A 57671-nucleotide genomic window follows, 5' to 3' on the forward strand; every position below is an offset into this window, starting at 1 on the left:
GGGCAGGATGCTCTACCCTAATCCCCTGAAAAACGATCTCTCTTGTTACGAATCCGCTATATTTTACCCACTAATTTTCCTGAAGAGCCAATTATTTAAAGGCAGGAATATCTTCTGGTAAGCCTACCCTCATAAAATACCTAGCAAATGCCTGTGAAAGATGTTCCCTATATGGAGGAAGTAGCCTAACCCTTTCCCCAACTTGTGAAACAAAATTAATAACCGATTCCTTTGGTGTTGTATATATTCGCCTAAAATCAATTATCGAGGTGGCTATTGAAATATCACCATCACAAGCGATCATATGGAATGCTGGTTCCTTACCTTGCCTAATCGTTTCAAAGCGACTTTTTTTCTCATTATCATGCATTGTTGAAGGGAACACATCACCTAGATCAACCACCGGACATACTATAAGCATCTCAACTTTGGCATGAGCGAGATCACAAGACTGCGTTAAAACAATAACATTCGCCTCCAAAAAATCAGCAGAAACATCCGGCATTTCACCAGCATCTATATTTGCAGGTATTGTATAAGGCAAATGAATAAATATAGGGTAGCGGTGCAAAATGTCACCTTGCTGCAAATCTGCCCCATTGATCTGTTCATACCATGGGTATGAAGACACTAAGATGCTCCCTTCCTCAATCTAACAAACTTGTACAGAATTCCATTTTTCTAATCGATCTAACCTTTACATTAACTCTATGTTTCTTAGGCAGGTTAGCAACAAAATCATCATATTGATGGCTTTCACTAAAAGATGGCAGTTGTGTTCCTACCGTTGGGCTGATGTGTTCATGATAAATACTGGGGGGCTCAACATAAAAATTGAAGCCAGCTTCTACGTCATTAGGCAATACCCCACCTGCAATACAAAGAGACAGTACTCCTATTGCACTACAGGTTCCCATACCATTCATATTAGATATTAACTCATCGGAATATGTCATAACTTCACTCCCATGTAGGTCCCATTTTATTGATTGTTTCTGGTTTCAGCAGACCAAAAAACACAGTCTTTTCTATTTCATGAACTTCGTCTAAGTAAGACAATATACTATCTAAGTCATTCCCCACACCTAAATCTTTAATAGCATCCACATCAAGAACAGCTCCTTTAATTTTTTCTCCATCTTCCATAAAATAAGCTGATGGGATAATATTAATAAGAACATTTACTCCACCTATAGACGCCTCAGACCTTATATGTAATCCCTGGTCAGTCACAGGAAGATCACCTAACTGCAGGCCTACTTTCAGGGATGGGAAAACATTATCTGCATCTGGTTCGCTAGGAATAATATTTACGTACTTCAATGAGAATCTTTCAACCGTCTCAATTAACCCTGTCCCTTTCAGGCAATCGATTAATATTGAGATTAACTTTTTTTTCTCATCCCAGCCTATATATGGTCTTTTGATATGTAATGAAAAAAGATGATCACCTATCTGAACCTTACTAGAATCACCCTGCAAAGATACTAAAGGCCTGTATCGTAAATCAGGATCCTGTTGCCTTATTTCTTTAGGGATTTGTTTTACAGGTAAATTTTCAAATTTAGGGAACTTTGACTTTAATTTACCAAAGATCATGCCAGGTAAAAGTTCAGAGACTTCCTTCTCAGAACTTGAAAATCTGACCTCAAAAACAGATTCGATAATTGGGTCTTGCTCAAGCCGTATAGGTATTCTTGTTTCCACAAATGAACCTTATGTATGTTATGTGCCAATTCAATAAATCATGACTCATTATGATGCATTATGATGCATTACTAACCATAATAATAGCATACTAAATTAAATACAAAAAACGTGACGCAAATGTGACAAAACAGCTCAAAATTGTCACGTTCCAAGACACAAAAAAAGGCTTAGCATTTCTGCTAAGCCTTTGATTTATTTGGTGGGCCGTGAGCGACTTGAACGCTCGACCATCGGATTAAAAGTCCGGTGCTCTACCAACTGAGCTAACGGCCCTTGCGGGGCGCATATAATACCCCAAGCGAGGGGGCTTTGGCAAAGGAAAAGGGGCTACCTTGAGGATAAAAAAGGATTTATTGATATCGTGTGGGATCTTCCACGCCCGCATCGGCAAAACCGGCGGCGCGCAGACGACAGGAATCACATACCCCACAGGCCTCTCCCTCTGTATTAGCGGCATAACAGGAGACGGTTTGGGCATAATCAATCCCGAGAACAGCCCCTGCCTGGATGATATCGGCCTTGCTCATATTGATCAGAGGGGCATGGATGGTAAAGGGTTCACCCTCAACCCCGGCCTTAGTGGCAAGATTCGCCATCTGCTGAAAGGCCTCAATATACTCAGGACGACAATCGGGATAACCGGAATAATCCACGGCATTGACCCCGATAAACAGGTCACTACACTGCAATACCTCGGCCCAACCTAGAGCCAATGACAGGAAAATAGTATTACGCGCAGGCACATAGGTTACCGGTATGCCTTCGGCGGGGGTATCTGGCACAGCAATACTCATATCAGTCAGGGCGGAACCACCGATAGCACCCAAATCGAGCGCAATCACCTTGTGCTCTTTCGCACCCAGATGGTCTGCGATCTGCTTTGCTGCCAACAACTCAGCATTATGACGCTGACCATAACTCAGGCTCAAGGCATAACAGACATAACCCTGTTCCTTCGCCATTGCCAACACGGTAGCTGAATCCAGTCCGCCCGAGAGTAGTATCAAGGCTCTTTTTTGTTTCTCACTCATTACTTACCTGCTGTATCACCCCAGAGAATACGGTGCAACTGCAGTTGAAAACGCACTGGCAATTGATCCTGTAATATCCAGTCGGCCAGATCAGTTGCTGATATCTGATCAGCAACCGGTGAGAATAGAACCTCACAACGTGTATCCAGCGCATATTGCTTCATTATCTCTTTTGCCCAGTCATAATCAGCCCGCTTTGTAATCACAAACTTAAGCTGATCATTGGTCTGCAATTCATCGATATTGGCATAATCATTCTTGCTATCTTCACCTGAACCCGGGGTCTTGATATCCACAATACGACTGACTCTGTCATCCACTGCAGCAATACTCAGGCTACCACTGGTCTCCAGTGAGACCTGATAACCCTGATCACAAAGCCTTTGCATCAACTCCAGACTCGCCTTTTGTGCCAGTGGCTCACCACCGGTCACGGTGACATAACGAGTATTATAGTGTTCCAACTGCGCCAGGATCTCATCCAGCAGCATCCACTGACCACCACTAAAGGCATATTCAGTATCGCAATAATGGCAACGCAGAGGGCAACCGGTCAGCCGAATAAAGACTGTAGGCAGACCACTCAATGAGGTTTCACCCTGTAGGGAATAGAAAATCTCGGTAATGCGTAGACGACCCTTGTTATCGACGGGCTGTTCTGCCATCCCTAACGACCTTCACCCTTCATGCGTCGTAAACGTTCTTCTGCCAGACGCGCCGCCGTGGTGCCTGCGTACTGTGTCGACACCTGACCCAGGCGTGCGCGTGCCTCGCTATCATTATTTAATTCATAATAGATATAACCCATCTTAAGCCAGGCATCGGCTCGTTTACCACTATCCGGGTATTTATCCAGTAATTTCTGAAACTCATTCAGTGACTGTTCAAAACGACGGGTCACATAGAAGGTCTCAGCCAACCAATATTGCGCATTATCGGTATAACTACTATTGGGAGTCTCCAGTAATACACGTCGAAATCCTCTCGCCGCATCATCATAACGTGCCTCACGCAGCAGACCCAGGGCATGATCGTATAACTCATTCCTGCCCCCATCCTTCTTTACCACTACCGGCTTTGATACTGGAGCCACATTATCGACTGGCGGGCTTGCTACGATGGCACCACTGTTCACCATTGTTGTCGTAATACCGCCAGTCATCGACGGTGGCACCTCGGCCTTGCCACTACCGGTACGCGTCATTTCCAGATAATGTAACCGCCGATCAATATCCACGTACAGATCACGCTGACGTTTCTGAATCTGCTGAACCTGATTGCTCTGCATCTCGATCTCACCACGCAATACCCGCATATCCTGCTGCAACTGCTCCAGCATGCTCAACATTTCCAGCATACTATTATTCGGTGCCTGAGGCTCCATCGAAGAGGGTATTCCAGCTTCAACAACTTGTGGCGACTCTGCGACTACATTGCCGACGGAAAACAATAATAGCATCGGGATCAGCCTGCGCGAGATCTTTGCTCGAACTGAATTTTCTTTTATTGACATCAATCTTACTCCTGGTAGGAAATCTCAACCCTGCGATTGAAATACCACGCCTCATCATCATGGCCATCCAGATCCGGTTTTTCTTCACCATAACTGGTCAACGTGAGTTGGTCGGCATTCACTCCATGCAATTCCAGCAAACGACGCACGGCCTGTGCTCTGCGTTCACCCAGACTCACATTATATTCACGCGAACCCCGTTCATCGGTATGGCCTTCCAGATTAACTTTCATCGCACGATGCCTGACCAGGTACTCCGCATGCAAGGCAATAACCGCCTGGCCATCGGCATTGATCTCACTGCTATCATAGGCAAAATAAACCTTACGCTTGGCCAATGGACTATCTGGATCACGCCAGGCATCCGAACTCATCATATAATCCTGTTTAGCACCACTGACATGAACATCATCACCCTGATCGGCACCACGACCTTGCCCGTTAGCACCATCATAACCCTGCCCCGCAATATCACCGGCAACAGAAGAACCCGACGGGTCAGCATGATCAATCACAATCAGGTCACCATGCTTACCCCCATGACAAGCGGATAAAAACCCGATACTCATCAACAACAACACCCATAATTTTTTGTTATTCATCCCTTTTACTCCTTAAATAAAATCGTTGCATCATCACTTTGTTCTCAGATAGGGTGACCACGATGGATCTCTAACCTCACCACTGGCACGTTTTAATTGCTGGCTAATTTTGGCATCGACCGAGATCGCCGACAATACTCCGCGCCCATCCACCTGGGTAGCAAAGATGATCATATCACCATTGGGTGAAAAACCTGGCGATTCATCCAGCTTTCCGCTACTAACCAGACGTAACACCCCACTCTCCATATTAATTACACCAATCTGAAAACGTCCGCGATTGCCATGCACCATCGCGATATACTTACCATCCGGTGAGAAGCTGGCATCGGCATTATAATTACCTTCAAAACTGATACGTTTAGCATGTCCGCCCTGTACCGGGATCTTGTAGAGCTGTGGTTTACCTCCACGATCCGAGGTGAAGACAATATATTCACCTTGCGGTGACCATGCGGGTTCCGTATCAATCGCTGGGCTACGTGTCAGACGATGTAATTTTTCACTGGCAATATTCAAAATATAAATCTCAGGATTACCATCCTTTGACAAGGTCAGTGCCAGACTCTGCCCATCCGGTGACCAGCTTGGCGCACCATTAATCCCGGGGAAAGAAGGCATCACCTTACGCGAGCCCTGCTCTACATCCTGCACATAGATATGCGAGCGCTTGTTTTTAAAAGAGACATAAGCCAAGCGACGACCATCCGGTGACCAGGCCGGTGACATAATGGGTTGCCTTGAGGTCAGGATCTCTTGCTCAGCATAGCCATCCGCATCCGCAATCTGCAACTGATAGCGTTTAGCGGCCTGTTGACCGGTGGAGGTCACATAGGCAATCTGGGTATTAAAGGCACCCGGACGACCGGTCAAAACCTCATAAACAATATCACTGATATGGTGTGCGGCCCTACGCAACTGGTCGACTGTAATCGGGATATTACGCCCTTCCAGCATCTTGGAACTAAGGACATCATAGAGGCGGAACTTAACCACATAGGCATTACCCCCCACCCGTTTAATAACCCCGGTCAGCAGGTTATCAACCCCCAACGCACGCCATTCAGAAAAATGAATAGCACTGCCCTGCACTGATGGTGCTGGCATTTTATCTACCGCTAAAGGTGAAAATTTACCACTACGATACAGATCATCGGCAACAATCCCGGCAACTCCCTGTTGCTGACTGAACACTCCGGTCTCATCTCGAAAGGACTGAATCGCTATCGGCAGGGCACCTTGCATACCCTTGGTAATCTCGATCTGCAACAAGGCATGAGCATTAGAGATTGTGCACAATAAGAGCACCAAAGAAATTCTAAATAAATTTTTCATATCACTTGGTGCGTGGTACGCACCCTACCCCCTGATTTAAATCCCTGCCTACGCGAAAATGACAACAAATCACATAAAATACTCATAACAATCTATCCACCAGGGGTAAAGACGAAACTAACATCCCGAAAGGCATTAAACAACTCGGGGTCAGAAGGCACCGGCAGGGGTGCGGCACGAAACACCGCTTGCTCAACCGACTGATCAAAGGCGCTGTCCCCACTACTGCGTGTAATCTGCACCGACTGTACATCACCACCAGGAATCAACCGTACCCGCACCACACAGGACTTACCCTTTTGATTACCCGCATATTGTAACCAGTTACGCTGAACCTTACTTTTAATCGCGGCAATATATTCATTAATCAGACGTGCATTGCGTTGCTGTTGTTCTCGCGCGATATTTGCCTGTAGCTCACGCTCTGCCTCACGCCGCAAGGCCTGTTCTGCCTGCTTGCGTTTATGCGCAGCCACAGCCTTGCGCTGTTTCTCAGCCTCCTGCTCGGCCTTGAGTTTACGCGCAAGAATTTCCTTGCGTTGTTGTTCAGCCTCTTGCTGAATTTTACGCTGACGTTTTTCTTCCAGCTTGCGCTTGCGTTCAACCTGGGCCAGACGCTGCTCTTCTACCTTCCGTTTACGCTCTACTTCAACTTGCTTGTCCTTAATCTGCTGCAGACGCTTATTCTCTAATACCGCCTGACGTTTACGTTCACGCTGTTTTTTTAGCTCTCGTTTCTCGGCAGCAATACGTTTTTTATCAATCTTCTTGCTGAGCGCACTGGCCTCATTTTTTTTACGTTTTGCCTCAGCCAGGCGTTGCTCTTCGCGTTGACGCTGCTTCTTTGCCAGCTGCGCCTGCTCACGTAACACCTTAACCCGTTGTTGCTCGACATCTCGCTTACGCTGTTCCAGATTCCGTAACTTCTGTAATTCACTATCCAGCTGACTGGCATCAATCACCATTGCCTCCACTGGCTTAACCGATGATGACTCAACCCGGGTCGGTAGTGGGCGCGACTTATCCGGCACGATAAAGAACAGACTAATCAATAGTAGGTGTCCCAGCAGAGAGATCATTAAACCCCGACGATTGCCTTGAAGAGAATACTTCATAAACTCTTCTCGTTATCCGGCATATCAGTCATCAGACCAACGCTAGGGGCACCCGCATTCTGTAATAAGGTCATGACATGCACCACCTTGCCATAACCCACATTATTGTCTCCCCGCACCAACACTGGGGTTCCTGGTCGCATCTGTAGATAAGCAGCCGCACGATTCACCAGTAACTGCGGCGGAATCGCCTGATTCGGCAGCTCACCAATATTGAGATATAACTGCCCCTGGGCATCCACTGTTGCAATCAGAGGGTCTTTACTATTAGCCTCAAGGATCTCTGCCGAGGCCCGTGGCAAATCGACCTTAACCCCCTGACTCAACAACGGCGCAGTAATCATAAAGATCACCAGCAGCACCAACATCACATCAATGTAGGGAACCACATTGATATCGGATATGGGACGTTTGCGGATGCGGGTACGCGCCACCTAGGATTCCTCCTCACTACTAATCTCATGCGGTTGGCGTTGCAGTACTGAGGAAAACTCCTCTAAAAAATTATCATATTTATTTTCCAAACGCTCGGTATCATTGGAATAGCGGTTATAGGCAATCACCGCAGGGATCGCGGCAAACAAACCCATAGCGGTAGCAACCAAAGCCTCGGCGATACCGGGTGCAACCATTGCCAGGGTGGCCTGTTGCACATCACCTAAGGAATGAAAGGCATTCATAATGCCCCATACCGTACCAAACAAACCGATATAAGGACTAATCGAACCTACCGTCGCAAGAAACGTGAGGTTGTCTTCCAAACACTCAATCTCACGTGAAAGAGCAACGCGCATAGCACGCTGGGCACCTTCCAATACGGCCATCGGATCAATACCCGGCTGTTGATTGAGACGGGCAAACTCTTTAAAACCCATCTCAAAGATATTATCCATACCACGCCTTTTTTTATGGCGCATACCTAAATCTTTATATAGCTGGCTTAAATCAATCCCGGACCAGAAGTTTTCTTCAAAACAATCGGCTTCCTTACGTGATTGTTGCAGCAACTTCCATTTATTGTAGATCACAGCCCAGGAGGCAATAGAAGCAAGCAACAGAATCAGCATCACCATTTGTACCATGAAGCTGGCGCCTTGTAACAGACTGAACAGCGATAAATCAGTCGACATTCGAGATCTCCCGTAATAGATCATCCGGGATGGGGCAGGGTTTCATATCATCAACCCTCAGGGCTGCAATACGAATAGATGCCTTGCACAACACGCACGGCTCTCCCCCATCCATTTTTATAATATCCTGCTGAAAGACCATACTCGCCTTACGCAGATCCTTAATACTACTCACTACCTGCAAGGCATCATTAAACCGTGCCGGTTGCATAAAATCGATCTGTGCCGAACGCACAACAAAGATAACTGATTGCTGCTCGCGTAATACATCCTGTTCAATCCCCATACTGCGTAACCATTCCGTACGCGCACGCTCCATAAAACGCAGGTAGTTGGCATAATAAACCACCCCGGCACTATCGGTATCCTCGTAGTAGACCCGCACCGGCCAGGAAAATTCCCTACTCACTACCATTGCCTCGTTAACTCAAGAGATATGATCTGCTTTGCTCTATCAGAGACCGTTGCCCGCACGACTGCATGGATGCAGGAGGTAGAGCAACGCAGGAGCAGTTGCCGAAAAGACGCGGGCATCGAGCCACCATGGATGGTTTCACGGCGTGTCTCTGATAGAGCAGAGCGGATCATGTCTCGAACATACCAAGCATATATTCCAATGAAATAACCACCCATTACCCCAAACCCAACTCATCACCCTGCGGCACCGACAAACCCAGATGCTGATAGGCACTAGCCATTGCCACCCGCCCTCTCGCTGTACGCATTAACAAACCCTGCTGAATCAAATAAGGCTCAATCACATCCTCAATGGTACCGCGTTCCTCACCAATCGCCGCCGCCAGACTATCAACACCCACCGGGCCACCAGCAAACTTATCAATAATGGCACGCAGCAGATGATGATCCATCACATCCAGACCCTTGTCATCCACACCCAGCATCTTCATTGCCTTGGTAACCACCTCATTGCTGATAGTACCATCATGTTTAACCTCAGCATAATCACGCACCCGGCGTAACAAACGATTGGCAATCCGTGGTGTACCACGAGAACGTCGCGCCAGCTCATCAGCCCCGGCATCATCAATGGTCACCCCCAGTATCTCAGCGGAACGCCGGATAATATAGGCCAGATCCTTTACCTGATAAAACTCCAGGCGCTGAACAATACCAAAACGATCCCGCAGGGGAGAGGTCAACAGACCTGCACGCGTGGTGGCACCGACCAGGGTAAAAGGTGGCAGATCAATCTTGATCGAACGCGCCGCCGGCCCCTCACCGATCATAATATCCAGCTGATGATCCTCCATTGCCGGATACAACACCTCCTCAACCACCGGGCTCAGGCGATGAATCTCATCAATAAACAACACATCATTCGGTTCCAAATTAGTCAACAGAGCCGCAAGATCCCCCGCCCGTTCCAGCACCGGACCCGAGGTCTGACGCAGGTTGACTCCCATCTCATTAGCAATAATATGCGCCAGTGTGGTCTTGCCCAACCCCGGCGGGCCAAAGATCAACACATGATCCAACGCCTCTTCACGTCTTTTCGCCGCATGAATAAAGATCTCCATTTGCTCACGCACCGCCACCTGCCCAATGTACTCCGCCAGCGATTGAGGACGCAAGGCACGATCAACCCGCTGTTCTTCAATACCCGTCGGTGCATTTGAAATTAGACGATCTTCTTCTATCATTATCTGCTCATTCACTGCTATCCCGTTAAGGATTTATTTAATTACTGTAATAACATGATGTTTATCAAAAAAATACGTTTGGTAAGTTCGAGATATGAAGCGACTATTATTAACAGAGACCGTCAGCCGCAGGGATGCGGCTGTCGAGCCACCATGGATGGTTTCACGGCGAGTCTTTGTTAATAATAGTCGCTTCATATCTCGAATTCATCACTTAACAATCCCCTGTAAAGCCTGACGAATAATCTCCTCACTACTCAAGCCCTCACCATCCACCGCCCGCACCATCTTGTTCGCATCCGCTTCCTTATATCCCAGCGACACCAAGGCATCAACTGCATCACTCATTACACTGGCAGCAGATCCCCGTGATTGACCACCCGCAACCGATGTTGCTGAACTCAAATCCCACTTGGCAATCCGGTCGCGCATCTCCATTACCAACCGTCCAGCCGTCTTTTTACCCACCCCGGGCAGACGTGTCAACGCCGTCAGATCTTCACTCTCAATATGAAGAATAAACTCATCCACTGGAAAACCGGAAAGGATAGTCAGTGCCAGCTTGGCACCCACTCCATTAATCTTGATCAGGTAACGAAATAAACGACGTTCTGTCTCAGCATAAAAGGCATACAGGATCTGTGCATCTTCACGCACATGCAAATGGGTATACAGAGTTAGTTTTGCCCCGACATCAGGAAGATCATAGAAGGTACTCATCGGCGCCTCCAGTTCATAACCCACACCTTGCACATCGAGTAACAGAAAGGGAGCCTGTTTCTCCAGCAACACGCCATGCAGACGACCGATCATTTTGCCCCCTGAGAAGAAAGACTATCCAGGGTTTGACGAACATGACTATGACACAAAGCAACAGCCAAGGCATCGGCTGCATCCTCCTGTGGGATACCGGATAATTTTAACAAGGCAGTCACCATGTGTTGAACCTGTTGTTTACTGGCATTCCCTTTCCCCACCACCGCCTGTTTTATCTCTGTCGGGGCAAATTCAGCCACCGACAAGGACTGCATCACCCCGGCACAAATCGCAGCCCCGCGCGCCTGTCCCAGTTTCAATGCCGAGTCTGCATTGCGGTGCATAAATACCCGCTCAATCGCCATCTCATCCGGCTTGTATTGTTCAATCACCTCGGTCAGATCCTCAAATATCAACTTCAAACGATCCGCCAGAGACCCCCCCTTTATGCGCAGACAACCACTGGCGATATAGACATTCTTCCGCGCCTGCACCTCGATAATACCGTAACCGGTAATCCTGGAACCAGGGTCAACACCAAGGATACGTAGTGACATCGTTACAGCTATGGCTATAACTGCGCCAGGATTTCTTCTGAGATATCTGCATTGGAAGAAACCTCCTGCACATCATCCAGCTCCTCCAGCATATTGATTAGACGCATCATCTTCTCCGCATCCTTCAAATCCAGTTCAGCCGAGGTCGATGCCTGCATACTGACCTCAGCCAGTTCGGGTTTCAGACCAGCCGCAATCATAGCATCCTTCACATTCACAAATTCATGGGGATCGGTTAATACATCAATGGAACCATCATCATTAGTCACCACATCATCCGCACTGGCCTCCAGCGCCGCATCCATAATGGCATCCTCATCGCTGCCTGCCGGATAGCTTATCATTCCGGTCTTGGTAAACAGATAAGATACCGAGCCATCCGTACCCATATTACCACCACTCTTGGAAAAGGCATGGCGCACCTCAGCAACGGTACGATTCTTGTTATCGGTCAGGCAATCCACCATCACCGCAACACCACCCGGGCCATAACCCTCATAACGAGCCTCTTCGTAATTCACACCCTCCAGAGTACCTGCACCACGCTTGACTGCGCGGTCAATGGTATCCTTGGACATATTGCCTGACAGCCCCTTATCAATCGCCAGGCGCAGGCGTGGGTTGGAGTCCGGATCATCACCGCCCATTCTTGCAGCAACCGTGATCTCACGGATCAGGCGTGTAAATAATTTGCCGCGCTTGGCATCTTGTGCACCTTTACGGTGCTGGATATTTGCCCATTTACTATGTCCAGCCATGATTCTTTACCTTGATTTTTGTTTAACAATTCAGTCATGGTGCGTGGTACGCACCCTACCCATTACGGTGATACCTCCAGCATCCGCTGCAATGCCAACCTTGCCTGATCAGCGGTATCGGTCGGCACGCTAATCTTGTTCACCACATGACCCTCTACCAGATTCTCTAACACCCACAACAGATGCGCCGGATCAATACGGAACATAGTGGAACACATACAAACTGTTGGCGACATAAAGTGCACCGACTTGCCTTCACCACAAAACTGCTCATGTAAACGATTGACCAGATTCAACTCGGTTCCTACCAACCAGCGCGTGTCGGGTGCAGAATCAGCAATGGTCTTGATAATATATTCGGTAGACCCGACATAATCTGATTTCTGACAGACCTCAAACGAGGACTCTGGATGAGAGATAATCTTTGCATCCGGGTATTGCTGTTTGAAATTATCAATATGCTCCGGCTTGAACATCTGATGCACCGAACAAAAACCCTTCCACAGAATAACTCTGGCATCCAGAATCTGTTGCTCAGTTAGACCACCCATAGGCAGGTCATAATCCCATACCACCATCTCATCCAGTGGAATATCCATACTGTAACCGGTATTTCTACCCAAATGCTGGTCGGGGAAAAACAGGATTTTGTCACGTTGATGAAACGCCCACTCCATCACATGCCGGGCATTAGTCGAAGTACAAACAACACCCCCATGACGACCACAAAACCCCTTCAAATTAGCATCCGAATTAATATAGGTAATCGGTGTGATCTGCTCATCCGGTTTCAACACCGACTTCAGTTCTAACCAACAGCGTTCAACCTTCGCCAGATCAGCCATATCCGCCATTGAACAACCTGCCGACAGATCGGGAAGGATAGCTGATTGCTCTGGACGCGACAGGATATCCGCCACCTCTGCCATAAAATGCACACCACAGAAGACGATAAATTCTGCCGATGATTGCGCAGCCTGACGCGACAGCTTGAGCGAATCACCGGAGAAATCGGCATGCTGAAACACCTCATCACGTTGATAATGATGCCCGAGGATAATCAGTCGATCCGCCAGCGCTGCACGCGCCGCACGAATACGCTGCTGGCATTCCTGCTCATCAATCTGTTGAACAATATCCATCGCAAGTGCTGCCATTAATTAACTCTCAATAACCGGTTTCTTATGCAGACGAATATGTAGCTCACGCAATTGCTGATCACTCACCGTAGCTGGCGCATCGGTTAATAGACAAGCCGCTGTCTGGGTCTTGGGGAAAGCCATCACTTCACGAATAGAGGCTGCCCCCGTCATCAACATCACCAGACGATCAATACCAAAGGCAATACCGCCATGAGGAGGACAACCATGCTTCAGGGCTGTTAACAGGAAGCCAAACTGACGTTCCGCCTCATCATCATCGATGCCCAATGATTTAAACACCTGCTGCTGAACCTCGGCATCATGGATACGGATTGAACCACCGCCCACCTCGGTACCATTTAACACCATGTCATAGGCACGGGATTCACACAGACCCGGAGAAGATTCCAGCATATCCAGGTGTTCCGTCCTGACCGCCGTAAAGGGATGATGCAACGAGGTCCAGCGAGCCGACTTCTCGTCCCACTCGAACATCGGGAAATCAACCACCCATAGTGGTTTCCAACCATGCTCAACCAGACCAAGATCATGACCCAGTTTGATACGTAAGGCACCTAACGCCTCATTAACAATGGTTGCCTTGTCCGCACCAAAGAAGATCAGATCGCCATCCGCTGCCTCGGTACGTTGCAGGATGGCATCGACCACCTCGTCCGGCAGGAATTTAAGGATCGGTGATTGCAAACCCTCACGCCCGTCGGCAATGCAATTAATCTTGATATAAGCCAGACCGCGTGCACCATAAACTGCGACATATTTGGTGTAATCGTCGATCTCCTTACGACTAAGACTCTTACCACCCGGCACCCGCAATGCCGCAACACGACCTTGCTTATCCTTCGCCGGGCCAGAAAACACCTTGAACTCGACATCTTTCATCACATCGCCAAGATCAACCAACTCCAGAGGGATACGCAAATCCGGTTTATCGCTACCATAACGCAACATCGCCTCGGCATAACTCATGCGCGGGAACGGCTCATGCAATGGAATTTCCAACACTTCAGCAAACAGATGACGCATCATTTCTTCCATCATCGACATGATCTGGTCTTCATCCAGGAATGAGGTTTCGATATCCAGCTGGGTAAATTCAGGTTGGCGATCAGCACGCAGATCCTCATCACGGAAACAGCGTACGATCTGGTAATAACGATCCATACCCGAGACCATTAACAACTGCTTAAATATCTGTGGTGACTGCGGCAAGGCAAAAAAGGCACCCTCATGGGTACGGCTTGGCACCAGATAATCGCGCGCACCCTCAGGGGTTGCCTTGGTCAGGATAGGTGTCTCAATATCGAGAAAGCCCTTGTTATCCAGAAACTGACGGATCATGCTGGAGACCCTGGCACGAATACGAATACGTTCCAGCATCTCGGGACGACGCAGGTCAATATAACGATAACGCAAACGTAACTCTTCCGAGGTGTCGGTATCATCAATCTGAAAAGGCGGTGTCTCGGAACGATTAAGAATCACCAGATCCTTCGCCAGGATCTCGATTTCACCCGTTGGCATATCCGAGTTGACCGTACCCTCGGGACGATTTCTGACCAGACCTTTTATCTGCAACACATATTCACTACGCACACGCTCTGCATCGCGGAATATCTCGGCACGATCCGGGTCAAACACCACCTGTAACAAACCCTCACGATCACGCAGATCAATAAAGATCACTCCGCCATGATCCCGACGTCGATGCACCCAACCACAAACTGTAATTTCTTCATCCAACTGGGACGTATTTAATTCACCACAATAATGACTTCGCACTGCATTGTTTCCTTCTTAATGGGTGCGTGGTACGCACCCTACCGTTTATGGTGCGTGGTACGCACCCTACCGTTTATGATGCGTGGTACGCACCAAGGTTATTTTTTAGCGTTATCCGAACTCGCTATATTCTTTTTACTACCCTGTTTGAAATCAGTCTCATACCAGCCATTCCCCTTCAAACGAAAGGCAGCAGCAGAGATAATCTTTTTCAACGCCGGTTTTCTGCATTTTGGACAATCCGTCAACGGATCATCACTCATCTTCTGTATCTTTTCCAACTGATGCTCACAGTTTTCGCATCGGTATTCATAAATCGGCATAAAACAACCCCTCAACAATATCATCCCATTATATAGTGTGGTCAAAGGGGATGCGAGAATCATTTATCAATATACGCTATCATGGCATCCATCATGCACACCCGTCATACCGAACTTCCTGAATCCCGCTCCAATAGTAACGACCTGCACACCCTACGCACCCTGTTCCCGTTTCTGTGGCAATACCGGGGCCGCGTACTGCTTGCTATCAGTTGCCTGATCCTCGCCAAGGTTGCCAATGTCGGCATTCCCCTACTATTAAAAGAGATCGTGGATCAGCTTAATATCAATGAAAAACAACCGCTTATCATCCTGCCACTCGCCCTTTTACTCGCCTATGGCAGCCTGCGTCTCACCAGCTCTCTATTCAATGAGCTACGCGACGCCATCTTTGCCAAGGTGCGCCATGGGGCAACACGCAGCGTCTCGGTCAAATTACTGCAACATCTTTACCAGCTATCCCTGCGTTTTCACCTAGATCGCAAGACCGGCGGTATCTCACGCGATATGGAGCGGGGAACCCGTAGTGTCAGTTCACTACTCAACTATATGGCCTTCAGCATCCTGCCGACCCTGGTCGAGATCACCCTGATAGCGATTATTCTGCTGAGTAATTATGACCTGCGTTTCACCCTCATTGCCCTGAGCTCAGTAATTGTCTATATCCTCTTTACCTTTCGTATCACCCAATGGCGCATGCAATTCCGCACCACTATGAACCGTATGGATTCACAGGCCAACACCCGTGCCATTGATGGTATGATTAATTATGAAACGATAAAATATTTTAATAATCAAGACCTTGAACTAAGACGCTACGATGAAAGTCTGGCTGGCTGGGAACAGGCCGCAGTGAAGTCACAGACCTCGATGGCAGCCCTTAATTTTGGTCAGAGCGCCATTATTGCCGTCGCCGTCACCCTGATAATGATCCTCGCTGCCGATGGTGTGGTGGATGGCACCCTTACCATTGGTGACCTGGTTGCCGTCAACGCTTTTCTAATCCAGCTATTTATCCCACTCAACTTCCTCGGTATTGTCTACAGCCAACTCAAACACGCCATTGTCGATATGCAGTGTATGTTTGACCTGATGGAAGAAAAACCCGAAATTGAAGATATCACCGATGCCCCTGAGCTGGATATCAGTGATGCCTCTATTCACTTCAATCACGTTGATTTTGCCTACAATCCTGAACGCCCCATCCTCAAGGATATCAACTTCGAAATCCAGACCGGACACAAGGTTGCCATTGTGGGCCCCAGCGGCTCTGGAAAATCTACCCTGTCACGCCTATTATTTCGTTTTTATGATGTCAGCGCAGGTGAGATCCTGATAAACAAGCAAGACATCAGCAAAGTTAGGCAGGAAAGCCTGCGTGCCAACATCGGCATCGTGCCACAAGACACCCTGTTATTTAATGACAGTCTGTACTACAACATTGCCTATGCCAGGGTCGGTGCCAGCATGGAGGATGTGATAGAGGCTGCATGCAAGGCCAATATCCACCAATTCATCGAATCCCTGCCCGAGGGTTACGATACCGTTGTCGGCGAACGAGGGCTCAAACTGTCCGGCGGAGAAAAACAACGAGTCGCTATCGCCCGTACCATCCTCAAGAATCCAAAGATCCTGATCTTCGATGAAGCGACCTCTAACCTGGATTCACAATCTGAACAGGTTATCCTCAAGACCTTACGCCAGGCAGCAGAACATCATACCAGCCTGGTCATTGCCCATCGCCTGTCGACTATTATTGATGCCGATAATATCCTGGTGATGGATAAGGGGCGGATTGTTGAGCAAGGCACCCATCAGCAGTTGTTGCAGGGAGATGGACTGTATAGTCAATTGTGGGCATTACAGCAACAGGAAGAAAAATAAGAGGTCAGCAGGTTTCATCGCACGGAGCATTAATAGGAGTTCGTGGAACTCTTCGAGGGGACACAGCAGATAAAGCCTGCTATGTCCCCGGCCTGTGCCGGCCTAAAAATAGACACCGACCCGCATCACATTGAACCGGGGACATAGCAAGGCTTTATCTGCTGTGTCCCCTTAAGCACGTACCACAGGCTCAAAAATGAACAGGGGAACCCTACTTACGTCTAGCCACACCGATCAGCCCCAAAAGACCTGAGCCAAATAACCACATTGCTGCGGGTACAGGTACCGCACTGACATCGCCCGAGCGCACAGCCCATGCATAGATGTCAAAAGTCTTATCGAAGTAATCTTGCTCACCATTACTCATATCGAACCCCCCGCGTAAACAGGAAAAGGTCCAGACTCCGTGGCCGACCAATAGACGCTAGACTGAAAACACGCAATAATCATACCCATAATAACAATATCAATGAGTTATGATTAGTTGAATTTAACAGATAAACCAAAGTGTAAAGAAATATGACAGAATAATTGGTATAAATTAATTTATTATTAATATTTATCAATGGGTTATTGTTATATTTCAGGCTCTGGATCAAGCGTAAGATAAATCGACAATATTACACATTTTTACAATCTGGAATGGTGCGCGGTGCGCACCCTACCGGGTAGCAGGTTTCGGCGCATGGTAATCAACCGGATCGGATAACACCATCCGAGGCTGGGTGGTTACAGACAGGCAGCAGGATGTTGGCCGCAGGGACGGATTCACGGCGACCCTGATGAATGTCTGTAAGCAGCCAGCCGATTTCGGCACACAGAGATAATATGGGTTCGTGGAACTCTTCGAGGGGACACAGCAGATAAAGCCTGCTATGTCCCCGGCCTGTGCCAGCCTAAAAATAGACACCGACCCGCATCACACATTGAACCGGGGACATAGCAAGGCTTTATCTGCTGTGTCCCCTTAAGCACGTACCACAGACCCAGAGATAAGCATGGGGACCCTATTACGTCTAAAAGCTTAGCCTTCTTCCAGCTTTTTGCGCCTTTCCTCGGTCTGTTTATAAAGCACATGCTTGACCAGCAGCTCCTGCTCTTCATCACTTAAGTGGGCAAACTTCACCGCAACGCGATAAGGATGATCGGTATTATTGCTCGCATCGCAACTCACAACCGAACCAATACTCAACAAGCCTAGATAAGAAGGGAATAAAACAATCTTGATCTCCAGAAAATCATCCACCTTTTGCGGGGTAGCTGTACTAAAGGCTATACCATTGGCACTAATACTCACATCACAGGTGTTTTTTTCCGGTACTTCCAGTTCTTCAACCAGAAACATCCTTGCCAACATATTCAACTTACCATCCAGCGATTCCAGATAACGCGCCAGATCAGAAGATATATCACGAATAGAATGTAACAAGTGCCCCATCTGCCGAGAGGTTGCGGCAAAACTGGCAGCCGCAGTAAAGCGGTTAGGGACATCATTCTCCATCTTATCCAGATAGGCAGAGGCATCAACTGTTGATAGTTCTCTGTACTCCAGCACGACGCTATCATCAACCCGAAAAAATTCGCGGCGCTCATCAACCCCTTGTGTATCAGTATCTCCACTCATACATTGCCCCCATATTATTATTGCATTTCATAATCACTATTATTTATAACATCACCGAGCCCGGTATCAATCATGGCACCTTCATCAATGAAGTCGCCCGTACCGTTCTCCAGCACAATCTCAACCCGACGATTCTTGGCACGACTTTCCCAATCCACATTGGGCACCAATGGCATGGTCTCGGCATGACCTTCTATTAACAAACGCTCGGCAGGTATTGAAGAGGTTGCCAGGATCTCTTGCACCACCGAGACAGCACGTGCAGCAGACAATTCCCAATTGGAACGAAAACGTTCATTATGAATAGGGATATCATCAGTGTGTCCCGCCACCACGATCTTGCCTTTGGATTTCATCAGCACATGAGTGACACGCGCCAAAATAGGTAGAAAATCATCTCTAAGCTCAGCCCGGGCGGATGGAAATGAGGCTTGTTCCTTGATCCGGATAATAATCTTCAATTGTTCAGTATCAACCTCAACGGCACCACTTTCAATATCCGATTTCAATGCGTTACGGATATCATCTGCATTCCGATCCAGTTTTTGTTGCTGTTCACCGGCTTGCATAGACTCAAACTGTTCTACTGCCAGTTGCTTCTCCTGAGCCTGTTTACCTTCTAACTGCTCTATTGCAAACTTCTTTTCCTGTGACTGCTGAGCCTCCAGTGACGCAAGTGCATATTCCTTGTCACGCGGTGACATATTCTCCATCTGCTCTTGTGCAAACTGCTTGCCATGTGCCTGTATTGCCTCTAATTGTTCAAGTATAGAACGCTTCTCATGCGCCTGGATATCTTCCAACTGTTCCAATGCATATGCCTTCTCATCGCCCTGACGTTTCCCACGATCCATCATATCGCCTTCGCCCTCACGCGAAATCTTGTATTTGGAGGCACTCATATCCAGATGCTGCTTGAGATCATTAGTGGTGCTTTGACGCACCTCATTGAGCGGCGTAGGATCCGGTCGACCAGCACTGAACTCGGTTGCAATCACATTCACACCCTTAGGCGGTTCCTTAACCTTGATCTCACGCTGAACACCAAAGGCCTCCGACATGGAACCCGCCAGTTGTTTGAACTTTAATAAATCCATCTCAGAAAAAGACAGTAATAAGACAAAGAAACACATCAACAAGGACATGAGATCGGCAAAGGTCATCACCCATGCGGGCAAGCCTTCATCCGGTTTCTTGACAGGGACATCATCCATTTAACAACCCCAATTAATCCGGTGCTTTAACATCGGCTTCACTACTGCGTTGCTTACCCGGCAGGTAATTCTTCAACATCTCTTCAATAACGCGCGGGCTAACACCATCCTGAATACCATTAATAATATCCAGTACAATGGCCTTATTCTTACGCTCTTCACCACTGCGATGCGCCAGCTTATCGGCAACAGGCAAGGCAAATACTGTTGCAATAATGGCACCATATAATGTTGTTAATAGTGCTACTGCCATCGCCGGGCCAATCTGCTTGGGGTCATCCATATTAGATAACATCTGCACCAGACCAATCAGGGTACCGATCATCCCCATTGCAGGGGCTACATCACCCATTGCCTTGAAGATCGCCTGCCCCAATTCATGGCGTTCAATGGTTAGATTGATATCCTTATTCAATAAGCCACGCACCAGACTACTGTCATGACCATCCACACACAACTGTATCCCCTTACTCAAAAAGGGATTATCAACCTCCTGACGTTCCAGACTGAGAATGCCTTCTTTACGCGCCACATTGGCGAGCATCAGCCCCTCTTCAATCAGTTTTGCAGAATCAACGGGCTTGTGTAAAAAGGCATTCATTGCAACCTTGAAGGCACTCAGAAAATGAGGCAAGGGAAACTTAATCAAGGTCACCAGAATAGTGCCACCGACTACAATTAATACTGATGCTGGATTAATAAAGAGGAGTACACTACCGCCAACAAAAATAGCACCAACGATAATACCAAAGGCACCCACCAAACCAATAAGCGTGGCTAGATCCATAAAAAAATCCTTTTATCTAAAATACTGAAGAGCCATATCCTGCAATATGAATCTCAGAAAACCATGAAAAAACGGGCTTAATCTGGCAAGCTAAATCTTGAACCGCCCGACCAATGTCTGTAATTCAACACCTAATCGTGCAAGTTCTTCATTGGCAGATGCTATTTGTTGCGCCCCATTGGAAGTTTCATTAGCCATATCAGAGATATTGGTAATATTACGATTAACCTCTTCGGCCGTAGCACTCTGTTGTTCTGCGGCACTGGCAATCTGGGTACTCATATCATTGATACGCGAGACCGCTGTCGATATCACCGATAATGATGACCCCGCTTTAGTGGCCTGCTCAACCACCAAATGAACCTCGGAACTACTTTGATTCATCACCTCCACTGCCTGGCGTGACCCGGCCTGGAGCTTGTTAATCACCTGATTAATCTCCTCTGTAGATTGTTGGGTACGACCTGCGAGGGTTCGCACCTCATCAGCAACCACGGCAAAACCACGACCCTGATCACCTGCACGAGCAGCCTCAATAGCTGCATTCAAAGCCAACAGATTGGTTTGTTCAGCAATGCCTTTAATCACATCCAGCACGGTATTGATATTTTCACTATCCTGTTCCAGTTGATGAATGACACCCACCGCACCCTCAATTTGACCCGCCAACTGTTGTACCGCATTAATGGCATCATCAACCTGCTGACGACCTTCGGCTGTCTCTGCATTAGCCTCCTCAGCGGCCTGTGCGGTACCTGTAATATTTCTACTCACCTCATGCACAGTCGCACTCATCTCGTTCATTGCCGTAGCAACCTGTTCTGTCTGTGCCTGCTGTTCATAGATATTTTGCCCGGTCTGTTCAGTAATGGCTGTGAGATCCTCAACCGAACGACCAATATGTTCCGATGATCCACCAATATCTTGCACAATACCCCGCAAACTATTCTTCATATCATTAATGGCATGAGTCAAATCAGCCAGTTCATCATGCCCTTTTACCTCCAGATCATCCCCAGTAAGGTCGCCTGAGGCAATGGCCTTGGCACGCGCCACTGCCGTTTGTAGTGGCACACTGATCATACGACTCACCACGATAGAGACAAATATGCCGGCAACAAGCGCTAATAATGCACCAGCGATCATAACGGTTTTCATCTGTGCCGTTTCACCCTCCAGCACAGATTTATCAACACTAGCCAACTGATTCTGTGAGACACGCATATCCTCAAGAATAGTCATAATAGCCTTTGCCTTGGGAGCGGCTTTACTGCCTAACCAGTAATTAGCCAGATTCCAGTCTTTATTACGACGCAATTCAAACATTTTAGCGGGTAGGGAAGCAAACTCTTTACGCGTATTTTCATAAATACGCCATTGTTCTTCCTGCCGACCACTAAACAGATCTGTTATATCCGATATTTGCTCAAAGCGTGCCTCATTAACCTCCCACTTAGCCAGGAATTTATCAGCAAAAGCGGCATCACCAGAAAGTAAATAGGCACGAATATTCGCCAGGCCTATGGCGAAAGAACCACGGCTATCCGCCAGCAATTTTAATAAACGCTTACGTTCCGGTGTTACCTCCATATCAGATTCATCATCAATAATAGTACTGATCGCCATAAGAATCTTTGCCGCCCGTGGTGCCGCCTCGGTAAGCAATAAATTCAGCGCAGGGACATTAGCCGGTGTATGAGCAATAGCCTCAACCTCCTGTTGAGCCTTCCGCAATTCACCCACCAAGCGTTTCATATCATCAAGTTTTTTAATATTACCCGGATCAGTCCATGCACGGGAGAAATCATTCATCTCGACCAATGCGGCATCAATCAGGTCCCAACCACGTAAACGCTCGGCCTTGAATTTTTCGGCAGCCTGCGGATTTTTGCCCAGAATCATATAACCACGCAGACCGGCGAGAGAAAGATGAACACCATCAGCCAGTTGCATACCTGCCATCACTGTTGGCAGACGCAGATCAATCAACCGATGCTCAATACTGGAGACATTATTTAACTTTACAATATTATTAACCGACATAACGGCAACTAACGCCAACACAACACCAAATCCAACGAATAATTTATTCTGAATACTCAACTTCATATTAAATAATATCCCCACGTAATAATAGCTTTTGAAAACCGCAAAAAGCGATTGTCACAAGATAAAACTAACTCAGCTAAATGTCCATACCTTATTACCCCTTATCAAACACTAATTGCTCCCCATCCAGGCTCACATGGATATGATCACCAGCGGCAAACTCACCCGACAATAACGCCTGTGCCAGGCTGTTCTCAAGTCGATTCTGTATCACACGTTTTAATGGCCGCGCTCCATAGACCGGATCAAAACCGGCATCACCGATGCTATCCAGTACTGCCTCATCCAGATCAATCTCAATATCATGTTCAGCCAAACGGCTACGCAGACCCGCCAATTGAATATCAGTAATAGCCCGAATCTGCTCACGCAACAAGGGATGGAATACCACTAAGTCATCAATACGATTAATAAATTCAGGGCGGAAGTGATTACCCACCACCTCCAGCACGGCAGACTTCATGGTCTGATAATTACCCTCTCCAGCCAACTCCTGAATCTGTTGACTACCGAGATTGGAGGTCATTACAATCACCGTATTACGAAAATCCACCGTACGACCATGCCCATCGGTCAGACGACCATCATCCAATACCTGTAACAATACGTTAAACACATCGGGATGTGCCTTTTCCACCTCATCCAGCAACACCACCGAATAAGGTTTACGCCGTACTGCCTCGGTTAGATAACCACCTTCCTCATAACCGACATAACCCGGAGGGGCTCCGATTAGGCGCGCCACCGAATGTTTTTCCATGAATTCAGACATATCCACCCGCACCATTGCCTCTTCCGTATCAAACAAAAAGGCAGCAAGAGCATTGGTCAGTTCCGTTTTACCCACACCGGTCGGCCCTAAAAACAAAAAGGAACCATTCGGACGTTTGGGATCAGACAAACCCGCGCGCGAACGACGAATAGCATTAGAGACAATTTCTACCGCCTCGTCCTGACCCACCACACGTTTATGTAACTCATCCTCCATGCGCAGTAACTTGCTACGTTCACCCTCTAACATGCGGGTAACAGGGATACCTGTCCACTTCGACACCACCTCAGCGATCTCTTCCTCACTCACCTTATTGCGCAATAATTTCATATCGTGCATCTCTGCCTGAGAGGCCATATCCAGCTGCTTCTCCAGATCCGGGATACGACCATATTGCAACTCAGACATACGCGTCAGATCACCGGCACGACGTGCCGTTTCCAGCTCCTTACGCGCAGTCTCCAGTTCACCCTTAATATGATGCGTACCCTGTACGGCTGCCTTTTCTGCCTTCCATATTTCTTCCAGATCAGAAAACTCACGGCTCAGACTGCTAATTTCGTCCTCCAGTATGGCTAAACGTTTGAGTGAACCTTCATCATCTTCCTTACGCAAAGCCTCACGCTCAATCTTCAGCTGAATCAGACGACGTTCCTGTCGATCCATCTCCTCTGGCTTGGAGTCAATTTCCATACGAATCCGACTGGCCGCCTCATCAATCAGGTCAATCGCCTTATCCGGTAACTGACGGTCGGTAATATAACGCTGTGATAAGGTCGTCGCCGCAACAATCGCAGGGTCGGTAATATCGACACCATGATGTACCTCATAGCGTTCCTTCAAACCACGCAGAATAGCGATGGTATCCTCGGCACTGGGTTCATCCACCAGCACCTTCTGGAAACGACGTTCAAGTGCCGCATCCTTCTCGACATACTGGCGGTATTCATCCAACGTAGTCGCCCCGACACAATGTAACTCACCGCGTGCCAACGCAGGTTTCAACATATTACCCGCGTCCATAGCTCCCTCGGCCTTACCCGCACCAACCATGGTATGTAGCTCATCAATAAACAGAATAACCTGCCCTTCCTGCTTGGCAAGATCATTCAACACGGCCTTGAGACGTTCCTCAAACTCACCACGAAACTTGGCACCGGCAATTAGCGATCCCATGTCCATAGACAACAAACGCTTGCCCTTCATTCCTTCAGGCACCTCACCATTAACAATACGCTGCGCCAGACCTTCGATAATAGCGGTCTTGCCGACACCCGGTTCACCGATCAATACCGGGTTATTCTTGGTGCGACGCTGCAACACCTGAATAGTACGTCGAATCTCATCATCACGACCAATGACCGGATCCAGCTTGCCCTGTTCGGCACGTTCGGTCATATCAATGGTGTATTTTTCCAGCGCCTGGCGTTGATCCTCCGCATTGGGATTATCAACCTTTTGACCACCCCGTAGATTTTCAATGGCCATCTCAAGTGATTTTTTCTCCGCACCTGCCTTCGTCAGCAAATCGCTTACCGCTGATTTAATACCTAACAAGGCGAGCACAAATAGTTCGCTGGAGATATATTGATCCTTGCGTTTTTGTGCCAGCTTATCGGTCATATTTAATACACGGGTCAGATCATTGGATATACTGACATCCCCATCTGTACCCGAAACCTGGGGCAGATTATCCAACAACTCACCTAAATGTGAACGCAATAGATTAATATTAACACTCGCCTGCATTAGCAGATGACGCACACTGCCTCCTTCCTGATCCAGCAACGCCACCATGACATGAACCGGATCAATCATGGCATGATCACGCCCGACAGCCAGACTCTGGGCATCAGCCAGAGCCAATTGAAATTTACTGGTTAATTTATCCATCCGCATGTTTGCTTCCTCTCAATAGCTATTATCTATAAGATAGGGGCGAAATTGAGAAATTCAAGGATTTAATATATGGATCAGCAGAGTAACTCACCGAGTCATATGAAAAATGATTTTCATATCCCATGGTGGAAAAGCCTTGTCTTCAGGATCCCTGTTGCATCGCTCTTGCTGGTTATGCTTCTGATATCCATCTCTTATGCCGCACTGTATCAGGTCACTCGACCCAATCTTGAAAAAACAGCGAACACATTATACGCCGAATCAGGTGAACGCCTGATTGCCTCTATCTATCAACAAACAGCAATTGCATCAACCCTAGCCAGGACTATTGCCAATGTTATGAGTCAATTGCCAAAAAACAGCAAACAGATTAAAGAGATATTTCCGCAACTACTTCAGGTCGACAAGGAGTTTAACCCCTACATCGCTGGAGGTGGCATGTGGCCTGAACCCAGGTTATTCACCCCCGATACAGAACGTTCCAGCTTTTTCTGGGGCAAGGACAAACAAGGAAACGCCTATTTCGTTAATGATTACAATAACCCTGATGGCCCCGGTTATCATCATGAAGAATGGTACGTTCCTGTCAGACATCTACCCAGGGACGGTGTCTACTGGTCCAGAGCATATACAGACCCCTACACCAGGCAACCGATGATCACCGTCTCTGCTCCCATGTACCGCAAAGAGGCATTTTATGGCGTGGTCACAATTGATCTTTATCTGGGCAGATTACAACAATTATTAATCGAATCATCCCTGATCTTCAATGGCTATTCATTTATCATTGACAGAAATAATTATTTTGTTGGCAAACCACCTGATAAATTACTAAGCCAATCCCCTACTGATTCCTTATTTGATGTAATCACTATTATCCCCGGGGCTCAGGATATATTACAGGCAATCAATACCTATAGAGCAAAACAAATACAAACATCACTAACATCGAATAACACACTGATGGAAACTGCCCGATTAATCACGCAGGAAAGTCCCGGCATTGATACTAATGAGGCCTATTTTATTGCCTCACATCTAACTAGTGCCCATCCGGAAAACTACTTTGAGAACCATCTCATCAACTCTTTATCCATTGCCAATAATTCCAGGGATGTCAATTTATTTGAACTACCCGGACTCAACTGGACTCTTGTCACCGTTGCGCCAACAGCATTTAAAGATTCGTCATTCACAGCTATCGTCAAGATGAATTTTATCACGCAGTTGGTTGGTATTATCTTTGTTTCAATTATTGGTTTTATCTTACTGCAAGGCGCACTCATTCAACCACTGGACAAGATAACCCGAATACTGCGAACATCAACCAATGATGAACAAAAAACAATAATTATCAACCAGAAAAACGAATTAGGCGCTATCGCATTCTGGCATAATCGATATGTATTGGAAAAAAGCCAACTCAACCTCTCTCTCAATAAAAAGGTAAAGGCGCGGACAGCAGAGCTACAAATAGCCAAAGAGGAAGCGGAACAGGCAAACAAGGGGAAAAGCCGTTTCCTTGCCAATATGTCACATGAATTACGCACCCCTATGCACGGCATTCTTGGCTATACAGACCTGTGCCTGCATCAGGATCAGAATAAAAAAACCAGAGAATTCCTTGGCCATATCAAGAGTAGTGCCATTCGCCTGACAGGACTACTCAATGACCTGCTTGATCTGGCAAAACTAGAAGCTGGAAAAACCGAGCCTTCTTTTAATAAGAACGATCTTACCCAGCTGGTGCATCAGTGCATCACTGAAGTACACACCCTCAGTAACGATAAAAAAATAAATATAACAGTCAATACCGATCAATCCGTCACCGGCCTGTTCGACAAAAAATTAATGATTCAGGTTGTCATCAATTTGTTATCTAATGCTATTAAATTCAGCCCGGAAAATAGTTGCATAAAGATCAATATCGAGACAGTCAGTGAGCGACTCAATAATAAAGAACAAATAGTTCTAAAACTCAGCGTAATAGATCAGGGTATTGGCATCCCCGAAAACGAACTAAAAACGGTTTTCGATAAATTCGTCCAGAGCAGTAATACTAAAACAAAGGCGGGGGGTACCGGGCTAGGTTTACCTATTGCCAGGGAAATACTCAATATTCACAAAGGAAGGATATGGGCAGAAAGCCCGGTTGAGCAAGATACCGGCACAGCATTCCATCTAGTAATACCAGCATTAATGCAGGGTTGAATGGGTAAAATAAATCACCAACACACCCAGGGTAATTAATGACACCTGCTGCACTGTCGCACTCAACTGCACACGTTTATGCAAACCCGGAATAAGATCAGCCACAGCAATATAGATAAAACTGGAGGCGGCAATGGCTAATATATAAGGCAGCGCAGCCTGTGCATCCAGCAGGCTATAATAGGCTATCACCGCACCAACCAGGGTAGCCAGACTTGCCAGCATATTGTAAACCAGCGCCTTCATTCTGGAATAACCACTGTGCAACAATATTGCAAAGTCACCCACCTCTTGCGGTATCTCATGTGCCGCCACCGCCATACTGGTCACAACACCCAGATGAATATCGGTCAAAAAGGCAGCGGCGATGAGAATACCGTCCACCAGATTATGGATACCATCACCTACCAGAATCATCACACCCGTAGCCGATTTACGTGCCTGTTCATGTTCATCCGCACCATGAACCTCACAGTGCTCTGCATGACAATGCCGCCACAACACCATCTTTTCCAACAGAAAAAACCCTAACAAACCAATCAATACACTCCCCGTAATCAGGTGAAAATCTTCAACCCCGGGCGATCCCAGCGCATGTGGCAATAAACCCAGAAAGGCCGCACCAAGCAATGCACCAATGGCAAAACTAACAAAATGAGGGAGCAACCGGGTACGCAGATTTTCTGGAAACAGGAGGAATAGCGAGGCCGCAGCCACACTTAACAGACCACCCAATAGGGAAAATAACAGGATCCAGGATAAGATCGGCATGGTTGACACTCAAATCAATTAAAAACAAGAGGGAAATAATACGCAGAGTATAAAGCATTCCACCACAGATTTTTAATCATTAAATATTTTTTATTGCTGCCCCGTTAACTCAAGAGACAGGGATTACGCTTATCTACCAGAGACCCTTGCCCGCATGGACGCGGGCGTGGAGCCTACACGCCTACATGGATGTAGGTAGGTAGAGCAATGCAGGAGCAATTGCCGACGGATGTATTCACGGCGTGTCTCTGGTAGAGAAGCGTGATTCATGTCTCGAATTTACCAAGCATATTTTATCTTTCAAGGAGACGTTAACCAGACAAGACTCGCCATACGTCCGGTGACACCATCACGGCGATAGGAATAAAAACGCTCCTTATCGGCATAGGTGCATAAGCCGCCACCATAGATAGCACTGACCCCGCAGGACTGCAAACGCTGTCGCGCCAATTCATAGATATCCATTAACCAACGCTCGCCATCTTTAACAAAGCCCCGTTTTGCCATCACCGAATGAGCGACAAATGTGCTATAAACATCATCACCCACCTGAAAATGTTCAGGACCAATAGCAGGCCCCAACCAGGCCATCAACTGCCCGGCATCCGCGCCCATCGTCTTCAAGGTTTGCTCAATCACCCCGTTAGCAAGACCACGCCAACCGGCATGAACCGCTACCACCTGTCGACCCTGCTGATCACAAAGCAATAAGGGCAGACAATCCGCAGTCAATACCGCACAGACCTGACCTGCTTGACGGGTATAGACAGCATCAGCCACAGGAGAAGTATCAGAGCAAGGCAACTCAACAACTACACGCCCATGCACCTGCTGTAACCAGATTGGTGTCGAGGGCAAGGCCAGTCGTTGTTGTAAAACCTGGCGGTTTTGTGCCACACAAGCCGGGCTATCACCAACATGGTCGCCCAGATTAAGGGTGTCGTAAGGGCAATCACTATCGCCACCCACACGCGTCGTCACACAGGCATGAACATTGGATGGCGCGGGCCAGTCAGGAACGATCAGATCCAGACAATATTCATCAGACAACTACTGATCCACTTCAAAGTCACGCCGCAAGACCTCGATCATCTCCTGCATATCAGCCGGCACTGGCATATTCCATTCCATCCCTTCACCCGTCACGGGATGGATTAATGCCAGACGCGTAGCATGCAATGCCTGATGCCGGAAATGTTGCAGTGCCTGCCGCAGCTCATCAGAGGCACCCTTGGGTTGACGTAATCGCCCCCCGTAAACCATATCCCCTAACATGGGATAATGAATATGCATCATGTGTACGCGAATCTGATGGGTACGACCACTCTCAAGTCGTAACCGTAAACGACTGTGTGCCCGATAGCGTTCCACCACCCGATAATGCGTCACCGACTCACGTCCACCTTCAACCACAGACATACGCTTACGTTCCACCGGATGCCGCCCAATTGGTGCATCCACAGTACCCCCAGAGGGCATCACACCCGATACCAGCGCCTCATATTCGCGTTCAATATCACGCGCTTGCAGTTGTTGCACCAGATAATTATGCGCCAACAAGGTACGTGCAACCATCAACAGACCACTGGTATCCTTATCCAGTCGATGCACAATACCGGCACGCGGCACACCGGCAAGTGCCGCATCATGATGTAATAAGGCATTCTGCAGAGTACCACTCGAATGGCCTGCCCCAGGATGCACAACCAGTCCAACCGGCTTATTGATGATAAGCAAGCTGTCATCCTCATACACAACATCGAGATCAATCGGCTCCGGCTCACAATGAACCTCTTCCTCAATCTCGGCATCAATCGTTATCGCTTCGCCACCCTTAACCTTATCTTTGGGACGAACAGCCGGCTTACCGTTCAGCAATACCTGTTGATTACGCACCCACTGCTGCAAACGGCTACGGGAATAATCCGGAAATAATTCAGCCAGCACCTGATCCAGCCGCCGACCGCTACAATCCTCCGGAACCTCACCACTCAATTCAATCTTGCCTAACATTCTTTATACAACCCCTTTAACCACCGGAAATATCCTCGCTGCCCGTCAACTCAAGAGACGGGGATTGCTCTTCTATTTTCCGGTATACTTCACAATATACAAACGTCATAATATACCTTCTAAAAATCAACAATCAACGAGACATGAGAAATATGCGCGCACTCAAACTCATCCCGATCATCCTCCTGATCCTGATCACAGGTTGTTCCCTGCTCCCCGAACAGATCGATGAAACCAAAAGCTGGTCTGCACAAAGAATTTATGAACGTGCCCAGGAGGCCATGCGCAATCAAAATTACGAGGCCGCCATTAAATACTTTGAGAGCCTGGAAGCACGCTATCCCTTTGGCCGCTACGCGCAACAAGCACTCATTGAGACCGCCTACGCCTATTACAAGTTCAGTGAGCCTGATTCCGCCGTGGCAACCGCAGATCGTTTTATCAAGATATATCCTCAACATCCTCATACCGACTACGCCTACTACCTAAAAGGCCTTGCCAATTTTTCCCGTGGCGATAACTTTATCGACAAGTACCTGCCAAGAGACCCATCGGAACGCGATCCGGGTGCTTCACGTCAGTCCTTTCTTGATTTTGCCGAGCTAATCAAACGCTTCCCGCGTAGCCAATATGCCAAGGATGCTGGTCTACGCATGGCTTTTTTACGCAATAATCTGGGGTGGTATGAAGTTCATGTTGCTGACTATTACATGCGCCGTGGCGCTCATATTGCCGCAATCAATCGTTGTAAACACGTCCTGAACAACTACCCGCAAACTCCAGCCATTCCCAGGGCGCTGGAAATCATGATCGAGGCCTACAAGATACTGGACATGGATGACCTGGCAGCCGATGCCCAGAAGGTACTGGATCTAAACACCCTATCCGGGACGTAGGAACGCATCACTTAAATAGCGGAATCATCCTCTTCGCCGGTACGAATACGCACGATCTTTTCCACATTAGTGACAAAGATCTTGCCATCACCGATCTTGCCAGTACGAGCGGCATTGGTAATGGTCTCAACGCAACGATTAACGTCATCACTGGCGACCACAATCTCAATCTTCACCTTGGGAAGAAAATCAACCACATACTCAGCCCCTCGATACAGCTCGGTATGTCCTTTCTGCCGTCCAAAACCCTTCACCTCAATAGCGGTCATGCCAGAGATACCAATCTCGGATAGAGCCTCACGCACATCATCCAGCTTAAAAGGTTTAATAATTGCTTCCACTTTTTTCATGGATTTACTCACTCCTGAACATAATTGAGACCACAAACATCAGTCACTGTCCGATAGTATACTGATATTATCAGAGTTAGTATAACCTGAGGTTAACGGGTAACGCCGATCACGACCAAAGGCCCGCGAGGTAATACGGATACCCGGTGGTGCCTGACGACGTTTATATTCATTACGATCAACCTTAGTGGCAATATCATTGACCACCGATGCCTCATAACCCATAGCAATAATATCCGCCACGCAGAGATCACGCTCGACATACATCTCCAGTATCGGATCCAGCACCTCGTAGGCAGGCAGACTGTCTTCATCCTTCTGATCCGGAGCTAACTCAGCCGATGGTGGCCGATCAATGACCCGTTGCGGGATAATTTCCTGCTCCCGATTCAACCATCGGGACAAGGCATAGACCATCATTTTAGGTAGATCCTTAATTGGCGCAAAACCACCCGCCATATCGCCATACAGGGTTGCATAACCGACCGACATTTCACTCTTGTTACCTGTCGTCAACAACACCCGGTTATTCTTATTGGCAATCGCCATCAAAATTACACCACGACAACGCGCCTGTATATTCTCTTCCGTCGCATCCACCGGACGACCGGCAAACTCATCCTGCAATAGATTCAGAAAGCCATGAAAGACATTAGCAATCTCAATTACACTGTATTTCACACCCAGCGTCTGCGCCTGCTGGCAGGCATCCTGCTGACTCATATCGGCAGTATATTCAGATGGCATCATAACCACCTCCACCGCATCAGCACCCAGTGCATCCACAGCAAGCGCCAGGGTCAGGGCAGAATCAATCCCACCTGATAACCCGATCACCACCCCAGGGAAACGATTTTTACGCACATAATCACGAATACCGAGGACAATAAGCTGATAGATTACCGCCTCAGGCGCAAGATCCAAAGCAATCTCACCCGCTACCGGCTCAACTTCATCACCCCTCTGAAAGACTACCGGATACAAGCCTTCAACTGCCAATGGTGCACGTTGAGTCACCCTGCCACCCCGGTTCATCACCAGAGATTCACCATCAAACACCAATTCATCCTGACCACCCACCAGATTGACATAAACCACCGGGACACCAATCTGCGCCACACGCTGCCGCAAGATCACCTCACGTTCTTCTTTCTTACCAATATTAAATGGAGAGGCATTTAAATTAAGCAAAATCTCGGCTCCCGCATCACGCGCCTGCAAAGCCGGGCCCGTCTGCCAGATATCCTCACAGATAGTCACACCCAGACGAACCCCGGAGACCTCAACAACACAGGGAGAATCCCCCGCTGAAAAATAACGCATCTCATCAAACACACCATAATTTGGCAGGCACTGTTTATCGTAACTCGCCACTATGCCACCATCATGGATAACGGACACCGTATTATAAAGATCGTTTTGTTGTCTCCGGGGATGTCCGACAAAGAGGTGGATATCTTCAACCTCAGCACAGATACGCGCCAGGGCAGCATCAATCTGACGATACAAGCCCTGACGCATCAACAGATCCTCCGGAGGATAACCCGACAAGGTCAGCTCCGGAAACACAATCACCTGCGCACCCAGTTCATCTCGCGCCTTAATTGCCGCATCAATAATGATCTGCGTATTCGCCGCCACATCACCAACCCGTAGATTGACCTGCGCCATTACGATACATAGGGGGATTTTATTATTTGATACCACGACCACCTCATTAGCAACCCATGGTGCGTAATACGCACCCTACCATCTCCCATACCTTCCCAAATAACTGTGAGAGATAGGGCTTGCTCTTCTTTATCAGAGACCGTTGGCCGCATGGACGCGGCCATCGAGCCACCATGGATGGTTTCACGGCGTGTCTCTGATAAAGGAGAACAAGCCCTATCTCGGATTTACAGGACTTCCTTCATCCGCATACCCATCTCCGTGGGCGAACGCACCACCGACACCCCGGCAGCCTCTAACGCCGCAATCTTCTGCTCAGCAGTCCCTTTACCACCACTAATAATCGCACCGGCATGCCCCATGCGTTTACCCGCAGGGGCCGTCACACCAGCAATATAGGCAACCACCGGCTTACTCATCTCCGTCTTGATAAAATCAGCCGCCTGCTCCTCAGCCTGACCACCAATTTCACCGACCATAATAACACCACGGGTTGCCGGATCCTGTTCGAACATCTCCAGGCAATCAATAAAACAGAGACCATGAATCGGATCACCGCCGATCCCCACACAAGTGCTCTGCCCCAGACCCGCAAGGCTGGTTTGATGTACCGCCTCATAGGTCAGGGTACCTGAACGTGACACCACACCAATCGCTCCAGGCTGATGAATCACACCCGGCATAATACCAATCTTGCATTCCCCAGGGGTAATGACACCCGGACAATTCGGCCCGATCAAATACGTATCACTACCTTGCAGGGCTGCCTTTACCTTAAGCATATCCTGCACCGGCAAACCCTCCGTAATACACACCACCACCTCAATACCCGCATCAGCCGCCTCAAGGATCGCATCGGCAGCAAAGGGTGCAGGCACATAGATCATGGTCGCATTGGCTCCCGTCTCCGCCACCGCCTGATACACCGTATCAAACACCGGCAACCCCAAATGCTGCTGCCCACCCTTACCTGGAGTAACACCGCCAAGTAGTTGTGTACCATAGGCCAGTGCCTGCTCAGAATGAAAGGTGCCTTGACTACCAGTAAAGCCCTGACAAATAACCCGGGTATCCTTATTAATTAATATACTCATGCTGCCACCATCGCCACGACCTTTTTTGCCGCCTCGCTTAAATCACTAATTGCCACTACATTCAGCCCTGAATCTTGTAACAGGGCTCGACCCTGCTCAACATTCGTCCCTTCCAGACGCACCACCACCGGCAGTTCCGTCCCAACCTCACGTACCGCAGTAATAATACCCTCGGCAATCAAATCACAACGCACAATACCACCAAAGATATTAACCAGGATGGCGCGCACCTTACTATCCGACAAAATCAGCTTAAATGCCTCGGTCACGCGCGCAGCTGTTGCGCCACCACCGACATCAAGGAAATTAGCCGGTTCACCACCCTGTAGTTTAATCAGATCCATCGTCGCCATCGCCAAACCGGCACCATTCACCATGCAGGCGATATTACCCTCCAGGGTGATGTAATTGAGTTCATGCTCACTGGCAATGCGTTCCTTTTCATCCTCCTGACTAATGTCCCGTATCTCCAGCAACGCCTTTTGGCGAAACAACGCGTTATCATCCAGATTGATCTTGGCATCAAGCGCTAACAAATCACCTGACTCAGTAATCACCAGTGGGTTAATCTCCAACAAGGAGATATCCTTATCCTGAAACAACCGATATAGCCCCAGCATAATACGTGTCAACTGTCCTAGTTGAGCCCCTTTCAAGCCCAGACCCACACCCAGTTTCCGGCACTGATAGGCTTGTAGACCCGCAGCAGGATCCACCTGTTCAGTTAGAATAGCATCCGGATCATTACTCGCCACCTCCTCAATATTCATCCCACCAGCCCGGCACGCCATGAATACAATACGTTCACTGGCACGATCAACCAGGGCACCAAGATACAATTCCTGCTCCATCGCAACCGGTGTCTCAATCAGCACCTCGTGTATCGGCAAACCCTCCGTCCCGGTTTGCGGTGTCACCAGATAACTGCCCAGCAAAGCCTCCGCCTTGTCAGCTAAGGCATCAAGACCGGATATCAACTCGACACCACCGCCCTTGCCACGTCCCCCGGCATGAACCTGCGCCTTAATGACCCATTGATCACCACCCAGTTCGCGTGCCGCTGCCAGTACCGCCTCTACCGTACCCGCAACCTGTCCCGCTGGTGTGGGTATGCCGTACTGATTAAATAGCTGTTTAGCCTGATATTCATGCAAATTCATATTATCTTCCCAGGATCAATTAGAGGTTCCATAACAGGCATTGTGCAGAAAAAATCAGGTCTTGCCAAATATTTCACTGCAAAAAATGCTAAGGTAAGTCCTGAATCACAAAACGGGTTAATAAACACATGTTCAAAACACTGGTCTTACTCGCAGCCCTCTGGCTTGCCATACGTCTGCTACGTAATTGGCTAGAACAACGTAACGCTAGTCTGACATCAGAAAAACAAAAAAATGGTAGCATGGTTCAATGTCACTACTGTGGCACCTATATCCCGGAACAAGATTCAATTTATAGCGATGGTAATCACTACTGTTGCAATGACCATCGTGACAATGAAAATGAATCATGAAGCAAAACTCCGGCGTAAATTCACACCTACATAGCGATGACACCCTGACCTGGAAGCCGCTGGGCTTGCTCACGTTATACCGGATTGCCCTGGCAACTTTATTGCTGATTCTGTTTTTTTTCGCCTCCGATTATCTGCCGCTGGGAAGCCGCAAACCCGGGCTTTTCACCCTGATTGGCTTCGCTTACCTGTTATTTGCCTTTAGTGCCGCACTCACCGCACAGCTACGCCGCCCTAACTACAAACTACAGGTATTTACCCAGATCGTTATTGATTGCCTGGTCATCACCTTATTACTCTATACCAGTGGTGGACAACAAAGTGGACTCGGTTTTCTACTCATCGTTGCTGTTGCCACCGGCAGCTTGTTAATGCCGGAACGCATTGCCTTCCTGTTTGCGGCTATTGCCACGCTTGCCATACTCGGTGAACAGAGTTATAGCTTGCTACAAGGCTATAATCTTGGTCAACACGGATTCATACAGGCAGGAATTCTAGGTGTTGCTTTATTTACCACCGCATCGCTTGCCTATATCCTGGCAAAAAGAGCCCATACCAGTGAAGCACTGGCAGAACAACGTGGCATTGATCTCGCTAACCTTGCCACATTAAATGAACACATCATCCAGCAACTACCGTCAGGCGTTATTGTTGTCGATCAACAACAACAGATTCGTCTGGCAAACCAGACCGCTCGCAAGATATTATCTCTGGTTCAGCGCAATCAGTCATTGCATCATGTGGCACCTGAACTGGAACAACAACTCAAACAGTGGCAACAAAACTCGGCTCTAACCGCCAAGCAATTTCATGTACAGGGTAATAATCAGACATTAACACCCAGCTTCACCCACCTGGGTGATGGCTCAGCCATACTCATCTTTATTGAAGATTCAGCCAAACTGGCACAACAATCACAGCAAATCAAACTGGCGGCCCTGGGGCAATTAACCGCCAGCATTGCCCATGAAATCCGTAATCCACTGGGGGCAATCAGCCATGCAGGCCAATTACTCAACGAATCCAGCCATCTTGATGCCGATGACAAGCGCCTGATTGAGATCATTCAAAATCATAGCCAACGGGTTAATCGCATTATTGAAAGCATCCTTCAGGTATCCAGAAGAAGCCCCGCTCAATCACAAATATTCCAACTGAAGACATGGTTAAAAAGCTTTGTTAATGAGTGGCAACAAAGTGACCCTGACAACACATGGATTATTAATACCCGGATGGAGAATGATAAGCTGGAGATACACTTTGACCCCGGACATTTGCATCAGGTGTTATGGAACCTGTGTCAAAACGCACGTAAGCACAGTGTTAACAGTCGTAAACAACAGATTGATATCCGTGCAGGCATTGATAATGACAACCAGCAACTCTGGCTTAAGGTCATTGATTATGGTGAAGAGATTGATGCCACAACAGTCAGCAATCTATTTGAACCCTTCTTTACTACTGCCACAGATGGTACCGGACTTGGTTTGTATATCGCCAGAGAGATTTGTGAAAGCAATCAGGCTCAACTGGAGTATCATCCATCGAGTAGCGGAGGTAACTGTTTTTGCATCCACTTTACGCGTAAAATAGAATAATGAAAAAACCCATCGCACTTATTATTGATGATGAACCGGATATCCGTGAACTGTTAGAGATAACCCTTGGCCGCATGAATATTGATACCCGTGCTGCCGCAGATCTTAAACATGCCTATACCCTGCTAAAGGAACAGGATTTTGACCTGTGCCTAACGGATATGTGTCTGCCCGATGGCGACGGTCTGGAATTTGTACACCATATACAGGAACAGGGCATTGATATTCCAATTGCAGTGATTACCGCTCATGGTAGTGCCGAGAGTGCTGTGCAAGCACTAAAATCAGGGGCCTTTGATTTTGTCTCTAAACCGGTCGATCTACAGGCACTCAGGAATATGGTCAACTCTGCCCTATGCCTGTCCAACCCGAATCAGGGAGAACAGCCTGATCGCCGTAGCCGTGACACCCTGATTGGTGACTCCAGGGTTATGCAGGAAATCAGAGCAACTATCACTAAACTGGCTCGTAGTCAGGCTCCAGTATATATTAGTGGTGAATCCGGTACCGGCAAAGAACTGGTTGCCCACCTGATCCATGATAAAGGCCCTCGTGCAAAGAAAAACTTTATCCCCGTTAACTGTGGTGCCATCCCTACTGATTTAATGGAAAGTGAACTCTTTGGCCATAAAAAAGGCAGTTTTAGTGGCGCCATTGCCGATAAGGACGGCCTGTTTCAGGTTGCCGATGGTGGCACCCTGTTTCTTGATGAAGTCGCTGAACTACCATTACACATGCAGGTAAAGCTACTACGGGCAATACAGGAACGCCGCATTCGTGCCGTCGGTAGTAATACCGAAACCAGTGTAGACATCCGTATCCTCTCGGCGACTCACAAGAACCTGGCACAACTGGTTGAAGAAGGTAGCTTCCGCCAGGATCTATATTATCGACTTAATGTCATCGAACTCAAGGTACCCAGCCTACGAGATCGATATGAGGATATCCCGATATTAGCTCAACACATACTCGAAAAAATGGGGCAGCGTCTGACTACCCGCCTACCCACATTGAGCAAACAGGCTATTAGTGCCCTTAACAGCTACCACTTCCCCGGCAATGTCAGGGAGCTGGAAAACATCCTGGAACGTGCCACCACCCTGTGTGAAAGTGAGCAGATCAGTCAGGATATCCTTGGCTTACCAACCAGCACCAGCGGAGAACCCCCTCGGCAAAGCATTAATCCCCCGGCCACCGACAGCCTCGAACCGGGTTCGATACCACTAGAAGATTATCTGGAAAACGTAGAAAAAGAAGTGATCCTCAACGCGCTGGAGAAAACCCGTCATAACAAGACAGCCGCCGCCAAACTATTGGGAGTCAGCTTTCGTGCCCTACGCTATAAGCTCAAAAAGCTGGAACTGGATTAAATCCGGAGAAACCCTTTGAGCCCATGTGACGCAAATGGTCACATTCTGACCCTTTACAGCATAAACAAACACTGACCTTTTTTGTCTCTTCACCAAAACCAGCACTAAAAAACCATATTCAATATTATTAAAATAAAATAATAAATATATAACCACATGATTAAAAACAACATTAAATATATATTTAGAAAAAAACAGCCGCTACAACCCCAACTCACAAAAAACTGGCACGCATCATGCTTTAGTAATTCATAACAACAGGATGTTGCTTTTAAAACGGATTTTTAAAACAGATTTAAATACATTACTTACATACTCTCAAGGAGATTTACCATGCAAATGCAAATGCCCACTCAACAGAAAGGTTTCACCCTTATTGAATTAATGATCGTTGTTGCCATTATCGGTATTCTGGCCGCAATCGCTATCCCTTCCTATCAGGACTACACCAAGAAAGCACGCTTCTCCGAAGTAAAATCCATGACCGGTGGTTACAAACTAGCGGTTGAACTCTGTATACAGGATCAGGGTGTTGCCATTGGTGGCACCGTCGCAAACTGTGGCACCGGCTCTAATGGTGTTCCGGCTGCAATCACAACCAATCGTGGTAATGTTGCCTCTATCGCTGTTTCAGGTGCTGGTGCGATCACGTCGACAGCTGTTTCAGCTGCGGGTGGTTACACCTACATTATGACACCTGCTGTTGCTGCAGGCGGCATCGACTGGACTATCACAGGTACCTGTTCAGCGGCTGGTTACTGCTAAAAGATCCACCTGGTCTTAAACAAGACCACAAAAAGGCCCCTCTTCGGAGGGGTCTTTTTTATGCCGGTTCAATAAAGGTAATGAAATAATTAATCAACACATCCTTGTTTATACCCTGCTAAACAGGTTATATTTGAACCGTTGAAAGTCCCCGTACAAATCCAGAGAAAAGACCTTAATACATATGGCTAGCACAGAAACAAATATCGCACTGAGTGGTCTGGCTAAACGGCTGGTTACTGATAAGCTAATGAGCCCCGAAGATGCCGCTCATGCGCAAGAAGAATCCAGCAAGAAACGTCAACCTTTTGTGCGTTACCTGATTGAGAACAAGCTTACCGATAGTTATTCCATTGCCTGGTCTGCCTGCCAGGAGTTTGGTATTCCCCTGTTTGATCTTGATAGTATTGATGTCGATTCGTCTGCCGCCAACATGGTCGATGAAAAACTAATTCGTCAGCATCATGCGATCCCCTTGTTCAAACGCGGTTCACGCCTGTTTGTTGCCGTATCCGATCCCACTAATCTGCAAGCACTGGATGAGTTCAAGTTCCACACGGGTAATACTACCGAACCGATCCTGGTAGAAGAAGACAAGCTTCAGGCAGTCATTGAAGCAATGATGGAATCCATGAATTCCAACATGACCGACCTGCTGGATGATGACCTGGAAAATCTTGACATCACCTCTGGCGAAGAAGAGGAAGACGATGATGATGAATCCGGTATCGACGACACCCCCGTTGTTCGCTTTGTAAACAAGATCCTGCTGGACGCCATCAATAAAGGTGCCTCGGATATTCACATTGAGCCCTATGAAAAAGACTTTCGGGTTCGTTTTCGCCAGGATGGTGTACTCTCCGAGATTACTCACCCGCCACAGGCACTGGCCAAACGCATTGTTGCCCGCCTCAAGGTCATGAGTCGCATGGATATTGCCGAACGTCGATTACCACAGGATGGTCGCATCAAGATGCATCTATCCAAGACCCGTTCCATTGATTTTCGTGTCAATTCCTGTCCCACTCTGTTTGGTGAAAAAGTCGTATTACGCATCCTGGATCCCAGCAGTGCCAAATTGGGTATTGATGCACTTGGCTACGAAGATGAGCAAAAGAAATTATTCATGGAGGCACTGGAAAAACCCTACGGCATGTTACTGGTGACCGGACCAACGGGTAGTGGTAAAACGGTTTCGTTGTATACCGGCCTGAACATTCTAAACACCGAAGATCGCAATATCTCCACCTGTGAAGACCCTGTTGAAATCAACCTGTCCGGCATTAACCAGGTCAACATGAACCCCAAGGCAGGCCTGACCTTTGCCTCAGCCCTACGCGCCTTTCTACGTCAAGATCCTGATATCATCATGGTCGGTGAGATTCGTGATACTGAAACTGCCGAGATTGCCGTCAAGGCGGCGCAAACAGGTCACATGGTTTTGTCTACCCTGCATACCAATGATGCCCCGCAGACACTGACACGTCTCACTAATATGGGTATCCCGAACTATAACCTGGCAACCGCCGTTAATTTAATTATTGCCCAACGACTGGCTCGCAGACTCTGTAAAAACTGCAAAGAACAGGATGATATCCCGGAAGATGAATTACGTGCCCAAGGTTTTGAAGAAGAACTCATCCCTAACATGAAGGCCTACAAAGCAGTCGGGTGCGAACAATGCAAGGGTGGCTATAAAGGTCGTGTCGGTATATACCAGGTTATGCCTATCTCTGAAGAGATGAAGCGTCTGATTATGGAAGATGCCAATTCCATCGAGCTGGCTGATCAAGCTAAAAAGGAAGGCATCCCCGATCTACGTGTATCCGGGTTACGCAAGGTAGCACAAGGTGTCACCAGCCTTGAAGAAATCAATCGGGTTACCAAGGATTAATCCAGTCACATACAACTCATTAGAGGGTTTCTAATTTTGGCAACAAAAAAAAAGGCACTAAGTAAGTTTAACTGGGAAGGCACCAACAAGGCCGGTAAGAAGGTTAAGGGAATAACTGAGGCCAAAAGCCCGGCTATGGTCAAGGCCGAACTGCGACGCAAGGGCATTACCCCAATCAAGGTGAAGAAGAAATCGGATTTTTTTGCGAATGCACGATCACCAAAGCCGATATTACCCAAGGACATTTCTATCTTCACTCGCCAACTGGCAACCATGATGGCCGCCGGGGTACCGCTGGTTCAATCCTTTGACATTATCGGCAGTGGGCATGACAACGCCAGCATGCAAAAACTCATCATGGAGGTTAAGGCTGATGTTGAAGGCGGTAGCAACCTGGCTGAGGCCTTGTCCAAACACCCCTTATACTTCGATGATCTAGTTTGCAATCTGGTTGAGGCAGGTGAACAGGCGGGTGTACTTGATACCCTGTTGGACAAGATTGCAACCTACAAGGAAAAAACCGAACTTTTAAAGAGCAAGATCAAAAAGGCTCTGTTCTATCCGGTAGCGGTACTGATCGTTGCCTTTATTGTTACTGCTATCCTGCTGATTTTTGTGGTTCCCCAGTTTGAAGAATTATTCAATGGCTTTGGTGCCGACCTTCCTGCCTTTACACAAATGGTGATTCGACTATCCGAATGGATGCAGGAATGGTGGTGGGCAGTACTCGGCACACTCTGGGCAATAAAGAATGGTATCTCACAGGCCAACCGCCGATCCAAGGCCTTTAATCGAGGCGTTGACCGATTACTATTAAACTTACCTATCGTCGGTGAGATATTGAACAAGGCATGCATCGCGCGCTACGCACGCACCCTGGCAACCATGTTTGCTGCTGGCGTGCCATTGGTTGAGGCACTACAAAATGTGGCTGGCGCCACCGGCAACGTAGTTTATACCAATGCTATTTTAGCCATGAAGGATGAGGTCTCAACCGGAACACAACTACAAGAGGCAATGACCAGTGCCGATGTTTTTCCGAACATGGTTATTCAAATGGTCGCCATTGGTGAGGAATCCGGCTCCCTGGATCACATGCTGGGCAAGGTGGCTGACTTCTATGAACAAGAGGTCGATGATGCTGTTGATGGTCTAAGTAGCCTGTTAGAACCTATTATCATGGCGGTACTAGGTGTACTTGTTGGTGGCTTGATCATCGCCATGTATCTACCCATATTCAAGATGGGTTCAGTGGTATAAAAGAGAATACTATGGAAGCTTTGATTGAACTATTACAACAAAACCAGAACTTGCTCATCATCAGCACCTTAATACTGGGTTTAATGGTCGGTAGCTTTCTCAACGTAGTGATCTATCGACTACCCAAAAAGCTGAACCAGGAATGGACACACCAGTGCAAGGTTCTGCTAAATCCGGAACATAACGAAGAACCACCCAAGGCGATTAGCTTACTCTGGCCTGGCTCTCATTGCCCCCACTGTAAGCATGAAATTACCGCACTACAGAACATACCGATATTGAGTTATCTGTTACTCCGTGGTCAATGCGCAAACTGCAAACAAGCTATTTCACCGCGCTACCCGATCATTGAGGCCATCACAGGCCTATTATCCGGCTTGCTTGCCTGGCACTTTGGTTTTAGCTGGGCACTACTAGGTACTCTGTTGTTATTCTGGTCACTGATCTCACTCACCATGATTGATATTGATCATCAGATCCTGCCCGATGTCATCACCCTGCCGTTACTCTGGATTGGCATACTGTTCAATTACCATAGCATCTATATCAGCCTGCAAGACAGCATACTCGGGGCAGTATTGGGTTATCTCTCACTGTGGGGCATCTTCCACCTGTTCCGTCTGCTAACAGGCAAAGAGGGGATGGGTTATGGTGACTTCAAACTACTCGCCGTACTCGGTGCCTGGATGGGATGGAAACTCCTTCCTACTATTATCCTGTTATCCTCCCTGGTCGGTGCTGTTGTTGGTATTGCTATGATCCTGATCCTTGGTCGTGACCGTCAGATCCCCATTCCTTTTGGCCCTTACCTGGCTGGCGCAGGTATCATTGCATTATTTCAAGGGGATGCAATCACCAGTGCCTACCTTAACTGGGCTGGACTTGCTTACTGATGCTGCGCATTGGTCTCACGGGGGGTATCGCTAGCGGAAAAAGTGAAGCAGCCCGATTATTTGCTTCATTCAATACACCCATCATTGATGCCGATGAAATTGCCCATCAACTAACTCAGGCAGGACAGACGACACTAACCCGTATCAGCCAATGTTTTGGGAAAGAATATATCCACAGTAATGGCACACTGGATCGTAGCCGATTACGCACATTGATATTCGCAGATAATAACAAGCGCCAACAACTTGAGGCTATTCTACATCCCCTGATCCACCAAGGTATGAGCGAACAACTGGCACGCCTGCACGACCCTTATTGCATCCTTGTTATTCCTTTATTATTTGAAACCGGATTTACTGACCTCATTGATCGCATACTGGTTATTGATACTCCGGAACAGAACCAACGACAACGAGCCAGTCAACGCGACAAGACTTCTACTGCCAGTATACAGGCGATTATCGACAGCCAGACGACACGCCAGGAGCGCATCAGCAAAGCCGATGACATTATTTATAATGATGCTAACCTGGAGCATCTATATCAACAGGTAGAGATACTTGATAATAAATATCGAGACCTCGCCAGAGCTAGATAATACTGGACAAGCATAGAAAACACGCATAAAGTCTATGCTTGTTCCCGTGCGGGGGCAGGGGGAATTGAGGAATAATCATTAAGGAACCTCTGATCAATTATATATTGTGACTGCGTGACCTGAAGAGTGCAGTTGCAAGGCGCAATTCGAAGCTAATGGCCTGAGTCCTTGGCGAGAGTTGTAACGTAGCAAATGTGCGCTTCAGACCGCGCCCGTAGGGGCTTACAGGTCTGTCCGTGCTCGGCGTTATGATTTTTTACCAGACCCAGGCATGGCTTCAAAACCATGCCTTGATCACGAACAGACCTGTAAGCCAGGCATAACATATAATTGATCAGGGGTTCCTTAGTAATGAAAAATGCTGCCAGCAACATACCGGAAGACTCTCCTGTGGCCGAATCACCACAAACAGCTCAACACAAAATTATCTATGAACAGCCTCTAAACGAACGTATACGCGCCTTTTTACGACTAGAGGCACTGTTCCAGCAAGTCCGTTATCACCTATCCGGTAATAATGCCTGGGACAGTCGCGCTGCACTCTCGGGGTTTCTTGAAATACTGGATATCTTTACCCGTAGCGACCTCAAAACCGAAGTAATGAAAGAACTGGATCGACACACCGTCAATCTTGCCCGATTGGAAAAAAACCCACAGGTTGATCGTCAGCAACTCGCTCTCATCCTTGACGAGATGGATACACTAATTGACCAACTGCACAATCTGGGTGGACAACTCATTGCACCATTAAAAGACCACGAACTCATAAACAACATTCAGCAACGCAATAGCATACCCGGTGGCAGTTGTGATTTTGATCTGCCCACCTACCATTTCTGGTTACAACAACCAGCAGAGAAACGACTCCATGATATTGCATCCTGGCTATCTCACTTTGATGCCATTGCGCAATCAATAAAACTGATTCTACGACTTACCCGGGACAGCAATCTATTCACCAGTGAACTTGCCAAAAAAGGCTTCTGGCAAAAAAATCTTGATGCCAACAGCCCATGTCAGATGGTAAGAGTTGCATTACCCACAGACTCCCCCTTCTTTGCCGAGATCAGCGGCGGACGCCATCGTTTCAGCGTACGTTTTCTTCAACAGATATCACCACAGGAAAGACCCTGCAAGGCAGATCAAGACATCAGTTTCGAGATTTCTTGCTGTATCATATAGGGGACACAACGCGAAAACAGCCAATCCGGCCATTACGACACTCCAACACTATTGCACCATCCATATTGTCATCAAATATCACCTGCAACTCGCTCAGAGTATGAACCTCTTTCTCATTTGCCTTCACAATCAATTCACCTGCGAACCATTCCATTTCATCTGCCTGTGTACCCTGATGTATGTGTGTAACCACCAACGTTGGCCTTTCCTGCTCAATAGTTTGTAACATATCAATCTGTGCGTTGGCATCCACTTCACGCATTGCCTCGATAATGTCTATACTTAATTCCTGGATAACCATACCAAAAATCTCAAGGTATTTTCTCTCATCAATAATGGGGTTAGAGACGACACTTCTCTCAGGGTTACGCATAGCAATAGCTTGCACTGTATGTAACTCACCCTCTCTAAGATAAGCCATCTCAACAGATTGACCTATGGGTATCAGTTTTATTACATCGTATATATTTTTATGTCTAAAAGAACCTTCTTTACCAATAACAATACCATGACGATCAAACTCCACACCATTAACAGACAAAATAACATCACGCTTCTTCATCTTTGCCGCTTCAAGAAAACCACATGGTTTGATACTGGCAACGATTACACCTTTTGCTACTGATTGTTTTAACAGAGCGTTAAAGTTTTCTGTATTTTTTTGCAACATACCACCGAACCCGGAAAATTGAGGTTCATTATGCTGCAACAAGTTATCAATAATAATTTTTACAAATCCTGCCGGCGTTATAAAACCAATATTGTCCGCATCAATGATGACCGAGGTATTCAAACCAACCACATTGCCATCTTCATCAATACTTGGCCCACCCGAATTACCTGGATTGATAGCGGCATTCGTTACAAATCTTTCTGTTGTATATTCTGAACCTGATACAAAGTTGGTTATTTCACCCCCGGTAATATTGGGCTCGACCATGCCCATAGGGTATCCAATTGCCTTTATTTTTTCACCGCGTGATGGGCTTGATCCTTCCCTCAGTTGAAGGTACTCAATATTCCTCAGCGCAAGCTTTTTAAAACGAAGTAATTCCTTCACGGTGAGCTTAAGTAAAGCCACATCAGGATCAAGTTTTTTCACCAGCCCAACAAGCTCTGCTTTAAATCTTTCTTCACTTGTAAGCATTGAACTTATTTCAATCTTTACCGCATTCCTGGCCACATGAGCATTAGTGACGATATAACCTTCAAGATCACCATACTTAACGAAAAAGCCTGAGCCTGACCAGGTTCCGGGTATCCTGATGGCAGGGTTCAATACCGATTGAATATCTTCTTCTATATTACCTTCAACATGGATCTGCACGACACCACTCATCATGTCACGGGCAATATCACTAAACTTATTGTTATTTATTGACATGCTTTATACCCGGAAACCCCATACAAACCTGTTATCGCGGCAATACCTTGTGCACCACAAGCCCTGACCTCACCTAGATCGACAGGCAACATCCCTCCCAGGGCATAGACCGGAAATCCGACATCACGAATCAACCCTGCCAAAGCAGCCATCCCGATAGGCACAGCATGGGGATGACTCTGTGTTACCTTGACTGGAGACAAGACGACAAAATCCACACCAATACGAGCCGCCTGTAATAAATCATCTCGCGTATGACAGGAGGCTGCAACCCATTGCGCCTCGCCCAGAGGTCTTTCTGATAATGACCACAAGCGATCCCCATTCAGATGAACTCCTTGCGCACCACAGGCAGAAACCATTGCTGCATCGGCATTCAATAATATATCTGCACCATATTCCTGACACAACTGAACAACAGGGCCAGCATAATCCTGATAATCTTTTGCTGAAAGTAGCGGATCACGATATTGCACCAGACGCACACCCGCTTCCAGACTAATACGCAAATCATCCAGAAACATCGGTTGACTATAAGGTGTTGAATCCGGGGTAATCAGATAACGATCTGACAATCTAATGGCATGAATAATCGCTCGGTTAGCCTGTGGAAATGAATATTCAGCCAATAAATCCTGCGACACCCATTGCACAGGCTGACCTTCACAGGCATGCATCACACCCTGAAATTCATCCACCAGCCAGACATCAAGCAAGACCTTGCGGTCGGGATAACAATAAGGAATCTGAATCAAGGGATGAGCCGCAACCACCTCAAGATCAAGCTCTTCTTTTATCTCACGCAATAGAGCCTGATAAGACGACTCACCTGACTCCAACTTCCCTCCGGGAAACTCCCACAAATCACCCTGATCAACATTATCAGGACGCTTTGCAATTAAGACCCGAGCCCTCTTATCACGAATAACCGCAACGGCTACACGCAAGCAATCAGGATCGATATTCTGCGTTGATGCGTACATAATCATATGAGAAATCACAGGTCCACATGGATTCTTCAACCTCACCCCGACCCAATTCTACCCGGATAGTAATCTCATTCTGTGACATAACGTGTTGACCCTGCTCCTCGCTATAATCCGGATCAGGATCACCTCCGCGTATAATGCGAACATTACCCAGGTAAAGATCGACAGTAGCAATATCCAAGCCATCAACATCCGCTCGACCCACCGCGGCAAGAATACGACCCCAGTTCGGATCACTGGCAAACAGCGCCGTCTTTACCAGGGGTGAGTGGGCAATGGCATCCGCCACCGCCAAACATTCTGCACTATCGGCACCGCCCGCAACCGTCACTGTAACAAACTTGGTCGCGCCCTCACCATCACGAACAATGGCCTGTGCCAATTCCACACAAAGTTCAACCAGTAGCCGACAAAAATCACCCCATGCCGCATCGCCAGCAACGAGACCCACACCTGAACACCCGGTCGCCATCAACACACAAGAGTCATTAGTAGAGGTATCACCATCCACCGTAATCCGGTTAAACGATTGATCAACCGCCGCATGCAGGGCATCTTGTAACAGATTAATCTCGATATCAGCATCCGTCGCAATGAAAGACAGCATGGTCGCCATATCAGGGCGAATCATGCCGGAACCCTTGGCGATACCTGTCAAGGTAATGCTTCTACCATTGACCTGCATCTGCCGGGAACAGGCTTTGGCAACAGTATCAGTGGTTAAAATACCGTGTGCCGCTGCCTCCCAGCCATCAACATCCAGGGCATTCAGAGCAGGCTGAATACCGGCTTCAAGCCTGGATATGGGTAATTGTTCACCAATCACCCCGGTTGAAAAGGGCAACACCTGCTGTGTTGTACAAGTCACTAGCTGCGCCAGCACCTCACAGGATTTTTCAGCATTCAATAAACCCTGATCACCGGTTCCGGCATTGGCATTACCCGTATTAACCAAAAGATAACGAGGCAGCGTTTGCTGAAGATGTGCCCTCGCCAACTGAACCGGGGCTGCACAAAAGACGTTACGAGTAAAAACCGCAGCGCAGTGCGCACCCTTGGCAATCTCAATCACCACCAGATCACGCTGATCCGCATAACGAATCCCGGCCTCAACCGTACCCAGACGAATACCCTTAACTGGTAATAATTTCAATGCTACCTCACTACTGCCCCGTTAACTCAGGAGGCAGGGATCGCTCTTCTCTGGCAGAGACCGTTGCCCGCAGGGATGCGGGCATCGAGCCTACACGGATGTATTCACGGCGTGTCTCTGATAGAGAAGAGCGATTCATGCCTCGGATTAAAAAGTTAACTCAACTTACCATGACACTGCTTATATTTCTTACCCGAACCACAAGGACAAGGGTGATTTCTTCCAACCTTTTTATTTTGTCGCACAAAGGGAGAATGATCCCCCGTATCTTCGGCATCTTCAGCGTCAGGATCGTGAATCTTTGTCGTCTCCGGATTATTAAAATCAGCATGCCGAAAACTCATAGGGGTCTGTTTCGTCCTGCGTTGCTCCATTGCCTGCACATCTTCCTCTGCACGCACCTGCACCTTGGAGATAATTCCCACCACCTCATGCTTGATACGTTCAAGCAGATCGGTGAACATTTCAAATGATTCCTTCTTATATTCCTGCTTGGGATTTTTCTGTGCATAACTACGCAAATGAATACCCTGGCGTAGATAATCCATTGCTGCCAGGTGTTCCTTCCAGCTACCATCCAGCACTTGCAACATCACCGACTTTTCAAAATGGCGCACGACATCACTGCCCGCCTGTGTCTCTTTATCCTTATAGGCATTGACCACCTCATCCAGTATCTTGTTACGCAAGGTCTCTTCATGCAGATTATCATCCTCATCCAGCCACTGCTGAATCGGCATGGGCTGGGCAAAGTCCTGTTCAATCGCCTGTTCCAGGCCTGCAACATCCCACATCTCATCCAGACTACCCGGGGGAATAAAGTTATTAATCAAATGGGTAAGTACATCTGTCCGCATAACATCCACGACATCAGAGACATCATCAGCTGCCATTAACTCATTACGGCGGGTATAGACCACTCGACGCTGATCATTCGCGACATCATCAAACTCCAACAGACTTTTACGGATACCAAAATTCTGTGCCTCAACCTTACGTTGTGCATTCTCAATGGCCTTGGTGACCCATGGATGTTCAATAGCCTCACCCTCTTCCATGCCCAGTTTCTGCATTAACCCGGACATCCTGTCAGAGGCAAAGATGCGCATTAAATTATCGTTTAAGGAAAGATAAAAGCGACTGGATCCAACGTCACCCTGTCGACCTGAACGCCCTCTTAACTGATTATCAACCCGTCTTGATTCATGGCGCTCGGTACCGATAATATGCAACCCGCCTTTTTCCAGCACCAGATTATGCCGTTGCTGCCAGGCATCCCTTATGGCACTTTCCTGTTCAGCAGATATTTCACCAGCACCCTTCAGCTCCTCATCCAGGCTACCACCCAACACGATATCCGTACCTCGACCAGCCATATTGGTCGCAATGGTTATCGCACCAGGCGCACCGGCCTGGGCAACAATATGCGCCTCTCTTTCATGTTGTTTGGCATTCAACACCTCATGTTTAACGCCATCTTTCTGCAACAAACCGGAGAGTAACTCTGATGTTTCAATAGATGCTGTACCAACCAGCACAGGCTGCCCCCGCTGCTGACAATCCTTAACATCATCCTTGATCGCCTGGAACTTTTCCTCGGTCGTCAGGTATACCAGATCCCCGTGGTCAGTACGATTCATACCCTGATGAGTAGGAATCACCAACACTTCTAGACCATAGATTTGTTGAAACTCATAGGCTTCAGTATCAGCCGTACCGGTCATACCTGATAATTTTTTATACAGGCGGAAATAATTCTGGAAGGTGATTGAAGCCAGCGTTTGGTTTTCACTCTGGATCTGCAAACCTTCTTTAGCCTCAAGTGCTTGATGCAGCCCCTCTGACCAGCGTCGACCCGGCATCGTGCGCCCAGTAAACTCATCAACAATCACAATTTGCTGATCCTGAACAATATAATCTACATCTTTATGAAATAACACATGGGCACGCAGAGAGGCCATCACATGATGCATTAAACCCAGATTAGTCGCATCGTACAGACTTTCACCTTCACCAAGAAGTCCTTCATCCATCAACAAATCTTCTACATGTTGATGACCATCTTCACTGAGATGAATCTGCTTATGTTCTTCATCGACGTTATAATCTCCGGCTCCATATTCATCTTCTCCCTCCGCTTTTTCTTCTCGCTTTTCCTGTCGAGTCAACGCAGGAACCAACTGATTAACCTGCGTATACAAATCACCCGCATCATCGGCCGGCCCGGAGATAACCAGTGGCGTGCGCGCCTCATCAATCAGGATGGAATCAACCTCATCAACAACAGCAAAGTGCAAATCTCTTTGCATCTTGTCTTCCAGTCGAAAGGCCATATTGTCACGCAGATAATCAAAACCAAATTCATTATTGGTGCCATAGACAATATCACAGGCATAGGCCGCCTGTTTCTCAGTAGCATCCTGACCCGCAACAATAACGCCCGTTTTCAGCCCAAGGAAATCGTATAAACGCCCCATCCACTCGGCATCACGACTCGCCAAATAATCATTAACGGTAACCACATGAACACCATGCCCCGGCAAGGCATTCAAATAAACAGCCAATGTCGCCACCAGGGTCTTGCCTTCTCCCGTCTTCATCTCGGCTATCTTGCCTTGATGCAGGGCCATACCACCAATCAGCTGCACATCAAAATGACGCATATCCAACACGCGCTTACTGGCCTCACGCACAACAGCAAAGACCTCTGGTAGAAGTATATCCAACTCTTCCCCTGATTCCAGACGAGAACGAAAATCATCCGTTTTCCCCTTTAATGCCTCGTCACTTAAAGCAGCAATGCCTTCTTCCAACGCATTAATCTTATCGACCGTCAGCATCATCTTTTTAATCAGACGATCATTACGACTACCAAATATCTTTTTTATTAATTTACCAAGCATGAATAATACCGAATAATTGTGATTATAACTGCAAGCCTGCCACTACCCGCGCGCACTATTAACATAACGCACAGGATCGACTGTCTTGCCATTCTTTAACACTTCAAAATGAACATGGGGCCCGGTCGAACGACCACTTGACCCCATCAATGCCACACACTGACCTTTCTTGACTGTATCACCAATAACGACCAAATTCTTTTGATTATGAGCGTAACGTGTTACATAGCCATTACCATGATTCACCTCAACCATATTACCGTAACCTGAACGTTGACCAGACCAGGTCACCACACCAGCCGCTACCGTAATAATATCACTCCCCATCTTACCCGCGTAATCAACGCCCTTGTGTATTGCCTGACGACCACTGAAAGGATCGGTGCGTTGACCAAAACGAGAAGATAACCAGCCTTTATTAATCGGCCTACCGCTAGGCATCCCCTGATCCACTAAATTCTGGTTAAGAATCATTGCCTCTAGCACCAATAACTGCTGTTGACGATCATCCATCTGTAGCGATAACTCACGCATGGTGACAATAAAATCCTCAATTGATATGGCCTGCAGATATTCAGCGGTATTAGCACCACCCACTGCGGGCATCTCGGCAAAATTAAATTCCCCATAATCCAGCTGGGCAATCTCAGTGAGATGCTGACCAAAGGCATTCATTCTCACCATCTGTGCCTGTATTTGCCCCAGACGTAATGCCAATGCATCCAGATTAATCTGTGAAACATGCTCCATCTGCGCCAATTCCTGTTGCTGCGCATTGAGCAAGGACTGCCAGTCATTAACCGTAATAAGAGGCTGTTCCTCAGCGACGCGCTGCCCCAGATAATAACCAGAGACAAATAATAGCGTGAATACCAAAGCAATAAGACTAACCATTAACAGGAAGGGGCGTGATTCAGAAAGATTGATACTTCCAGGTCTTCCCTTAACCTTGCTAAAGAGTATGATATCGATCATAGACTGGTTTAATACTCAAATCAGGCGACAGTTAACGACGACGCATTCGTAGCGAAATTATATTAGAAATCAAGCAACTTATCTCTAAAATTCTGCAAAAAAGACGATAAAACAACCACTATGCCCAGTAAACACCCTATTCGTATCCAGCAACTCATTAAAAATGGGCGTTATCCCCAACTCAAACAATTACAACGACAGATAAAACAGTCAGACAATCTCACTGATCTACTGCATGAAATCATCCCGTTTGCCATGCATCAACATTGTCAGGCAGGCATACTGCACGATAAATTACTGGTTATCATCACCAACTCCGCAGCATGGGCAACACGCTTACGCTACCTGACACCACAGATTATCCAGCACATGAAAAAGCGTTATCGTGCACCGATCAACAAGATTCAGGTAAAAATCCGTCCACAAGCCAAAGAACCCCAAAAACCAACCCGACAGGCCACAACCCTATCAAAGGAAAACGCTGAATTACTGAAAAAAACCGCAAATTCTATTCAAGACCCGGAACTCGCTGAGGCATTATTAAAACTATCACGCCTCTCCCCTCATTCCTGACAGACATTAACCCTCTACATCGCTGCGACCGGTTGAACAAACGAGATCGGTGCCAATTCATCATCTTCAAAGGTCACTGATTCCCAGGCATCCTGCTGACACAACAAGGCATTCAATAACTTGTTATTCAGTGTATGACCCGATTTATAACCATGAAATGAACCAATCAGACTATGGCCCAGCAAATAAAGATCGCCAATTGCATCCAAAATCTTGTGTTTCACAAACTCATCACTATAACGCAAGCCATCCTCATTCAGGATACGGTAGTCATCAAGCACGACGGCATTATCCAGACTCCCACCCAAGGCCAACTTGCGTTCGCGTAACTGTTCAATATCATTCATAAAACCAAAGGTGCGAGCACGACTCACTTCACGTACAAAGGAGGTCGTCGAAAAATCAACTTCAGCACACTGCCCACGTCCCTTGAAAACAGGGTGATCGAAATCAATCGTAAAGCCGACCTTAAAACCTTCAAAGGGTCTGAAACAGGCCCATTTGTCGCCATCACTCACTTTGATCTCTTGCTTGATACGGATAAAACGTTTCGCTGCCTTTTGTTCCTCGATTCCAGCTGACTGTATCAGAAAGACAAAGGGCCCGGCACTGCCATCCATAATAGGCACCTCAGGGGCACTTAGATCAATATAGGCATTATCAATACCCAGCCCGGCACAGGCGGATAACAGATGTTCAACGGTAGAAATTTGTACATCACCATTCACAATAGCTGTCGACAGACGTGTATCACCCACGTTTTCGGTCCGCGCCCGAATCTCCACTGGTTCATCCAGATCCGTGCGGCGAAAGACAATCCCTGTATCAACCGCCGCTGGACGCAGTGTCATATATATCTTCTCACCCGTGTGTAAACCCACACCGGTAGCGCGAATAATGTTCTTCAGGGTACGCTGACAAATCATACTATGGGTAATCTCTTTGTAAAACCATCTGGAAATCATTGGCTAAAGCCAAACAATGGCGCGAATTCTACCATTAATCAGGGTAAGAAGCGACCCTGTTGGGTTACGCGATAAATCGCTAACCCAACCTACACAACCAACCATCAACCCAACAAAACCCTGTTAAACTTAATCTGCCTGACGGCGCAAAAAGGCAGGAACATCCAGATAATCAAAATCTTCCTTCTTCATCACTCGAGGTTCTTCCATTTTGGTCGGATTTTTACGAATCATAGTAGGGATATCGTAATCCGTTGCAGCATCCACTGCTGCTGGTTTAACCATCGCAATAACCGGCGCTTCTTCCTGTTGCTTCTGCACATCCCCACCCAGCCCCGTTGCCACAACGGTCACACGAACCTCATCCCCCAGTTCAGGATCAATGGCGGTACCAATCACAATGTTTGCATTAGGAGAGGCAAAGCTCTTAATGGTATCACCCACTGTAGAAAATTCACGCAGCCCTAGATTCGACGCGGTCACATTAACCAGGATGCCACGCGCACCCGTCAGATTTACATTCTCCAGTAGCGGACTGGCCACCGCCGCCTCAGCAGCTTCTCTAGCACGATCAGCGCCTGTAGCCGAACCCGAACCCATCATAGCCATACCCATCTCTGACATCACTGTGCGCACATCAGCAAAATCGACATTCATTTCACCTGGACGGGTAATTAAATCAGCAATACCTTGCACGGCACCCAACAAGACATCATTAGCCTCACCAAATGCTTCCATTAAACCGACATCCTCCGGCAACACATCCAGCAGATTTTCATTCGGTATCGTGATCAGCGAATCCACATGCTGACTCAGCTCAGCAATACCTGCCTCAGCCACCTTCATCCGTTTATCACCCTCAAAACCAAAGGGTTTGGTCACAACAGCAACCGTCAGGATACCAAGCTCTTTTGCCACCTGGGCAACAACAGGTGCAGCACCCGTCCCGGTACCACCACCCATGCCGGCAGTAATAAACAACATATCAGCACCACGGATCACCTCTTCCAGACGATCTCTGTCTTCCATTGCCGCCTTACGACCAACCTCTGGATCAGCACCCGCACCAAGCCCCTTGGTAATATCCGTCCCTAATTGCAAACAAACACCATCACTAATATCCATCATTGCCTGTGCATCAGTATTCGCACAAACAAACTCTACGGCCTCCACATTAGCATTAACCATGTGTTGAACAGCATTACCGCCACCACCACCAACACCGATCACCTTAATCACTGCACCCTGACTATAACTATCGACTAACTCGTACATAACAACCCCTCCAGGCATTATCAAACAACCGTATTCAAATTAAAAATTACCCTGAAACCAACTCTTCATTCTCTCCAGAACCCCCTTGATTCCGGTACCAAAACCACCCCCCACCGGAGGTTTATTACAATGTTCCAATCCGTACTTCAATAAACCAACACCCGTTGCATAAATCGGGTTACGCACCACCTCAACCAGCCCACTAACATCCTGCGGCACACCAAGACGTACTGGCATATGAAATATCTCTTCTGCCAGATCAATCAAACCCTCAATCTTCGAACTACCCCCGGTCAGCACGATACCGGCAGCCACCAAATCCTCAAAACCACTACGCCTCAATTCAGACTGAATCAATATCATCAATTCTTCATAGCGTGGCCCCACCACCTCAACCAGGGTTTGGCGAGCCAGCCGACGCGCAGGCCTGTCACCCACACCGGGCACTTCAATCGTTTCATCGCCTCCGGCCAACTGCGATAACACACAGGAATATTTAATCTTGATCTCTTCCGCAAACTGCGTTGGTGTCCTCAATGCCACAGCAATATCATTCGTCACCTGATCACCCGCCACCGGAATAACAGCGGTATGACGAATAGACCCTCCTGTGAACACAGCAATATCAGTCGTACCACCACCGATGTCCACCAGACACACACCGAGATCTTTTTCATCCTCGGTTAATACTGAATAACTGGAGGCCAACTGTTCTAGAATGATGTCATCAACCTCCAGACCACAACGACGCACACATTTAATAATATTCTGGGCGGCACTCACGGCACCAGTCACCAGGTGTACCTTTGCTTCCATACGTACACCCGACATACCAATGGGCTCACGAATACCTTCCTGACGATCAATAATATATTCCTGCGGCAAGATATGAAGAACACGTTGGTCAGCGGGGATAGCAACGGCACGCGCAGCATCAATGACACGCTCAACATCACCCTGCATCACCTCTTTATCGCGTATCGCGACAATGCCGTGTGAATTCAAACTACGAATATGGCTACCGGCAATCCCGGCATAAACCGAATTAATCTGACACCCCGCCATCAATTCAGCCTCCTCAACAGCGCGCTGAATAGACTTCACGGTCGATTCAATATTAATCACCACACCTTTCTTCAAACCCTGTGACTTGTGTGAACCAATACCAATAATTTCAACATCACCATCAACAGTAATCTCACCGACAATTGCTACAATCTTGGAGGTGCCAATATCGAGACCAACAATCATGTCTTTCTCAGTCTTTTTTGACATTTATAATCTCTCCTGCTGACGACCATTAGCCGCCTGTAAACTCCGATTATCCCAACGTACAGAAAAACCATTGCTATAACGCATATCCACAACATGCCGGCCATATCGTTGCCCGGAAAACACCTGGGGGTACACTTCTACAAAACGCAACAACTGTTGATAAACATCCTTACGCCCCAACCTTAATTCAACACCACTATCCATCCACAAATCCCAGGCACGACGTTTATCCAATACCAAACTCACAATCTTCCGGTCCATACCAGCAATTATTTTTTGCATAGCCTGATACTGCTTCAACACCAGTTTCAATTGCCCATCCGGCCCCTCCAGCACAGGCAAGTTATCCGGTAATAATCCTTGAGGATAAAACAACA

Annotated in this window: 56 protein-coding genes, 1 tRNA gene and 1 pseudogene (1 of these 58 running past the window's edge); 13 read left to right on the forward strand and 45 right to left on the reverse strand. The window is 47.5% G+C overall.

Translation table 11 applies throughout. The annotated features are described in order from the left end of the window. Positions 1–91: 91 nt before the first annotated feature. The 22 genes from GXP22_05410 to GXP22_05515 form a co-directional block, all read right to left on the reverse strand. Entirely contained in the window at positions 92–631 is a 540-nt protein-coding gene (locus tag GXP22_05410; protein NOX08915.1) for a hypothetical protein, read from the reverse strand. A 16-nt stretch (positions 632–647) separates the two neighbouring features. Next, entirely contained in the window at positions 648–956 is a 309-nt protein-coding gene (locus GXP22_05415; protein ID NOX08916.1) for a hypothetical protein, read from the reverse strand. A 4-nt stretch (positions 957–960) separates the two neighbouring features. Next, positions 961–1707 carry a TIGR04255 family protein gene (locus GXP22_05420; GenBank protein ID NOX08917.1) on the reverse strand — a complete coding sequence of 249 codons (747 nt, stop codon included), beginning with the start codon at positions 1705–1707 and terminating at the stop codon, positions 961–963. A gap of 200 nt (positions 1708–1907) precedes the next feature. After that, positions 1908–1983: transfer RNA gene (locus GXP22_05425), tRNA-Lys, on the reverse strand. Between the two features lie 77 nt (positions 1984–2060). Beyond that, entirely contained in the window at positions 2061–2741 is a 681-nt protein-coding gene (gene queC, locus GXP22_05430; protein ID NOX08918.1) for a 7-cyano-7-deazaguanine synthase QueC, read from the reverse strand. Next, positions 2741–3406: a 7-carboxy-7-deazaguanine synthase QueE gene (gene queE / locus GXP22_05435; protein NOX08919.1), complete on the reverse strand. Its 666-nt coding sequence runs from the start codon at positions 3404–3406 to the stop codon at positions 2741–2743. Before queE ends, queC begins: the two co-directional genes overlap by 1 nt. Before the next feature lie 2 nt (positions 3407–3408). Next, a complete protein-coding gene (gene ybgF / locus GXP22_05440; protein ID NOX08920.1) occupies positions 3409–4254 on the reverse strand; it encodes a tol-pal system protein YbgF in 846 nt (281 codons plus the stop codon). A gap of 5 nt (positions 4255–4259) precedes the next feature. Next, entirely contained in the window at positions 4260–4856 is a 597-nt protein-coding gene (gene pal, locus GXP22_05445) for a peptidoglycan-associated lipoprotein Pal (protein NOX08921.1), read from the reverse strand. A gap of 33 nt (positions 4857–4889) precedes the next feature. Next, positions 4890–6191 carry a Tol-Pal system beta propeller repeat protein TolB gene (tolB, locus tag GXP22_05450; GenBank protein NOX08922.1) on the reverse strand — a complete coding sequence of 434 codons (1302 nt, stop codon included), beginning with the start codon at positions 6189–6191 and terminating at the stop codon, positions 4890–4892. 92 nt (positions 6192–6283) lie between these two features. After that, positions 6284–7306, reverse strand: coding sequence for a cell envelope integrity protein TolA (gene tolA / locus GXP22_05455; GenBank protein ID NOX08923.1), 1023 nt, complete (start codon positions 7304–7306; stop codon positions 6284–6286). Beyond that, a complete protein-coding gene (locus tag GXP22_05460; GenBank protein ID NOX08924.1) occupies positions 7303–7674 on the reverse strand; it encodes an ExbD/TolR family protein in 372 nt (123 codons plus the stop codon). The genes tolA and GXP22_05460 overlap by 4 nt, the downstream gene beginning before the upstream one ends. A gap of 66 nt (positions 7675–7740) precedes the next feature. Further along, complete coding sequence (gene tolQ, locus GXP22_05465) at positions 7741–8436, reverse strand: protein TolQ (GenBank protein NOX08925.1); 696 nt, start codon at positions 8434–8436, stop codon at positions 7741–7743. Beyond that, positions 8426–8851, reverse strand: a complete 426-nt coding sequence (gene ybgC / locus GXP22_05470) for a tol-pal system-associated acyl-CoA thioesterase (protein NOX08926.1) — start codon at positions 8849–8851, stop codon at positions 8426–8428. The genes tolQ and ybgC overlap by 11 nt, the downstream gene beginning before the upstream one ends. After that, a complete protein-coding gene (locus GXP22_05475; GenBank protein ID NOX08927.1) occupies positions 8845–9024 on the reverse strand; it encodes a hypothetical protein in 180 nt (59 codons plus the stop codon). The genes ybgC and GXP22_05475 overlap by 7 nt, the downstream gene beginning before the upstream one ends. A 44-nt stretch (positions 9025–9068) precedes the next feature. Then, on the reverse strand, positions 9069–10097 hold the full coding sequence (gene ruvB, locus GXP22_05480) for a Holliday junction branch migration DNA helicase RuvB (protein ID NOX08928.1): 1029 nt from the start codon (positions 10095–10097) through the stop codon (positions 9069–9071). Positions 10098–10130: 33 nt separating this feature from the next. After that, the gene (locus GXP22_05485; GenBank protein NOX08929.1) at positions 10131–10295 is read right to left on the reverse strand and encodes a hypothetical protein; all 165 of its coding nucleotides are present in this window, start codon (positions 10293–10295) and stop codon (positions 10131–10133) included. A 12-nt stretch (positions 10296–10307) separates the two neighbouring features. Then, positions 10308–10910 (reverse strand): Holliday junction branch migration protein RuvA, encoded by a 603-nt coding sequence (ruvA, locus tag GXP22_05490; GenBank protein NOX08930.1) that lies wholly within the window; start codon positions 10908–10910, stop codon positions 10308–10310. Beyond that, a complete protein-coding gene (ruvC, locus tag GXP22_05495; GenBank protein ID NOX08931.1) occupies positions 10907–11410 on the reverse strand; it encodes a crossover junction endodeoxyribonuclease RuvC in 504 nt (167 codons plus the stop codon). Before ruvC ends, ruvA begins: the two co-directional genes overlap by 4 nt. 14 nt (positions 11411–11424) lie before the next feature. Next, a complete protein-coding gene (locus GXP22_05500; GenBank protein NOX08932.1) occupies positions 11425–12168 on the reverse strand; it encodes a YebC/PmpR family DNA-binding transcriptional regulator in 744 nt (247 codons plus the stop codon). Positions 12169–12230: 62 nt separating this feature from the next. Continuing rightward, on the reverse strand, positions 12231–13325 hold the full coding sequence (nadA, locus tag GXP22_05505; GenBank protein NOX08933.1) for a quinolinate synthase NadA: 1095 nt from the start codon (positions 13323–13325) through the stop codon (positions 12231–12233). A gap of 3 nt (positions 13326–13328) precedes the next feature. After that, positions 13329–15110, reverse strand: a complete 1782-nt coding sequence (gene aspS / locus GXP22_05510; GenBank protein NOX08934.1) for an aspartate--tRNA ligase — start codon at positions 15108–15110, stop codon at positions 13329–13331. A 98-nt stretch (positions 15111–15208) separates the two neighbouring features. After that, positions 15209–15433, reverse strand: coding sequence for a zinc ribbon domain-containing protein (locus tag GXP22_05515; GenBank protein NOX08935.1), 225 nt, complete (start codon positions 15431–15433; stop codon positions 15209–15211). A 93-nt stretch (positions 15434–15526) separates the two neighbouring features. Here GXP22_05515 and GXP22_05520 point away from each other — a divergent pair, with 93 nt between their 5' ends. After that, positions 15527–17317: an ABC transporter ATP-binding protein/permease gene (locus tag GXP22_05520; GenBank protein NOX08936.1), complete on the forward strand. Its 1791-nt coding sequence runs from the start codon at positions 15527–15529 to the stop codon at positions 17315–17317. 211 nt (positions 17318–17528) lie between these two features. On the opposite strand, the pseudogene GXP22_05525 reads toward GXP22_05520, so the two are convergent. The 6 genes and pseudogenes from GXP22_05525 to clpB all read right to left on the reverse strand — a co-directional run bounded on the left by GXP22_05525 (position 17529) and on the right by clpB (position 25716). Further along, a pseudogene (locus GXP22_05525) lies at positions 17529–17609 on the reverse strand (VPLPA-CTERM sorting domain-containing protein). 732 nt (positions 17610–18341) lie between these two features. Next, the gene (locus tag GXP22_05530; protein ID NOX08937.1) at positions 18342–18941 is read right to left on the reverse strand and encodes a PilZ domain-containing protein; all 600 of its coding nucleotides are present in this window, start codon (positions 18939–18941) and stop codon (positions 18342–18344) included. 17 nt (positions 18942–18958) lie between these two features. Beyond that, positions 18959–20155 carry an OmpA family protein gene (locus GXP22_05535; protein NOX08938.1) on the reverse strand — a complete coding sequence of 399 codons (1197 nt, stop codon included), beginning with the start codon at positions 20153–20155 and terminating at the stop codon, positions 18959–18961. Between the two features lie 13 nt (positions 20156–20168). Beyond that, entirely contained in the window at positions 20169–20942 is a 774-nt protein-coding gene (gene pomA, locus GXP22_05540) for a flagellar motor protein PomA (protein NOX08939.1), read from the reverse strand. Between the two features lie 90 nt (positions 20943–21032). Then, a complete protein-coding gene (locus tag GXP22_05545; GenBank protein NOX08940.1) occupies positions 21033–23051 on the reverse strand; it encodes a methyl-accepting chemotaxis protein in 2019 nt (672 codons plus the stop codon). Positions 23052–23145: 94 nt separating this feature from the next. After that, on the reverse strand, positions 23146–25716 hold the full coding sequence (clpB, locus tag GXP22_05550; GenBank protein ID NOX08941.1) for an ATP-dependent chaperone ClpB: 2571 nt from the start codon (positions 25714–25716) through the stop codon (positions 23146–23148). 75 nt (positions 25717–25791) lie between these two features. Here clpB and GXP22_05555 point away from each other — a divergent pair, with 75 nt between their 5' ends. Next, positions 25792–27933 (forward strand): sensor histidine kinase, encoded by a 2142-nt coding sequence (locus GXP22_05555; GenBank protein ID NOX08942.1) that lies wholly within the window; start codon positions 25792–25794, stop codon positions 27931–27933. Here the strand turns inward: GXP22_05555 and GXP22_05560 are convergent. From GXP22_05560 to rluD, 4 genes are all read right to left on the reverse strand, one after another. After that, on the reverse strand, positions 27919–28704 hold the full coding sequence (locus GXP22_05560) for a ZIP family metal transporter (GenBank protein NOX08943.1): 786 nt from the start codon (positions 28702–28704) through the stop codon (positions 27919–27921). The genes GXP22_05555 and GXP22_05560 overlap by 15 nt on opposite strands. A gap of 129 nt (positions 28705–28833) precedes the next feature. After that, complete coding sequence (locus tag GXP22_05565) at positions 28834–28974, reverse strand: hypothetical protein (GenBank protein NOX08944.1); 141 nt, start codon at positions 28972–28974, stop codon at positions 28834–28836. A gap of 30 nt (positions 28975–29004) precedes the next feature. Next, positions 29005–29736: a peptidoglycan editing factor PgeF gene (gene pgeF, locus GXP22_05570; GenBank protein NOX08945.1), complete on the reverse strand. Its 732-nt coding sequence runs from the start codon at positions 29734–29736 to the stop codon at positions 29005–29007. Between the two features lie 18 nt (positions 29737–29754). Beyond that, a complete protein-coding gene (gene rluD / locus GXP22_05575) occupies positions 29755–30717 on the reverse strand; it encodes a 23S rRNA pseudouridine(1911/1915/1917) synthase RluD (GenBank protein ID NOX08946.1) in 963 nt (320 codons plus the stop codon). Positions 30718–30869: 152 nt separating this feature from the next. Between rluD and GXP22_05580 the strand changes: the two genes are divergently transcribed. Then, a complete protein-coding gene (locus tag GXP22_05580) occupies positions 30870–31613 on the forward strand; it encodes an outer membrane protein assembly factor BamD (protein ID NOX08947.1) in 744 nt (247 codons plus the stop codon). A gap of 11 nt (positions 31614–31624) precedes the next feature. Here GXP22_05580 and GXP22_05585 read toward each other — a convergent pair whose 3' ends face one another. The 4 genes from GXP22_05585 to sucC form a co-directional block, all read right to left on the reverse strand. Then, complete coding sequence (locus GXP22_05585; protein ID NOX08948.1) at positions 31625–31963, reverse strand: P-II family nitrogen regulator; 339 nt, start codon at positions 31961–31963, stop codon at positions 31625–31627. A gap of 39 nt (positions 31964–32002) precedes the next feature. Beyond that, positions 32003–33634, reverse strand: coding sequence for an NAD+ synthase (locus tag GXP22_05590; protein NOX08949.1), 1632 nt, complete (start codon positions 33632–33634; stop codon positions 32003–32005). A 227-nt stretch (positions 33635–33861) separates the two neighbouring features. Next, positions 33862–34728: a succinate--CoA ligase subunit alpha gene (gene sucD, locus GXP22_05595; protein NOX08950.1), complete on the reverse strand. Its 867-nt coding sequence runs from the start codon at positions 34726–34728 to the stop codon at positions 33862–33864. Beyond that, positions 34725–35888 (reverse strand): ADP-forming succinate--CoA ligase subunit beta, encoded by a 1164-nt coding sequence (gene sucC, locus GXP22_05600; protein NOX08951.1) that lies wholly within the window; start codon positions 35886–35888, stop codon positions 34725–34727. Before sucC ends, sucD begins: the two co-directional genes overlap by 4 nt. Positions 35889–36016: 128 nt before the next feature. On the opposite strand from sucC, the gene GXP22_05605 reads away from it, so the two are divergent. The 9 genes from GXP22_05605 to zapD all read left to right on the forward strand — a co-directional run bounded on the left by GXP22_05605 (position 36017) and on the right by zapD (position 45802). Further along, positions 36017–36241, forward strand: coding sequence for a hypothetical protein (locus GXP22_05605; protein ID NOX08952.1), 225 nt, complete (start codon positions 36017–36019; stop codon positions 36239–36241). Next, the gene (locus GXP22_05610; protein ID NOX08953.1) at positions 36238–37839 is read left to right on the forward strand and encodes a PAS domain-containing protein; all 1602 of its coding nucleotides are present in this window, start codon (positions 36238–36240) and stop codon (positions 37837–37839) included. Before GXP22_05605 ends, GXP22_05610 begins: the two co-directional genes overlap by 4 nt. Further along, entirely contained in the window at positions 37839–39209 is a 1371-nt protein-coding gene (locus GXP22_05615) for a sigma-54-dependent Fis family transcriptional regulator (GenBank protein NOX08954.1), read from the forward strand. Before GXP22_05610 ends, GXP22_05615 begins: the two co-directional genes overlap by 1 nt. Positions 39210–39554: 345 nt before the next feature. Continuing rightward, positions 39555–39974 (forward strand): prepilin-type N-terminal cleavage/methylation domain-containing protein, encoded by a 420-nt coding sequence (locus tag GXP22_05620; GenBank protein NOX08955.1) that lies wholly within the window; start codon positions 39555–39557, stop codon positions 39972–39974. Positions 39975–40185: 211 nt separating this feature from the next. After that, positions 40186–41868, forward strand: a complete 1683-nt coding sequence (pilB, locus tag GXP22_05625; protein ID NOX08956.1) for a type IV-A pilus assembly ATPase PilB — start codon at positions 40186–40188, stop codon at positions 41866–41868. 135 nt (positions 41869–42003) lie between these two features. Then, on the forward strand, positions 42004–43128 hold the full coding sequence (locus GXP22_05630) for a type II secretion system F family protein (protein ID NOX08957.1): 1125 nt from the start codon (positions 42004–42006) through the stop codon (positions 43126–43128). Positions 43129–43139: 11 nt separating this feature from the next. After that, on the forward strand, positions 43140–44021 hold the full coding sequence (locus tag GXP22_05635; protein NOX08958.1) for a prepilin peptidase: 882 nt from the start codon (positions 43140–43142) through the stop codon (positions 44019–44021). Further along, entirely contained in the window at positions 44021–44620 is a 600-nt protein-coding gene (locus GXP22_05640) for a dephospho-CoA kinase (GenBank protein ID NOX08959.1), read from the forward strand. Before GXP22_05635 ends, GXP22_05640 begins: the two co-directional genes overlap by 1 nt. Before the next feature lie 351 nt (positions 44621–44971). Continuing rightward, complete coding sequence (gene zapD / locus GXP22_05645; GenBank protein NOX08960.1) at positions 44972–45802, forward strand: cell division protein ZapD; 831 nt, start codon at positions 44972–44974, stop codon at positions 45800–45802. Here the strand turns inward: zapD and GXP22_05650 are convergent. From GXP22_05650 to GXP22_05670, 5 genes are all read right to left on the reverse strand, one after another. Further along, positions 45795–47186: a trypsin-like serine protease gene (locus GXP22_05650; protein ID NOX08961.1), complete on the reverse strand. Its 1392-nt coding sequence runs from the start codon at positions 47184–47186 to the stop codon at positions 45795–45797. The two genes, zapD and GXP22_05650, sit on opposite strands and share 8 nt — an antisense overlap. Continuing rightward, complete coding sequence (locus GXP22_05655; GenBank protein ID NOX08962.1) at positions 47177–48169, reverse strand: Nudix family hydrolase; 993 nt, start codon at positions 48167–48169, stop codon at positions 47177–47179. Before GXP22_05655 ends, GXP22_05650 begins: the two co-directional genes overlap by 10 nt. After that, positions 48138–49328, reverse strand: a complete 1191-nt coding sequence (argJ, locus tag GXP22_05660; GenBank protein NOX08963.1) for a bifunctional glutamate N-acetyltransferase/amino-acid acetyltransferase ArgJ — start codon at positions 49326–49328, stop codon at positions 48138–48140. Before argJ ends, GXP22_05655 begins: the two co-directional genes overlap by 32 nt. A 155-nt stretch (positions 49329–49483) precedes the next feature. After that, the gene (gene secA / locus GXP22_05665) at positions 49484–52231 is read right to left on the reverse strand and encodes a preprotein translocase subunit SecA (GenBank protein ID NOX08964.1); all 2748 of its coding nucleotides are present in this window, start codon (positions 52229–52231) and stop codon (positions 49484–49486) included. Positions 52232–52273: 42 nt separating this feature from the next. Continuing rightward, positions 52274–53206: a M23 family metallopeptidase gene (locus GXP22_05670; GenBank protein NOX08965.1), complete on the reverse strand. Its 933-nt coding sequence runs from the start codon at positions 53204–53206 to the stop codon at positions 52274–52276. Positions 53207–53326: 120 nt separating this feature from the next. Between GXP22_05670 and GXP22_05675 the strand changes: the two genes are divergently transcribed. Beyond that, on the forward strand, positions 53327–53779 hold the full coding sequence (locus GXP22_05675) for a DUF721 domain-containing protein (GenBank protein ID NOX08966.1): 453 nt from the start codon (positions 53327–53329) through the stop codon (positions 53777–53779). 14 nt (positions 53780–53793) lie between these two features. Here GXP22_05675 and GXP22_05680 read toward each other — a convergent pair whose 3' ends face one another. The 4 genes from GXP22_05680 to GXP22_05695 form a co-directional block, all read right to left on the reverse strand. Continuing rightward, positions 53794–54705 carry a UDP-3-O-acyl-N-acetylglucosamine deacetylase gene (locus tag GXP22_05680; protein NOX08967.1) on the reverse strand — a complete coding sequence of 304 codons (912 nt, stop codon included), beginning with the start codon at positions 54703–54705 and terminating at the stop codon, positions 53794–53796. Between the two features lie 168 nt (positions 54706–54873). Then, a complete protein-coding gene (ftsZ, locus tag GXP22_05685; protein NOX08968.1) occupies positions 54874–56019 on the reverse strand; it encodes a cell division protein FtsZ in 1146 nt (381 codons plus the stop codon). A 39-nt stretch (positions 56020–56058) separates the two neighbouring features. Next, positions 56059–57294 (reverse strand): cell division protein FtsA, encoded by a 1236-nt coding sequence (gene ftsA, locus GXP22_05690; GenBank protein ID NOX08969.1) that lies wholly within the window; start codon positions 57292–57294, stop codon positions 56059–56061. Further along, on the reverse strand, positions 57295–57671 hold the 3' end of the coding sequence (locus GXP22_05695; GenBank protein NOX08970.1) for a cell division protein FtsQ/DivIB. It continues 418 nt past the right edge of the window; only the last 377 of its 795 coding nucleotides appear in the window; its start codon lies beyond the right edge, outside the window; the stop codon is at positions 57295–57297.

It is taken from the genome of Gammaproteobacteria bacterium (assembly GCA_013151035.1).
In the GTDB taxonomy this organism is placed as follows: Bacteria; Pseudomonadota; Gammaproteobacteria; order JAADJB01; family JAADJB01; genus JAADJB01.

Bases quoted from the DNA above. Each gene is read 5' to 3' on its own strand.
- queE (NOX08919.1), bottom strand. From the start codon at position 3,406: ATGGCAGAACAGCCCGTCGATAACAAGGGTCGTCTACGCATTACCGAG.
- ybgC (NOX08926.1), bottom strand. From the start codon at position 8,851: ATGGTAGTGAGTAGGGAATTTTCCTGGCCGGTGCGGGTCTACTACGAG.
- nadA (NOX08933.1), bottom strand. From the start codon at position 13,325: ATGGCAGCACTTGCGATGGATATTGTTCAACAGATTGATGAGCAGGAA.
- GXP22_05655 (NOX08962.1), bottom strand. From the start codon at position 48,169: ATGTACGCATCAACGCAGAATATCGATCCTGATTGCTTGCGTGTAGCC.
- GXP22_05520 (NOX08936.1), top strand. From the start codon at position 15,527: ATGCACACCCGTCATACCGAACTTCCTGAATCCCGCTCCAATAGTAAC.
- pal (NOX08921.1), bottom strand. From the start codon at position 4,856: ATGAATAACAAAAAATTATGGGTGTTGTTGTTGATGAGTATCGGGTTT.
- GXP22_05640 (NOX08959.1), top strand. From the start codon at position 44,021: ATGCTGCGCATTGGTCTCACGGGGGGTATCGCTAGCGGAAAAAGTGAA.
- GXP22_05590 (NOX08949.1), bottom strand. From the start codon at position 33,634: ATGGCGCAGGTCAATCTACGGGTTGGTGATGTGGCGGCGAATACGCAG.
- GXP22_05670 (NOX08965.1), bottom strand. From the start codon at position 53,206: ATGATCGATATCATACTCTTTAGCAAGGTTAAGGGAAGACCTGGAAGT.
- GXP22_05535 (NOX08938.1), bottom strand. From the start codon at position 20,155: ATGGATGATGTCCCTGTCAAGAAACCGGATGAAGGCTTGCCCGCATGG.
- ybgF (NOX08920.1), bottom strand. From the start codon at position 4,254: ATGTCAATAAAAGAAAATTCAGTTCGAGCAAAGATCTCGCGCAGGCTG.
- GXP22_05580 (NOX08947.1), top strand. From the start codon at position 30,870: ATGCGCGCACTCAAACTCATCCCGATCATCCTCCTGATCCTGATCACA.
- sucC (NOX08951.1), bottom strand. From the start codon at position 35,888: ATGAATTTGCATGAATATCAGGCTAAACAGCTATTTAATCAGTACGGC.
- GXP22_05485 (NOX08929.1), bottom strand. From the start codon at position 10,295: ATGAAGCGACTATTATTAACAAAGACTCGCCGTGAAACCATCCATGGT.
- clpB (NOX08941.1), bottom strand. From the start codon at position 25,716: ATGGATAAATTAACCAGTAAATTTCAATTGGCTCTGGCTGATGCCCAG.
- ftsA (NOX08969.1), bottom strand. From the start codon at position 57,294: ATGTCAAAAAAGACTGAGAAAGACATGATTGTTGGTCTCGATATTGGC.
- ruvA (NOX08930.1), bottom strand. From the start codon at position 10,910: ATGATCGGTCGTCTGCATGGCGTGTTGCTGGAGAAACAGGCTCCCTTT.
- GXP22_05415 (NOX08916.1), bottom strand. From the start codon at position 956: ATGACATATTCCGATGAGTTAATATCTAATATGAATGGTATGGGAACC.
- GXP22_05675 (NOX08966.1), top strand. From the start codon at position 53,327: ATGCCCAGTAAACACCCTATTCGTATCCAGCAACTCATTAAAAATGGG.
- GXP22_05610 (NOX08953.1), top strand. From the start codon at position 36,238: ATGAAGCAAAACTCCGGCGTAAATTCACACCTACATAGCGATGACACC.
- tolB (NOX08922.1), bottom strand. From the start codon at position 6,191: ATGAAAAATTTATTTAGAATTTCTTTGGTGCTCTTATTGTGCACAATC.
- GXP22_05620 (NOX08955.1), top strand. From the start codon at position 39,555: ATGCCCACTCAACAGAAAGGTTTCACCCTTATTGAATTAATGATCGTT.
- GXP22_05585 (NOX08948.1), bottom strand. From the start codon at position 31,963: ATGAAAAAAGTGGAAGCAATTATTAAACCTTTTAAGCTGGATGATGTG.
- GXP22_05475 (NOX08927.1), bottom strand. From the start codon at position 9,024: ATGATCCGCTCTGCTCTATCAGAGACACGCCGTGAAACCATCCATGGT.
- ruvC (NOX08931.1), bottom strand. From the start codon at position 11,410: ATGTCACTACGTATCCTTGGTGTTGACCCTGGTTCCAGGATTACCGGT.
- GXP22_05565 (NOX08944.1), bottom strand. From the start codon at position 28,974: ATGAATCACGCTTCTCTACCAGAGACACGCCGTGAATACATCCGTCGG.
- GXP22_05545 (NOX08940.1), bottom strand. From the start codon at position 23,051: ATGAAGTTGAGTATTCAGAATAAATTATTCGTTGGATTTGGTGTTGTG.
- GXP22_05560 (NOX08943.1), bottom strand. From the start codon at position 28,704: ATGCCGATCTTATCCTGGATCCTGTTATTTTCCCTATTGGGTGGTCTG.
- ftsZ (NOX08968.1), bottom strand. From the start codon at position 56,019: ATGTACGAGTTAGTCGATAGTTATAGTCAGGGTGCAGTGATTAAGGTG.
- ruvB (NOX08928.1), bottom strand. From the start codon at position 10,097: ATGATAGAAGAAGATCGTCTAATTTCAAATGCACCGACGGGTATTGAA.
- zapD (NOX08960.1), top strand. From the start codon at position 44,972: ATGAAAAATGCTGCCAGCAACATACCGGAAGACTCTCCTGTGGCCGAA.
- secA (NOX08964.1), bottom strand. From the start codon at position 52,231: ATGCTTGGTAAATTAATAAAAAAGATATTTGGTAGTCGTAATGATCGT.
- GXP22_05555 (NOX08942.1), top strand. From the start codon at position 25,792: ATGGATCAGCAGAGTAACTCACCGAGTCATATGAAAAATGATTTTCAT.
- queC (NOX08918.1), bottom strand. From the start codon at position 2,741: ATGAGTGAGAAACAAAAAAGAGCCTTGATACTACTCTCGGGCGGACTG.
- sucD (NOX08950.1), bottom strand. From the start codon at position 34,728: ATGAGTATATTAATTAATAAGGATACCCGGGTTATTTGTCAGGGCTTT.
- GXP22_05500 (NOX08932.1), bottom strand. From the start codon at position 12,168: ATGGCTGGACATAGTAAATGGGCAAATATCCAGCACCGTAAAGGTGCA.
- GXP22_05515 (NOX08935.1), bottom strand. From the start codon at position 15,433: ATGCCGATTTATGAATACCGATGCGAAAACTGTGAGCATCAGTTGGAA.
- GXP22_05605 (NOX08952.1), top strand. From the start codon at position 36,017: ATGTTCAAAACACTGGTCTTACTCGCAGCCCTCTGGCTTGCCATACGT.
- GXP22_05650 (NOX08961.1), bottom strand. From the start codon at position 47,186: ATGTCAATAAATAACAATAAGTTTAGTGATATTGCCCGTGACATGATG.
- pomA (NOX08939.1), bottom strand. From the start codon at position 20,942: ATGGATCTAGCCACGCTTATTGGTTTGGTGGGTGCCTTTGGTATTATC.
- GXP22_05530 (NOX08937.1), bottom strand. From the start codon at position 18,941: ATGAGTGGAGATACTGATACACAAGGGGTTGATGAGCGCCGCGAATTT.
- tolQ (NOX08925.1), bottom strand. From the start codon at position 8,436: ATGTCGACTGATTTATCGCTGTTCAGTCTGTTACAAGGCGCCAGCTTC.
- GXP22_05615 (NOX08954.1), top strand. From the start codon at position 37,839: ATGAAAAAACCCATCGCACTTATTATTGATGATGAACCGGATATCCGT.
- GXP22_05635 (NOX08958.1), top strand. From the start codon at position 43,140: ATGGAAGCTTTGATTGAACTATTACAACAAAACCAGAACTTGCTCATC.
- GXP22_05680 (NOX08967.1), bottom strand. From the start codon at position 54,705: ATGATTTGTCAGCGTACCCTGAAGAACATTATTCGCGCTACCGGTGTG.
- tolA (NOX08923.1), bottom strand. From the start codon at position 7,306: ATGAAGTATTCTCTTCAAGGCAATCGTCGGGGTTTAATGATCTCTCTG.
- GXP22_05630 (NOX08957.1), top strand. From the start codon at position 42,004: ATGGTCAAGGCCGAACTGCGACGCAAGGGCATTACCCCAATCAAGGTG.
- GXP22_05460 (NOX08924.1), bottom strand. From the start codon at position 7,674: ATGTTGGTGCTGCTGGTGATCTTTATGATTACTGCGCCGTTGTTGAGT.
- rluD (NOX08946.1), bottom strand. From the start codon at position 30,717: ATGTTAGGCAAGATTGAATTGAGTGGTGAGGTTCCGGAGGATTGTAGC.